Origin of the sequence: Kribbella sp. NPDC050124 (assembly GCF_044460355.1) — a bacterium.
In the GTDB taxonomy this organism is placed as follows: domain Bacteria; phylum Actinomycetota; class Actinomycetes; order Propionibacteriales; family Kribbellaceae; genus Kribbella.
In genome coordinates, this window is sequence record NZ_JBITJU010000003.1 from 338,992 (window position 1) to 394,466 (window position 55,475).

Sequence of the window (55,475 nt, forward strand, 5' to 3'; positions counted from 1 at the left end):
CGTTGTGCGCGTACACCACGTCGATCTTCGGGTTCGCCTTCAGCAGCGCGTCCATCTGCGCCTGGCCCTTCTCCCGCAGCCAGTCGCCGCTGGCGTCGGCGACGATCTTGATCTTCGGGTTCGCCTTGATCGCGTCCACGAAGCCCTGGTGCCGCTCGGCCTGCGGCGTCGCGCCGGCCAGGCCCTTCAACTCGACGACGGTCCCGCCGGACGGCAGCAGTTTCTCGGCGACGTACTTGCCCGCCTCGGACCCGATCTGCACGTTGTCACCGCCGATGAAGCCGGTGTACGCGTCACCCTCGACCTTGCGGTCCAGCACGATCACCGGGATGCCCTTGTCGTAGGCCTTCTGCACCACCGCGGTCAGCGGTCTCGCCTCGTTCGGGCTGATGATCAGCAGGTCGATCTGCTGGGTGATGTAGTTCTCCACGTCGGCGACCTGCTTGGCGTTGTCCTGCGCCGCGTCGGCGAACTTCACGTCGAACTGCGGCACCTCCTTGGCCGCGGCCCGGATGTCGTCGTCCATCCGCTGCCGGTACGGCTCGGCCACGTTCGCCTGGCTCATCCCGATCGTGTACTTGCCGTCGGCGCCCTGGCAGGACTTCGACTCACCGGCGGCCGGCGAGTCCGCCGTCCGTTCGCTGGTCGTACCACAGCCGGCGAGCACCAGCGCGGCGACGGCCGCGGCGGCGAGGGGAATTCGCGGAGAGCGCATGACGGGGAACCTTCCTCACGAGGCGGGACGCAGTCGCTGCAGCGCGGCGGCGGCAACGATCACGAGTCCCTTGATCAGCAGCTGGATGTTGGAGTCGATGTTGTTCAGGGCAAGGATGTTGTTCAGTACGCCGAGCAGCAGCGCGCCGGCCACGGTCCCGGCGACCGAGCCGCGCCCACCGGCCAGGCTGGTGCCGCCGATCACCACCGCGGCGATCGCGTCGAGCTCGTAGCCGATCCCGTCGTTCGGGCTGCCCTGGTTCAGCTGGACGGCGTGCACCACGCCGGCCAGGGACGCGAGCAGTCCGCAGATCGCGAAGACCGCGATCTTCACCCGCACCACGGGTACGCCGGACAGTCGCGCCGCCTTCTCGTTCCCGCCGACGGCGTACAGGTGCCGGGAGAACGCGCTGACCCGCAGGAACACGACGGCTGCGATGGCGACCACGGCGAAGATCAGCACCGGGATCGGGACCAGCCCGCCGAAGGTGCGTTCACCCAGGATCGCGAACGATGCCGGCGCCTCATGCGGCCCATCGCCGTACGCGATCGCGACGCCTTGCCCGTCGGACCAGATCCGGGCCAGGCCACGGGCTATCTGCAAGCCGGCCAGGGTGACGATGAACGACTGGATCCCGATCATCGCGGTCGCGGCGCCCTGCAGCGCGCCGAAGACGAGGCCGATCGCGAGCACGAGCAGCACGGACGGCAGGAAACCCCAGTCGTTCTCGACCATCAGTACGGCGGACCCGACCGCGGCCAGCCCGAGCACGGCGCCGACGGACAGGTCGATGCCGCCGATCAGGATGACGAACGTCATCCCGACCGCGATGATGCCGATCTCGGACACCGCCCGGACCACGTTGGCCAGGTTGTCCGCGCTGATGAACAGGATCTCGCCGTCCTTGCGTGGCGAGAAGATGATCGCCGCGACGAACACCGCGAGCAGCCCGAACACGCTCTGGAACCGGAACAGCGTGGCGACCACACCACCCTTGTCCCGGGCAAACGCCACCGCGGGCTTGTCCTGCACGTCGGTCACTGCACTCCTCCGACTTCCTCGAACACTGCGCCCTGTCCCATCGCCGCGGCGAGCAGATCGCCCTCGCCGGAGTCCGCCGTACTGAACGCGGCCACGTCCCGTCCGTCCCGCAGGACGACGACCCGATCGCAGACGCCGATCAGCTCGGGCAGCTCGGACGAGGCCAGCAGTACGCCGAGACCCTGGCCGGCCAGCTCGCCGAGCAACCGGTAGATCTCGGCCTTGGCGCCGACGTCGACGCCGCGGGTCGGTTCGTCCAGCAGCAGCAACCGCGGCTCGGTCAGCAGCATCCGGCCGAACACGACCTTCTGCTGGTTGCCGCCGGACAGCGTGCCGACCTCGTCCTGCAGCCGGCCGAACTTGAGCCGCAACCGGTCCGCCATCCGCACCGAGGCCGCCCGTTCCATCCGGCGCGCGATCACGCCGAGCCGCCCGTACGACGGGAGGCTCGAGACGACCGTGTTCGCGAGGATCGAGTGGAACAGGACGAGTCCGGACACGCGCCGGTCCTCCGGGACGAACCCGATGCCGTGGGCAAGCGCCTGACGTGGACTGCGTGGGCGGATCTCCTTGCCCTGCAAGAGGATCCGGCCGGACTGGGTGCCTGCGGGCGCGACGCCGTACAGGGTCTCCAGGAGCTCGGTGCGGCCGGCGCCGAGCAGGCCGGCCAGGCCCACGATCTCGCCGGAACGGACGGTCAGTGAGATGCCCTCGGGGTCGCGGCGGCCGGGTCGCGGACGCCGTGCCTTCAGGGCGAGGTGCTCGACGCGGAGGAGCTCGTCGCCGGTGTCGGCGTCGGGGGTGGTGAACATGGTCTGGACCGGGCGGCCGACCATCGCCTCGACCACTTCCGCCGTACTGAGTTTGCGGGGGTCGAAGCTGGTGACGACCTGGCCGTTGCGCAGGACGGTCGCGCGGTCGGCGACCTGCGCGATCTCCTCCATCCGGTGCGAGATGTAGACGATGCCGACGCCTGACCTGCGCAGTTCGCGGATCACGTCGAAGAGGCGCTCGACCTCGGACGTGGTGAGGGCGGAGGTGGGCTCGTCCATGATCAGCACGCGGGCGTCGAGGGAGATCGCCTTCGCGATGGTGACGAGTTGCTGCTCGCCGACGCGCAGCTCGCCGACCGGCCGGTGCGGGTCGAGTTTGACGCCGCTGCGCTCTAGGAGCGCGCGGGACTCGCGGTCCATCGTCCGGCGGTCGACAGTCCGGAGCCTGGTCCGGAGCTCGCGGCCGAGGAAGATGTTGTCGGCGATGGACAGGCCGGGAACCAGGTCGAGCTCCTGGTGGATCATCGCGATCCCGGCCGCCTGGGCGTCGGTGGGTCCGCCGAAGTGCACCGGGTCGCCGTTGATCTCGATCGTGCCGTCGTACTCGGTGACGTCGCCGGAGAGGATCTTCATCAGCGTGGACTTGCCGGCGCCGTTCTCGCCGAGCAGGGCGTGCACCTCGCCCGCGCCGAGCGTGAAGTCCACGTCCCGGCAGGCCTGCACGCCGCCGTACCGCTTCCCGATGCCCGCCATCCGCACCAGCCCGGCACCGTCCGCCATCCCACCATCCTTCTCCGCTACGAGAAATCGATTTCCCAGACGCTAGACCGCGCCCAGGCCGCCGTCAACCCCTCACCACGTCCCAGGGCTCAACCGTGACCCAGCTTCATGCTTGGCGGTTGCAGACGGCAGCTATTCGATCTGGATGGAAGGGATGGCGGTCCGTGCCTCAGCTCCCGGAGACGGTCACCTTCGCGAACAACGGCCGTCCGCTCGGCGGCATCGTGAAGTCGCGGACCCGGGACCGCACGGCGGAGTTCGAGGCCAGGTCGGCGGGGAAGATGCCGACCGCGTCGGTCCAGAGGATCTGGCCGGCGTCCTGGTACAGCTTGGGGCGCTCGGACTGGTCGACGGACGACCGGGCGTCCAGGAGGAGCTTGTCGAGCGCGGGGTTGCAGTAGCCGTTGCGCTTGGCGGAGCAGACGTAGAGGCGGGCGAGGGTGTAGTCGGCGTCGCCGGTGCCGGTGACGTTGGTCTGCAGGTTCATGTCCCAGTTGAGCTTGCCGAAGTCCTCCAGCCACTGGGCGCGTTCCTTCTCCAGCGGCTTCACGGTGACGCCGATCTTCGCCCAGTCCGAGATCATCGCCTGCGCCAGCGCCCGGATGTTCGGACCACCTTCCAGCGGCCACTGCATCGACGTACTGAACCCGTTCGGGTAGCCCGCCTCGGTCAGCAACTGCTTCGCCTTCGCCGGGTCGTAGCTGTACAGCGCCAGCTTCGGCGCACCGATCACGCCCTGCGCGAGCGGAGCCTGCGCCACCGTGGCCAGGTCGCCGAACAGATCCTTGATCGTGCCCTCCAGGTTGAGCGCGTGCCACATCGCCTGCCGGACCCGCTTGTCGTTGAACGGCTTCCGGTTCGAGTTGAACCAGTCGAAGTAGTACGTCCAACTCGGCGTGGTCGAGTAGCTGATCCCGTCACCGCCCTTGACCGACCCGACCTGGTCCGGCGGGATCTGGGTCAGGACGTCGACCTCGCCGTTCTCCAGCGCGGTGATCCGCCCGGCCACCTCGGGGATGTTCACGAACTCCAGCTTGCTCAGCTGCGGCGCCCCGTCCCAGTACGACGCGTTCGCGGCCAGCTCGAGCTTTCGCCCAGTCACTCCTGCACGACGACCATCCGGACGCCATCGTCACCGGGAACGACTACTTCGCCCTCGGCTGCTCCGCCTCTTGGCCGAGCACGGTCTCGCCGTCCCCGACGATGTGGCGATCACCGGGTACGGCGACCATCCGTACGCGGCCTACCTGCAGACACCGCTGACCACCGTCCGCCTCCCGGCAGCCGAGGTCGGCTCGACTGCCGTCGACCTGCTGCTCCAGCGACTCCGGAGTGGCGCCGAACGGCCGCGGAAGACGTTGATCCGGCCAGAGCTCGTCGTACGGGCGTCTTCTAGTCGGACTCCAGCCAGGCTCTGACCGACTCGTTGTGCTCGCCGAGTCGCGGCGGCGGCAGGTTGGTCTCCCGGGCACCGGCGTACGGCTGGTCGTCGAAGCGCAGCGGCGGACCGGGCAGCTGGATCTTGCCGAGCGTCGGGTGCTCGACGTCGATCAACAGGCCCTGGGAGAGCGTCTGCTCCCACTCGTAGACCTGCTGGAAGTCACGGACCTTCCCGGCCGGAATCCCCTTGTCCGCAAGCCTTTCAAGCCACACGTCGGCAGGCTCGGTGGCGAAGGCAGCCTCGATCGCGGCAGTGAGCTCGGCGCGATGCGCCACCCGGTCGGCGTTGACCGCGAACCGCGTGTCCGCCGGGTCCAGCCCGACGATCGGCGCGAACGTCCGCCACTGGCCCTCACTCCCGACCGCGACCTGCACGATGTCGTCCTTGGTCCGGTACAGCCCGTACGGCGCGATCTGCGCATGGTGGTTGCCGACCCGCTCGGGCAGTTCGCCGGCGACCGTCCACTTCGTCCCGTGGAATGCGTGCACCCCGACCACCGAGGCCAGCAGACTGGTCCGGACGACTCGGCCCTTGCCGGTGATCGACCGCTCGTGCAACGCGGCCAGCGCACCGTAGGCGCCGTACATGCCGGCCAGCAGGTCCGCGATCGGCACACCGACCTTCGTGGGCTCGACCGCGCCGGTGATGCTCATCAGACCGCCCTCGCCCTGCGCGATCTGGTCGTACCCGGCCCGGCCGCCATCCGGACCGTCGTGGCCGAACCCGGTGATCGACAGGATCACCAAACCCGGGTTGAGCTCGTGCAGCCGCTCGGCCGAGAACCCGAGCCGGTCGAGCACGCCGGGCCGGAAGTTCTCGATCAGCACGTCGGCGCGCCGGACCAGCTTGGTCAGGAGGTCCTTGCCGTCGTCCGACTTCAGGTCGGCCGTCACCGACTCCTTGTTCCGGTTGGCCGACAGGTAGTACGTCGACTCGCCCTCGACGAACGGCGGTCCCCAGCCCCGGCTGTCGTCCCCGCCCGCAGGCGTCTCCACCTTGATCACCCGCGCCCCGAGATCACCCAGCATCATCGCGGCATGCGGCCCGGCCAGCGCCCGGGTCAGATCGACAACCACCACATCAGACAGAAGATTCTGCACCCCGTCACCCTAGGCGAGAGCGGCCCGCCCGACCGTGACGCGATTCTCATGACGATGAACCGTTCCGGGTCTTCGTACGTGTAACGAAGTGAGGATCCACCTCACCGCCAGGAGGGGCACCATGTCAGCACGCACCGGTATCACCGCAGCCGCCGTCGTACTCGCGGCCGCCGCATTCGGCCTACCGACCGCGACCGCCGCGCCCGCGATCCCGCTGAACGGCGAGCAGGAAGCAGCCGCCGCCGATCCGGACGGGCACGGGTTCTTCAGCTACACGCTCGAGGGCACCAGCTTCTGCTGGACCCTGAGCTGGGAGAACATCGAGACCCCGACCGCCGCGCACGTCCACCTCGCCCCGCGCCACATCGCCGGCCCCGTCGTCATCCCGCTGACCGTGGCCACGAACCCGTCATCCGGCTGCACCACGATCAGCACCGACCTCGCCGCCGGCATCACCGCCGACCCGAAGGCCTACTACGTCAACGTGCACAACGCGACCTTCCCGGGCGGCGCCATCCGAGGCCAGTTGAAGTAGGCACACGGTCAGCGTCCCCGCCGCCGGGTGCCCTTGACGGTCAGGTCGTAGGTCGCCTGGACGGAGAAGCTGCCCTGGCGTCCTTTCAGCACCAGCCGATGCTGACCTGGCTCGAACGGCCCGGCAGTGAACCAGATGCCACAGCCGAAAACCCTGTTCCGGCCCGCCGGGAACCCGGCCGGGTTCCCGGCGGCGGCGACGAACTCGAATCGCGTCGTGTCGACCGCAGTCACCTTGGGCGCCGGGTCGGTCGACACCGTTCCGGTGGCCGAACCGACGAATCCGTCGCAGTCGTCCGCGTCGGTCGAGGCCAGGTTCACGAGCGGACCTGCGATCGGCATGCCCGCCGGGACGGTGCACCGCCGATGTACGGTCCCGCCGAAGCTCCCGGCCACCAGCCATACACCGCCGGCCTGCCCCCTGGCGCAGTGGGCGCCGGTCGAGTCTGTCACCGGGTTGATCTCTTCCGGCGACGTCGCCCACGTCCACCACTTGGCTTGGAACTCCGGCGATCGAACCTCGACAACCTGACGTGATGCGGATGGCTTGGGCGTTGCCGAAGCCAGCGAGGGCGGCGGCCGTTCACTACTGCTTGTCGGCTCACCACTCGTTGCTCGCTCCTGAGCGGCGCAGGCCGGCACTGACAGGGCAAGGGCCAGTGTCACGATGGTCGTTCGCTTGAGCACAGCGCAGCGTAACCTGCGCCGAGGTTACTTTCAGGCCTTGACCTTGCGGGCCAGGGAGGCGAGGCGGTGGGTTACGTCGCGGGGGCGTTCCTGCATGAGCATGTGGCCGGCGCCTGGGTACATCCAGAGGCGGGCGGTGGGGAGCTCTGCGGCCATGCGGTTCGCGTGGCGGGGTGGCAGGAGGCGGTCGCGGGTGCCGTGCATGATCTCGACCGGGAGCTGGTCGAGCACCTTGAGCGCGTGACCGCGGTCGTGCTGCAGGATCGCCTCGAAGAAGCCGCCGTACGACGGTCCCGGTACGACGGCCAAGTCCGCGAGGAACAGGTCCACCTCGGCCGGGTCGACCTTCTTGCCGAACACCATCTGGCGAAGCGCCGGACGCTGCAGCCGGGCGGCCGCCGTCTCGAGGGCCCTCCTACGATGCGCTGCCGCGACCCGTGCCGCCCGGCGGGCCTTGCGTTCTACCCGGGAACCCACGAGGTTCACCGCACGAGGAGCGAACGCCGCCGCAGCCGTATCGAACCGCTTGGGGATGCCCAACGCACCAGAGCTCGCCTGGCCGGACGTCGTACTGACCAACGCCGCGGCCTTGATCCGGGAGCCGAACAGCTCGGGACGCTGGTCCGCGAGCGCCATCAACGTCATCCCGCCCATCGAGTGACCGGCGTACACGACCGGGCCATCGCCGACAACGGTGTCCAGCACGGTCATCAGGTCGTCGGCCAACTGCTCGATCCGCGTCGATCCGACCGGCGCCGCTTCCGACCGTCCGTGACCACGGTGGTCGTAGGTGACGACGCGTACGGCGTCCTCCCCCAGGATCTGTGGAAGCGTCTCGACCTGGTTGTGCCAGGACCTGGTCGAGCAGGTCCAGCCGTGGACGAGCAGGACCGTCACCGGCGCGTCCTGCGGTCCGGTCGTCTCCACGTTCAGCCTGAGCCCGTCGGTCGTGGTCACGTCCGACCGTTCCGCCTGGATCGTCACGCAGTCTCCCGTTCCCTTTCACCGGCCGTGAGGTGGGCGGCGCGCAGGCGGCCACCGCGGGCGCCGCGTCCGACCAGCCAGGCGATCCCGGCGATCTCCAGCAGGCCGACCACGCCGAGCAGGGCGTAGCCGCCGTTCCACATCCATCGTGGCACGTCCGTCCGCTCCTCGCGGCGCAACACCTGCTGTTCGTCGATGAACTCGACCGTCCGGCCGTCCGAGACCTGCACGGCCGGCTTCTCGATCGCGGCGTCCGCCGGCGCGTACACCCACATCGACACCAGGTCCCGCTGCCCCTGGTGCAGCCGGATCATCGACTTCCACTTGCCGTACATCGGCACCGCGTCCGCCGACCGGTAGGTGCCGTCAGCAACCTTCTCCATCCGGTGGGTGACGAACCCGCCACCCTGCCAGGCCATCGCCTCGAACCACCGTGCGCCCTCGGCGGCGTCGGCCGGCTCCAGCTTGACCGTGACGTACGCCGTCGGCTCGGCCCCCGTGGCCACCCGCTCCAACGACACGGTCCCGGACACGCCCGGATCAGCCGACCGCGGCACGCAGAAGAAGACAGTCCCGAGTACGACGGCCAGCCCGACGGCCCCGAGTTGATGAGTACGGCGGACCGCGACCGGGCGCACGCTCCGAATCCCCGTCGCACGCTCCTCCCCGGCCACTTCGGCGTACCGGGTGGCGAGCCAGGCTCCGACCATCCCGGCTCCGATACCGGCCAGGACGCCGTACCCGATGGCCGGCGGGAGCATCGACGACGGCCACGGGATCGGCATCCAGACGTGGCTCCAGGCGTACTCCGCGACCACGCCGACGGAACCGATCAGGCCCCCGGCGACGATCCCCAGGCGGAAGCGGTTCTTGTTGCCCAGAGCAAGCGCGACGGCCTCGACCAGGACTGCCTCGACGATCAGCAGCGGGAAGTGACCGAGGATCCCGCCGAGCGGCTGGTCCACCGCCCAGGCGATGCCACCGCGGATGACCAGGTAGACGGCCAGCGCGGCGAACGTCGTACCGGGGCCGCGTCGAGCCCGCAGCACGGTGAAGGCGAGGGCAGCGCCGAAGGCGATCAGGATCGGGTGCAGGACCAGCGGGAACTGCGGCACGCCGTAGTTGAACTCGGTGCTGAACAGGTCCCACGCGATCAGCAGCGCGCCGACCGAGACGAGCTCCTGGAACAGGCGGCGCTTGTTCGGGCCCATCAACTGCTCGACCTCGGCGATGGCCAGCAGGCGGGCGAAGATCGACAGCACGACGCCGCCGATCATCAGCAGGTGGGTCGGACCCCACAGCGTGACGTCCTCGCCGAACAGCCGGTGCCAGACGTCGTCCATCGGGAAGCCGACGAGGGCGAACGTCCCGCACACGGTGACCAGCGCGGCGCTGCAGGGGATCCGCCAGCCCTTGGTCAGCTTCAGCGTGCGGGCCGGCAGCGGCTTGCGGGCGAGGGCGATCGGCAGTACGCCGGACACGATCACGCCGAGGATCCCGAAGAAGATCGGGTAGTGCGCCGGTGTGCCGAACGGGCCGGTGTCGCGACCGCGGGCGATGTGCACCGCGATGTCCCACCACACCCCGAAGGCGCAGGCGAGCAACGAGACCGCGTGCAGGTACGGCGTCAGCGCGGCCCATCGGGGGACTCCGTCCAGTCTCCCGATGGTGTCCGCAAGCCGTCCTACCAGCGTGACGCGTCCGGTCCGTTCCCGCCACAGGAGTACGGCGAGTGCGCCGTACAGCAACGAGACGAGTCCGGTGACGATCGCGATCTGGTCGAAGGTCGCCGTACCGGTGGTCGCCAACGGGATCGCCATCAGGGGTGCTCCTTCACATTGGCTATGCACCATGCAGTATGTTACATCTCCTATGTAACGTCGGGTCTGGAAGACTGTCAAGCGTGGAGACACGAGACGAGGAGCTCACCGTCGACCAGCTCGCCGCGAAGGTGGGCATGACGGTCCGCAACGTGCGGGCGTACGCCGGACGCGGCCTGATCCCGCCGCCCCGGCTGGTCGGACGGACCGGGTACTACGGCGCCGACCACGTCGCGCGGTTGACGCTCGTCCGCGAGCTGCTCGGCAAGGGCTACACGCTGGCCGCGGTCGAGCGGATGATGAGCGAGCTACCGGACGGCGCGCTCGCGCTGGGCGTGTTCGAGACGCTGGTGAACCCGTGGACCCCGGCGGAGCCCGAGGTGCTGGACGAGTTCCAGCTCGCCGAGCGGGCCGGCGTACCGCACGACCCGGCGGTGATCGACCGGCTGGTCGAACTCGGGATCGCCGAGCGCCAGGAGGACGGCCGGCTCCGGATCCCGAACCCCGACCTGCTCCGCACCGGGCTCGAGGTGATCAAGCTCGGCGTCCCGATGCAGGCGATCTTCGACATGCTGCCGAAACTGTTCACCCAGGCCGACGCGGTCGCCAAGATCTACGTCGAGCTGTTCCGCAGCACGGTGTGGCGCGAGTTCGCCGACGCCGGGCTCCCGGCGGACGGCTGGCCGGAGATCCAGCGCACCCTGGAGAACATCATCCCGCTCGCCGGCCAGGCCCTGGTCGCCGCGTTCCGCGAGGCGATGGCCCGCGAGATCGAGGCCGTCGCCTACGAGGAGCTCGGCCTCGATCCCAAGGCCGCCCTCCCCTCTACCGGGTAGCTGAGAGTACGCTCGAAGTGCTTGAAGGGTGTGCGGTATGGGGGAGCTTCGGGTTTCGGGGGTCATGAATCGCACCGTGGTGACGGTGCGGCGGGAGACCATGTTCAAGGACGTTGTCTGTGCGTTGCTGGCCAGTGACGCTGGGGCAGTCCCGGTGGTCGACGACACCGATCGGCCGGTCGGTCTCGTCACCGAGGAAGCCCTGGTCGCCAAGCTGGAGTTCCACGGCGGCAACGATCCACGGCCACTCCTCGGCGGAGCCAAGGCACGGAACCGATGGCGGCAGTCTGCGGCCCTGACCGCCGGGGACTTGATGACGGGACCACCGACCACTGTGTACGGCGACACCCGGATCGGCCGGGCGGCGGCACGACTGGCCCACTCACAGCCTTTGCTATGCGTCGTCGATGAGGACATGCGATTGATCGGCGTACTGACCGCGCGCGACTTGCTCAGCGTCTACCAACGGTCCGACCAAAGCCTGATCGCCGAAATCCACGCTCTCCTCACCCCTGACGTCCAGCGCCCCGCCCGATCCCCCGCCCCCGTCACCGTCCAGGTCGACCACGGCGTCGTCATCCTCGACGGCTCCCTCACCTTCCGCAGCCGAGCCGAACACGCCGGCTACACCGTCGCCCACATCCCCGGCGTGGTCGCCGTCCACAACAACCTCACCTACGACCTGGACGACCTAGCCATCACCGGCTTCTAACCGGCGACCGACGCCACGAGCCAACCCCGAGCGGCACGGAAACCCCGGCGGATGCGCGCAGGCGCGCCGCCGCACACAGAAATCCGAGTCGTACCAGCCGGCGCAGGGCGGTCGGGATAACCACTCGTCTTACGGGTTCTCTACTCGTATACGAGCAGAGAACCCACCATTTGAGTGGATAGCCCCTCGAACGTCGGACGGCCGGACCAGCCACTGGCGCTCTCCTACGACCAGCCGCCGCTTGGCTCAACCGCGGACCGAGCCGTCGAACTACGGCCACCGCCTCCGCGGCAGACAGTCCTTCGAGCCGCAAACGTCACACAGGCCCACGCGTCGGCGGGGAACCAACTCACGCCGGCGCGCTCGAGCCCGTCGCAGCACAGAACAACCACCCGCCGCCGACCACCTCCGTCAGACCGCCTCCCGTGATCCCACGCTCGCGGCACCACACCTCAGCGCACAGTCCCTCGTCGAGTCGTGGATTTTGGTCGGAATCGGCGTCCGTGATCAGCCAAAACCCACAACTCGACGACCAGACCGGGATGTCGCCGGTGGCCGAAGATCAGCCGCGACCGAAGGTCCTGTCCTTTCTTCTCGCAAACGATTGCAATAGGCTCTTTGCATGATCGCCGCTGCGTTGACCACGCCCTTCGACCAAGCTGATCACGTGGATCTTGGGGGTGTGCGGGCTCTGGTCGAGCATGTGGTCGGCGGTGGGGTGCCGGCGGTGTTTGTGGCGGGGACCAACGGGGAGTTTCCGGCGCTCGACGATGGTGAGCGGCTCGACGTGATCTCGGCTGCGTTGGAGGTGGCTGGACCTGCCCGGGTGATCGCTCACGTCGGCGCCGCCACGACGAGGCAGGCTGTCCGGTTGACGGCCGAGGCGCGGCGGCGGGGCGCTGAGCGGTTGGCTGTCATCACGCCGTACTTCGTCCCCGCCGGGCCCGAGCGAGTCGTCGAGCACTTCGAGCGTTGCGCAGCGACGGCGGATGGGGCGGACGTGTATGTCTATGTGTTCACGGCGCTCGCGGGGACCGTCGTACCACCGGCGTTGCTCACCAGGATCGCGACGATCAACGGCATCGTCGGTGTGAAGGTCAGCGGTGCCGGGACAGACGTCGTACGGGCGTACACGCAAGCGACCCCGCCCGGCTTCGAGGTCTGGTCGGGCAACGACGCGGAGCTCCCCGAGGTCATGGTTGCCGGCGGCACCGGGATCGTCTCGGGCAACGCCGGCGCGCTCCCCACCCTGTTCGCCCAACTCCTCGCCGGCTACACCGACCAGCCGCTCGTCCAGTCAGCGGTGAAGACGGTCGACGGCAGCATCGCCAACCTCAAGTACCTACTGGACCTCCAGGGCCTCCCCGGCGGCCGCTGCCGGATGGCGATCGACGGACCAGACGCCGACCGCCGCGCGGCGTTGGCTCGGCTACTTGGCTGACACGTCCTGCGATCCGCGACGGTTGCGGAAGAGGGCGAAGCTTCCACCGGCGACGATCACCACGACGATCGCGACGCCGATCACGACCCAGGTCGTGCCGGTGTAGTCGTCCGGGTCCGAGTCCTGGGCGCCCGGCGGGTTCGGGTTCGGCGACTCGGTCGAGCCGAGCGTCGGACTCGGCGTCGGGTCGGCGACCGGCTGAGCCGCCGCGGCGCTCACCGGCATCACCATCAGCAGGAGCCCGAGCAGGACCGTACTCAGCACTTTGGCTCTCATACCCGCCCGGTGCCCAGCGGGCAAACCGGGGGAAGTAGAATACGGTTGTCGGCCTTCGGATCACGCGGCACTGCGTGCGTTCGGAGGCTTTTTTCATGCCTTCCTACCGCTCATTGCTCAGTCATCGCGAGTTCGCCGGTCTCTACGTCAGCTTCACGCTGTTGGTTGCCGCCAGCACGCTCTCGGGCTTTGCCCTCGCCACTCTGATCAACGCTCAGACCGGATCGCCGTTCCTGACAGCCGTCAGCATGTACGGCGCGACCTTCGCGACCGTGATCGGCGCACTCACCCTCATGTCGGTCGCGGACGGGCGCCGACCGCGGCGGACTCTCGTCGTACTGCAAGGCGTTTCGCTGCTGGGCGTCGCCGCACAGGCAGTTCCCGGGCTGCCGTTGGCCATCCGGTTCCTGCTGCTGCTCGTCGTCGGGTTCTTCCAATCACTCGGCACCGGGACGCGGCTGGGCTTGCTCGCCGAGGTGATCCCAGCCGAGTCCTATGCGCTGGCGCGTTCGCTGATGAACATCACCTCGGGCGGTATGGCGATCCTCGGGTACGCCGTCGGCGCCGTCCTCCTGCGAGTGTTGGACCCGACCGGGGTGCTGCTGGTCGCCACAGCGCTGATCGGGGTCGGGCTCGTCGTCGTGGCTGCGACGGTCCGCGAGCATTCGATCCGGCTGACGCCGCGACCCGGTCTGCGGCAGACGTGGTCGACGAACGTCGTACTGCTCTCGTCACCTGGTCGGCGGGCGGTGCTGCTGAATCTGTGGGTGCCGAACGGGCTGATCGTCGGCTGTGCCGCGCTCTTCGTCTCCTACGTCCCGGAACAGGCAGGCATCCCGCTCGCCGCCGGATCAGCGGGGATGCTTCTTGGCGACCTGACCGTCGGCCGGTTGCTCACCGGCGAGCAGCGGCGGCGCGCTGCCTTCGGACTACGGTTGCTGCTGGCAGCGCCGTACCTGCTGTTCGTCTTCGAGCCGCCGATCGCCGTGACAGCAGCGGCCGTATTCGTCGCCAGCGCCGGGTACGCCGCGACGCTGCCGCTCCAGGAACAACTGCTCGAGCTCACGCCGGACGCGGTCCGCGGTCAGGTGCAAGGCGTCGAGTCAGCCGGGCGGATGACCTGGCAGGGCATCGGGGCCGCGATCGCCGGCGGTCTCGCCCAGCTGTTGCCGACCGCGGTCACGATCACGCTGTTGGCCGCGATCTCGCTGGGGATCACTGTTCTCTCACGGCCGTTCGTCGTTCGAGCTCGAGAAGGCGGTCGACTCGTGCGCTGATGTCGGCCGCGGTGGTCAGTCCTTCGAGGTGGCGCCCATACCAGTGAACCAAGCTCGTTGCCTCACGCAACAGTTGGAGCTCTGGTACGGCGCGCTGCTCGGCGTCGGTCAACGGAAGCCGCGCGAGGTAGCCGCGCCGGAACGCATCAGCCCTGCCGAACGCCACCATGCCGATGGCAAGATCCAGCGCTCGGTACGCAGGTCCGGCGACCTCGAAGTCCAGGATGGCCATGACCCGCGAGCCGTCCATGAGCACGTTGGTCGGGAAGAAGTCCGCGTGGATGATGCTTCGCGGCAGGTCGCGCTTCGGCTGCACGGCAGCGAAGATCCGCTGCACCCGCTCCCGCCGTACGGCTCCCCCAAGACTGGCGATCAGCGCGGCCGGGTCGGGCACCCGCCGGTGCACCTTGGTGAGGTCGCCGTCCCACTCGTTCCGCGGCGGCAGCGTCTTGGCGTCAAGGCGGGCGAGAGCCTCGTCCAGCTCGGCCAGCGCAGCGCCACAAGCCTCAGCCTGTACGACGTCACCGCGCTGCGGATGCTGTCCCGGGATCCGCCGACTCAGACTGGCTGTGACCAGCTCGCCGTCGACCTCACGCCGTACGACGGTCGACCCGTCGTCAGCGGGGATCGGCACCGGCACCGCGAACGGCAGTCCGCCGAGCGCCCGCAGTACGGCGTGCTCGTAGTCCGGGACGGTTGTGTTGCGGTAGATCCGCAGCACGAACTCGCCCCCGACGAAGAAGCTCGTGTTGTTGGTCCCCTCCCCCACCGCCCGAACTTCGGCCCCCCGAACCCCCCAGGCCTTCAGCAACTCCTCACCCGGCTCCGCATGGCGCCGGGTACCGGGGTGCGGGACGGAACTGGGGGTTCCGAGATCGCGGAGGGCAGGAAAGGACCTCGTCCGATGGCGGAGCTGGACACCACCACACTGACGCCGGATCAGCTGGCCCCGATGTTGCGCTGCTGGGCGGCCGGGATGGAGAACGTCGAGGCCGGCGTCGAACTGCTGATCACCCACCGCTATTGGCTGGAGCGAGGCGACTTCCGGGCGGCCTGCATCACCGCCGACGACCACGGCTGGAGCCCTGACGGCACCATCTGCTCGATCGCGACGGTCGACTGGGACGCGGTCACCGCGACCGCGAAGGACACCGACGCACCACCGGCCGCAGGCAGTGTTCTCCGGCTCGCGTGTGCGCTCGCCGACGGCGTCAAGCATGCCGTCGCGCTCGGCAAGGAACTCCAGAACCTCGAGCCGTCCGACGTACCCCTGGTCCTCGAAGCCGTCGCGCACACCACCGGGCGCCATCACGCGGACGCCGCACTCCGAGTCACCGGTCGCTTCGAGCTGTAGCCGGGCCACTCGTCGGCAGCCAGAGCACCGCCAAAGTGCGCATTTGAGTCCTCGCGGGACCGATCCGACCTAGGACCCTCTCCGAACCCTCAGTGAGCCCCGAGCATCGGCTAAGGGATCTGTAGGTACCGATATCGGTAATTTTCCGCATGTGCCAGAACCAAAGACTTGGGATGTTCATCTAAGAAACCACAGCGTCTCTTCACAGCAAGGACCGGAACGATGAGCCGACAGATCCAGCTTCGCCGCAGACCACTGCGCACCCGCCGCACCACCAAGACGATCGACCTGCGTACTCCGTCCGGCCGGCCGCTTCCGTTCTGATTCCACCCATCCAGTCGCCCGAGAAACCCGTCCGACCATGAACCTCCGACTGCACGTCCACCGCACCTTCACCGGCGGCTGGTGCGCCGACATCGACGACGACAACGACCGCCAGCCCGACGACCCGTACTGGTGCGTCGACCAGTGGCCCACGCTGCACGCCGCGATCGCCGCCGGCTGCACCCAGCTGGCCGAGTTCGCCGTCCGCACTCCCACTCGCGTCAGCGAGCAGTACGTCCTGCAGGCCGCCTGACCCCCGTCTGCCCGTCCGTCGGCCCCTCCGTCGGCCCCTCCGTCCGCCCCTCCGCCGGTTCCTTCGTGGAGACTGGCAGATCTTTGGAGACTGGCAGATCGCCCAGATCCGCATCCCAGTCGTCATGCTCCTCGTCCGGCAACGTCGCCTCGTTGCGGCGGGCGATCCGGAGGAGGGCGACGATCAGCAGGATCGGGCCGAGCACCATCGCCGTCTCGGGGATCCCTCCCAGGTGCAGCGCGATCATGACGCCGACACCAACGCGATCCCCCCGGCCGTGAACGCGACCATCGCGGCGAGCATCGGGTACTGCGCCCGTCGCAGCTGCCGCCGCCGGAACAGTTCGGCAGCGCGATCATGCGCGGACACGACCCCCAGTACGTGTCCGAGCACGATCGCACCCATCTGGACCCCCGCAATCACCCCGGTGGACAGGAACGCGTAGTCGATCCGCGTCCCACCGATCCCCAGCAGATCCCACCCACGCCCCAACGGATCGGTCGCGAGCAGCACGCCCTCCTGCCCCTGGAACATCGCGAACGAGAAGTAGTGCGCCACCGAATACGCGATCGCGATCGGCACCAGCGAGTGCACGAACGCGCCCGGCAGTCCAGCCCGCCCGACCGCACCCGGCCGTACGCGGACCGCCCCGGTCGTCCGCGCCGCGCAGACGAAGAGCACCGAAACGATGGCCACCGAGGCGATCAACCCCAGCGTGTGTACGGCGATGTGCTGCGTCCGGCCGAGCTCGCCGGTCAACTGGGTCCACGCCGACGAGCGGGAGATGCCGTCGAAGGCTGTGGACCCGAGCAGCAGGCACAGCAGCCCGACGATGCCCGGCTCCTGCGGCATTGTGGCCAGGCCGGCGAGCGGGTTCCGCAGCACTAGTTGGCGGTCCGCGCCGCGTCCGAGCGGACTCAGTCGCGCCAGCACCTCGCCGTACACCTCGATGGTGTCGCCGATCCGGAACCAGCCCGGTCCGTAGACGATGCCAGCGGCAACATTCACTGCGGCGTAGCCGGTGACGAAGATGGCGACGACCAGTGGATCCGAGCCTTCCGGATACGCGAGTTCCAGCCAGAGGAAGCCGCCGAGCCCGGCGACCGCGGGCCAGTAGGCGATCCCGTCGGGCAGCCGCCGGTACGACGTACGCCGTACCAGGCCTGCGATCGTGCGAAGTGGGTTCGCGAGTCGCCAGATCGGGCCGCAGACGAGTGCGAGCGGGATGATGCCGACCCAGCTCCAGACGTACAGCCAGGTCGGCGCCGGGCTGAGGGCGGGCGAGCTGCTGCCGAACCAGGCCGTCCCGAGCAGCAAAGCGAAGGCGACCAATCCGGCCAGCTTGAGCAGTGCGCGAGCCTGTCGATTGTCGACAATCCGCGTCAGCACCGCGAGCGGCCGGCCGCCGGCGGCGTCGAACTTCGGCCGGGACCAGAACGCGGCGAGTGCGAAGAAGGAGACAGCCACGGCCGCGCCGGCGGAGTAGACCGCCAGCCACAGCGGCACCGGCAGGTCGCCGCGGCCACCGATCCCGTGCATCGGAACCAGCAGTTCCACCACGGCACCGCCTCCGATCAGCCGGCTATCTGACTGATCGAATGTAACACGATCGATGTCACATAGCGAGAGTCTGATACTCGCTCGCGTCGAAGTGGCGGGTCAGCTGCCGGAACCGGAAGGTGAACGACGGCCAGATCGTGGTGTTGCGGCCCTCCGAGTCCAGATACCAACTCATGCAGCCGCCGCGAGTCCAGACCGTGTTGCGCAGCGACGACCGGACGCCGTCCACGAACGCCCGCTGCACCTCCGGCCGCACGTCGACCTCGCGCAGCCCCTCGGCGTCCATCGTCTTCAGCGCGTCCAGGATGTAAGCGATCTGGGACTCGATCATGAACACCATCGAGCTGTGCCCGAGGCCGGTGTTCGGGCCGATCAGCAGGAAGAAGTTCGGGAAGCCGGCGACCGCCGTACCGAGGTGAGCCGCCATGCCGTCGGACCACGCCTCGCGCAGGGAGAGGCCGTCGCGACCGTGGACCATGTCCATCACCGGCAGGTCGGTGACCCGGAACCCGGTGCCGTAGATGATCGTGTCGACCTCGTGCTTCACGCCGTCCGCGGTGACGATCCCGGTCGGCGTCACCTCGGCGATGTGGTCAGTGACCAGCTCGACATTGGGCTGCGCGATCGCCGGGTAGTAGTCGTCGGAGATCAGGATCCGCTTGCAGCCGAGCGTGAAGTCCGGCGTCAGCTTCGCCCGCAGCAGCGGGTCGCGGATCTGGTGCCGGAGATGCTTCTCGGCGACTTTCTGCGCCTGCTTCATGATCGCCGGCAGCTTGGCGAACCCGAGCACCAGCGACTCCCGGCCCCAGTAGATGCCGGCCCGGATCGCCTTCTGGACCAGGGGAAAGCGGCGGAAGACCGCCTTCTCGGCCGCGGTGATCCTGCGGTCCGGCCGCGGCATCACCCACGGCGGGGTGCGCTGGAACAGGTGCAACTCCTCGACCTCAGGCTGGATCGCCGGCACGAACTGGATCGCCGACGCACCGGTCCCGATCACCGCCACGTTGCGACCACTGAGATCGAGATCGTGGTCCCACCGAGCCGAGTGGAAGACCGAGCCCTCGAACGACTCGATACCAGGCAACTTCGGGTACGTCGGCTCAGCGAGCGGCCCCATCCCCGACAGCAGGAGCTGCGCAGTGAACTCACCCTGACTGGTGTGGATCCGCCACTGGCCGTCCTCCCACTCCGCCGACTCGACCGCATGACCGAAGCGGATGTGCGGACGGACGCCGTACCGGTCGGTGACGTCGCGGAGGTAGTCCTCGATCTCGGGTTGCGGGGAGAACGTCGACGACCACTCCGGGTTCGGCGCGAAGGAGAACGAGTACAGGTGCGACGGGACGTCACACCGGCAGCCCGGGTAGGTGTTGTCCCGCCAGGTCCCGCCGACGTCGCCGGCTCGCTCCAGTACGACGAAATCGTCGTACCCGGCCTGCTTGAGCCGGACCGCCATCCCGATCCCGGCGAACCCGGTCCCGACCACGACGATCCGGTGGTGAGTGCTCTCCTGCGCCATCGGGGACCTCCAGCCTGCCGAGAAGAACTTACTCGGAGTAAGTTACTCGGAGTCAGTTAGACTGCGCAAGTGACCTCCACCACGCCCTCTGCCCAGACCGACGACCCCGCGGGTGGGGTGGTCAAGCGGCGGCGGGACCGGGCCGCCCGGGAACGCGAGATCCTCGAGGCGGCCGAGCGGATCTTCGGCGAACGCGGCTACCAGGGCACGTCGATGGACGACGTCGCCGCCGAGGTCGGGGTGTCCAAGCCGCTGATCTACCAGTACTACGGCTCCAAGGACGGCCTGTTCCTCGCCTGTCTCGCTCGACTGCGGACCCAGTTGCTGGACACTGTGTCCGACGCGGTGATGGCGGCGCCGGACGCCGAGGACGCCCTGTACGCCGGCTTCGTCGCCTGGTTCGAGTTCCTCGACGACCATCCGCAAGCGTGGTCGGTCCTGATCGACGAAGGCATGCTCGGCGTCAACCCAGCCGCCGGCCCCGCCGCCGCAGCCACCGACGAGGTCCGCGCCGCCTTCATCGACCTGATCGCCGCCATGGTCCGGATGAACCTCCCACCCGGCCGCACCCCCGACGAGGACGAGATCCAGATCGTCGCCCAAAGCATCTCCGGCGCCACCGAACGCCTGGCCATCTGGCGCAGCCGCACCCCCACCCCACCCACCCCCCAAAAAGTAGCCAGAACCCTCCAAGACCTCCTCTGGCAAGGCCTAAACACCCTCCGCACCCCGACGTAAAACTCAAGCAAACCGGACACCGCTCCGCGGCGACTGTTCCTTGACCGCCTTCGGCGGCGCGCGAACCGGGATCACGGCCCAACGCACTGGCGCAAACTGCCGTGGAGACCGGGAGCCGCGGCAAGCCTGCCGAAGCCATGACCGGCGACACACGCGGCTGATGCCAGCAGAACGACCAGCACCCGGATGTCATGCGCGAGGCACGTCATCCAGCGCAGCAACTCCCGTCGTCAAGCTCTATCGAGTCGCGGCGACTGCCCTCTTGGAGCTGCTTTCTGGCCCAGCGCCGGACCACTGTCGCCCTATGTCACCGCTGGCGGGTTGTAACTCGCCAGCGGTGAGATAGCCCGGCAGCGGGCGCGATCCGGGCTCAGGACCAAGCGCGAGCGACGCCCTGGCGGGACCGTGCACCCGGGCGAGCGGGCTACTCGGGGCGGAATCACCAGGATCTGAAGACGATCGCCGAACGGCGGCGGTCGTTGTACGTGACCTTGCCGATCACCGAATCAGTCGCCGACCGGGCTCGCGAGGTGCAGTTGCGCATGGCACTTCGAGGCAAACACCGTGCCGCCGGCGTGGTCGACGTACTGACCGCCGCCGTCGCCGAACAGCACGGCGCAGTGATCCTGCACTACGACACCGACTTCGAGCACATCGCGGCCGTCACCGGCCAGCCTCACCTCTGGGTCGTCCCCCGCGGCTCCCTGGACTGACCGCCAACCGCTTGCCTAGCTCGCTGACAGCCGCCTCGGCTCGGGCCAGCATCTGGAGGGCGAATTCTGGCGAGCGTTGGGCGGCTTCGCCGAGGAACATGGCGTTGTTGACCGCGATCGACCAGGCGGCGCCGATGGCGAACTGGAGGTCGTCGACCGGGATGGCTTGGCGGTAGGCGTTCAGGCCGGTGGGGCCGGCTGCCAGAGTGACGTCGAGGAGGGCGGGTCCGATGCGGGCGCTACCCCAGTCGATCAGCACGGGCGGGTCGCCGGAGATGACGTTCGAGCCGTAGACGTCGCCGTGGAGAAGCGTCGGCGGCAGGATCTCCAGACCGGCGCGCAGGCGGTCATCGTCGGCGAACCGATCGAGCAACTGCAGCGCGCGATCGTGAACGGGATGGCCACCGGCTGCAGCTGCACGATGGATGCCCGCCGCAGCGAAGCCGGTGAACGTCGAGCGGAGGAAGTCGTCGTCGACCCGCGGAAGATCCGGTGAGAGCCCGATGGCCCCGAGATGGCGCTGATGCAATCGGGCGAGGGCATCGTAGACGGCGGCTGGCGGCTCGGCGTCCCAGTCGAGGGGCGAGCCGGGATAGTACGGCGTGACGACCCAAGGGCCGGCCTCATCGTTGCCGAAGTCAAGCAACCGAGGGAAGACCGACCCGCCAACTGTCGCCGCCGCGGGCAGTGCCGTCTCAGCCACGTCCAGCAGCCGCATCGCCGCCAACTCCCCCGGCGTCGCACGCTTGGCGACCACGTCGATCGTGGTGTCGGAGGCGATCAGCGCGACCTGTTCGACCGCAGGCGAGACCTGCCCGCCACGCAACGCCGTACGTCGCTCCACACCAGAGAGCCTGGTGCGAAGCGAACTCTGAATCCGATCGAGGCGAAGCGGCACTGGCAGGGTCACCGATCGAGCATAGATTCACCGGAGTGGCCTCGGCGGCCGATCGCGCGATCGGCCGATCACCGCGACCGAGCCGAGGGTCACAACAAGGAGCCGCCTGGCCTGCGAATTCAGGCCGCAACCCGAGTCACCCCACGAGGCCGAGATGCAGGAGTCGGTTTGCGGAAACTTGGTGCCACCTGGTGACAGCAATGTTCCGGAAAGCAGGCAACGAACGTCGCGCGGCACTGGAGCCGTCAGCGGAAGTGGGCGTCGGCGGACGGGAGCGATAGCAGGACGATCACCGCGACCGAGCCGACGGTCGCGACGAGGAGCCGGGTGAGTTGCACGACTCGAGTCCAGGATGGGAATTCGGTACGCGCCGCCGCGACCACAGCGCGCCCATTGAGCGACCGGACCTCAGGATCGGCCGACTTCCGGAAGGCCGAGCACACCACCTGCTCGGCGAAGACCTGGCTCGTCATCACCAGGCCGCCGCCGACGATCGCCAAGCCTGCCAGCACGTACGACGCGACGCGCGCCGGCCCGTAGCCGGCCAGCACCAGTACGGCGACCGCGGTCAGGCACGCCGCGATTCCGTAAGGAAACAAGGCTTCCCGGGCACTCTCCTTGAACTTAACCCGATGCGCACTGAGCACCCCCGCGGACTGCCCCTGCCGAACCACCTCCGCCTCAGCCGCCCGCTCGGCAGCATCCCCGTCCCGCCGCGCCACCCAGGTCAGCAACACAAACCCAACCGCCAGCAACACCTGCAACCCCGCCGCTACAACCACCGAGACCGGCGTCATCCTCACCCCTCCGAGCTTAGTTGAACTAAGTTCAAGAACCATAACAATCAGCTTGAACAAAGTGCAAGAGAGGTCGGTCGGCGGCTCGAGGTCGGCCGTTCGGGATGCCAGCGGCAGTCAGGTCACGGCCGCGGCACTGCGAGCGGATGGCTGCAATCCCCACGTCCGACGGCTCACATCTGCATCTGTAGTTCCTGCTGTCCGTCTTGATCGTTCGGCGTACCTGGGTTTGCCATCTGCCCTGTCCAGGTGTGTCCGGCGCCAATCACCTCGAACCGCGACACCGAGACGCGCACCCCACCGAAGGCGGCAATAGGACAGTCGACGCGAAGCGTTGTCCTTTCAACGTCTCTCCCAACTGACGGATGTCATGGGTGGGGCGTGACGGGCGGGCCAGGGGGACGGCGTCGTACCGGGCGAAGGTTTTCGGTATGACGACACAGACTGCGGTCAGCCTGAGGGGTGTGACCAAGAGGTATGGGGCGGTGCAGGCGGTCGCCGGGGTGGATTTGAGCATCCGGACCGGTGAGGTGGTGGCGTTGCTGGGGCCGAACGGGGCCGGGAAGTCCACCACGATCGAGATGCTGCTCGGGCTGGTGCGGCCCGACCAGGGCAGTGTCCAGGTGTACGGCGGTACGCCGGTCGACGCGATCGCGCAAGGCCGGGTCGGCGTGATGCTGCAGAGCGGCGGCATCATCGAGGACGCCAAGGTGGGCGAGTTGGTGAACCTGGTGGCCGGTCTGCACAAGGACCCGATGCCCGTTGGCGAGGCGCTCGACCGGGCCGGGATCGGTGATCTGGCCGGCCGGAAGATGAAGGGACTGTCCGGCGGGCAGAAGCAGCGGGTGCGGTTCGCGATGGCGATCATCCCGCAGCCGGACCTGATTGTGCTGGACGAGCCGACGACGGGGATGGACGTCGAGGCCCGTCGGGACTTCTGGGCGTCGATGCACGCCGAGACCGCGCGCGGCCGGACCGTGCTGTTCGCCACCCACTACCTGGAAGAAGCCGACGCGTACGCCGACCGCGTCGTCCTCATGCGTAACGGCAAGATCGTTGCCGACGGCACCGCTGCGCAGATCAAGGCGAGTGTGTCCGGCCGCCGGATCCGGGCGACTGTTCCCGGCGCTGATCTGGCGGCGCTCGCGTCGCTGCCCGGCGTACGCAACGTGGAGACTCGCGGCGACGTGGTCCTGATGCAGTGCGCCGACTCCGACGACACCTTGCGCTACCTGCTCGCGAACACGCGGGCGCACGACATCGAAGTGACCTCCGCCGACCTCGAGGACGCCGTCCTGGCCATCGGCGCCGAACAGGAGGCCCTGGCATGAACCGCGACTACTTGATCTTCGACATCCGCCGCACGCTGAGGAACCGCCGGGTGCTGATCTTCGCGATCCTGATGCCGCTGGTGCTGTTCGTCATCTTCGGTGTGACGCTACCGAAGGACGCCAGCGAGGGCGGGATCTCCGCGGTCGCCTACGTGATGGTGAGTATGGCGATGTTCGGCTCGATGTCCGCCGCGATGAGCAGCGGCGGTGTGATCGCGGCCGAGCGCGACGGCGGCTGGAACCGCACGCTCCGGCTCACACCGCTGAAGCCGCAGGCCTACGTGGCCAGCAAAGTGATCCTGTCGCTGCTGCTGGCGCTGCCGCCGCTGCTCGTGGTGTTCCTGTCCGGCATGATCTTCGGCCACGTCCACCTGGACGCCGGCCAGTGGGCGACGGTCGCCCTGGTGTCCTGGCTCGGCGCGCTGCCGTTCGCCGCACTCGGCCTGGTCATCGGGTACGTCGCCAAGCCCGACAGCGTGCAGCCGATCACCGGACTGGCGACGATGCTGATCGCGGCCTTCGGCGGACTGTGGTTGCCGGTGGACCAGATGCCGTCACTGATGAAGCACATTGCCCAGCTGACTCCGGCGTACTGGACCGGGCAGACCTCTCGGAGCGCGCTGACGCAGAGCGGTCTGGACACGCACGCGCTGCTCGTGGTGCTGGCGTGGACCGTCGCACTCGGTGTCATCGGGCTGCGCCGGTTCCGGGCCGACACGGCACGTGCCTGAGGTTCGTGCATTAGCGTGACAGATGTGACGCGGACCCCAACCCTGGTCGAGGCCCTGGCCGAGCGTGGCGACACCCGGCCAGGGCGCTGGGGCTGGATCGCTGCCGGGGTCTGGCTGTTCTACCTGTCCAGCCCGTTGAACGCGATCCTGGACCAGCACGGCGCGACGCGGGTGTTCGGTCTGGTCACCTTGGGCTTGTTCGCCCTTTCGTACCTGGGCTTCTTCGGTTGGGTGCGCCGGATCGGTCTATCCGGCGGGCTGGCGACGTGGCAACGGCTCGCGTACCTGGGCGCGATGCTCGCGCTGACCTTGGCGCTGATCCCGTCGGCCGGCCAGAAGGCGTTGACCTGCTGCGTGTACATCGCCGCGGTCGCGATGATGGCGCTGGAGGTGCGAGCCGGCGTGGCCGTCGTACTCGTGCTCCTCGTCGGCGCCGAGATGTCGATGCGGGTCGTACCGGACTGGACGACGGACAACAGCTACGGGTTCGCGATCTTCCTCGGAGCCTTGGCGGTCTTCGGGATGCGGCGGGCGATCCAGCGCAGTATGGAGCTCGCCAAGACCCGGCAGGACATGGCCGAGCTCGCGGTCCAGGAGGAGCGGAACCGGTTCGCCCGCGATCTGCACGACATCCTGGGCCACTCGCTGACCGTCATCACGGTCAAGGCCGAGCTGGCCGGCCGGCTGATCGCGGCCAACCCCGAACGCGCGAGCGCGGAAGTGGCCGACGTGGAAAGTCTCGCGCGGGCGGCGCTGGCCGACGTACGGGCTGCTGTCGCGGGGTATCGGGAGCTCAGCCTCGCCGGCGAGCTGGTGTCCGCGCGGGCCGCGTTGCGGGCGGCGGAGATCAAAGCCGAGCTGCCGACCACGGTCGACGAGGTCCCGGAGGAGAACCGCGAGCTGTTCGCCTGGGTGGTGCGTGAGGGCGTGACGAACGTCGTACGGCACTCGGGAGCCAAGCGCTGCACGATCCGGCTGAATGCCAACCAGATCGAGGTTCTGGACGACGGGAAGGGGCCGACGCCGGGCGGTGGCGCGTCCGGTCACGGGTTGATGGGGTTGCGGGAGCGGGCGGATCAGGCCGGCGCGGGTGTGGAGGTCGGCCAGGCGCCTGGCGGCGGATTCCGGCTGGCTGTCAGGGTGGGCCCGTGACCATCCGACTGTTGATCGCGGACGACCAGGCCCTGGTTCGCGGGGCGCTCGCCGCGCTGCTGGATCTCGAAGCCGATCTCGAGGTGGTGTCCGAGGTCGGACGCGGCGACGAGGTGATCGAGGCCGCGCGGGCGAACAAGCCCGACGTCGCGCTCCTCGACGTCGAGATGCCTGGGCTGGACGGGATCGAGGCCGCCGCTGCGCTGCGGAGCGCCGTACCCGGGGTGCGGATCCTGATGGTCACGACGTTCGGGCGACCCGGATACCTGCGACGGGCGATGGAGGCCGGTGCGGCCGGGTTCGTCGTCAAGGACACGCCCGCGGCCCAGCTGGCAGACGCCGTACGGCGGGTGCACCAAGGCCTCCGCGTGGTCGATCCATCGCTGGCCGCGGAGACGCTGGTCGCCGGCACGAGCCCGCTCACCGCCCGGGAGTCCGACGTACTGCGGGCAGCCCGGGAAGGCGGGACCGTCGCCGACATCGCGAAGGAGCTCCATCTCTCCGAGGGCACGGTCCGGAACCACCTCTCGGCGGCGATCGGCAAGACCGGCGCCCGCACCCGAGCGGAGGCGGCACGGATCGCGGTCGACAACGGCTGGCTCTGAACCTTCCGCCCAGCATAGGGTTGGACAAGGGGAGGGGATCACGATGTCGATCGAGCAATTCAGCGTGCGGGGGCGGCTGGCGGACACCGGCGAGGGCATCACCGCGGACGAGCTGCAACTCGCAGCGCGGAACCACGGCATGCCACTCGAGGGTCTGCGGTACGACGTCACACCACCCGGACTGCACTACGTCCTGGTGCACTACGACATCCCGGCGACGAACGCGAGCACCTGGTCGCTCAGCATCGACGGATGCGTCGAGCAACCGTTGTCGTTCGGGCTGACCGGGCTGCGGGCGATGGGCCGCCGTACCGTGCGCGTCACCTTGGAGTGCGCGGGCAACGGACGCGCGGCGCTCCAGCCGCGGCCGATCAGCCAGCCCTGGCTGAACGAAGCAGTCGGTACGGCGGAATGGACCGGCGTGCTGCTGTCCGACCTGTTGCGGCTGGCCGGGATCCGCGAGGACGCCGTGGACGTCGTGTTCACCGGCGCGGACCACGGGGTCGAGCGCGGGGTCGAGCAGGACTACCAGCGTGGATTGTCGGTCACCGAGGCGATCGACTCCGGCGCGATCGTCGCCTGGGAGATGAACGGTCAGCCGTTGCCGCCGCAACACGGGTATCCGCTGCGCCTCGTCGTACCCGGCTGGTACGGGATGGCGAGTGTGAAGTGGTTGCGCTCGATCGAGCTGATCGACCACGAGTTCACCGGGTACCAGAACGCGGTCGCCTACCGGATCCGGAAGAACGCCGACGATCCCGGTGAGCCGGTGACGCGGATCCAGCCGCGGGCGCTGCTGGTCCCGCCCGGCTTCCCGGACTTCATGAGCCGCCACCGGTTCGTTGCCGCTGGCACCGTTACGCTGCACGGCCGGGCCTGGTCCGGCTGGGCGCCGATCGAACGGGTCGAGATCAGCGTGGACGCCGGGGTCAACTGGGAGACCGCGAAGTTGGATGCCGTCGGCAACGACGAGCTGGCCTGGCGCGGTTTCAGCCACGACTGGGAGGCCACTCCCGGCGAGCACGTCGTCACCGTCCGCGCCGTCGACGCCAGCGGTCGCGAGCAACCGATCGAGGCCGACTGGAACCGCGGCGGCTTCGCCAACAACACCGCGCAGCGGATCACCGTCATCGTCACCTGAAACGCGTGTCGTTGGGCGGTTCCGGGGCCGGGCAGTCACATCCTGGAGACGTACACGGTCTCACTCTCGTAGGAGTGTTGCGGTGAACGATCTGGGTGTTGAGGTGCACTTGCACGCACGGGTGTTCCGTACGGCGGGCGAGTGGTACGCCGACGTCGACGACGAGCTCGACCCACAGCCGGACGACCCGTTCTGGTGTGGCTCCTACCAGTCCCAGCGGGCCGCGATCGACGCGGCGTGCGCGCGGATCGCGGCGATGCAACTGGCGAACACGACACGACTCAGCGAACAGGCGTCCTGATCACTCCGGCTCGTTCTGCGCCGGGCCACCGATCCGGTACGGCGTACTGACGCCTTCGTACATCAGGTGCGTCATCAAGCCTTCCGACGCGTGCGGGAGGTTGTGGCAGTGGTCCATCCAGACTCCCGGGTTGTCGGCCAGGAAGGCGATCTCGTACGTCTCGTCGTCGCCGACCTCGAGCGTGTCGACCCACCAGGGCGCCCCGGTCGCCGCGACACCGTTGCGGGACAGCACGACCGCGTGGTGCCCGTGCAGGTGCATCGGATGCGCCTGGCCGCTGGTGTTCGAGATCGTCATCCGTACGACGTCGCCCTCGGCCACCATGAACATCGGCACGTCCGGGAACTTGTGCCCGTTGATCGTCCACCACAGCCCCGGCATCCCGTCGAGGAACCCGGGCCGGCGGCCGATCCGGTACTCGAACTTCCGGTCCGCCTTCGCCGGGTCGATCCCCAGCGGCGCCGGCGTACCGTAGCTGAGCAGGTCAACGGTCTCCCCCGGCAACTCCCCGGTCGGCGCGTTGGCCCCGATCCCCAACGACAGCGTCGAAGATCCCGCCACCAACCGCATGCCACCGGCAGGCACCACCGCCTCGAGATCCGCCCGCGCTCCGGCCGCCAACGGGAACGCAGCCGTGACCGGTGTCGGCCCGTTCAGGTCCCGTCCGTCGACCGCGACCACCTTGTACGGCGTCCCGAGCAGCCCGACCCGCAGGATCGCGTTGTCGGTGTTGATCACCCGTACGCGAGCCTTCGTACCGACGGGCAGGTCGACCTGCTGAGTCCCCGTCCGGCCGTTGATCGTGCGCTTGCCGTCGTACGTATGGATCGCCGCGATCACCTCACCAGGCTGCTCGGGCGCGATCACGATCGTGCCGAACAGACCGCCCCTGACCTCCTCGCTGGACACCTGGTGCGAGTGGTACCAGTACGTCCCCGCCTCGTCGGCCGTGAAGCGGTAAACGTGCTTCTGCCCGATCGGTACGGCGTCCTGCGTCACGCCGGCCACCCCGTCTTCGGCGTTCGGTACGTCGATCCCGTGCCAGTGCAGCGTGGCGCCGTCCGGGATGTTGTCGTTGACCAGCGTCACCTGGACCAGATCGCCGACCTTCGCCCGGATCAGCGGGCCCGGTGACGTCCCGTTGAGGGTGTAGCCGTCCATGGCTTCACCACTGGCCAGCTGGAACTTCGTCTTTCGTGCGGTCAGCGTGACGTCGACATCCGGGGTTCCGGTCTTCGGTCCGGTGAGGTCGGCGACGCTGGTCCCACCGTGATGGTGCTCGTGTCCCCCGGCCGGGCCGCCGCCATAGTCCGCGTACCCCATGTCTGTGGCCGAGTAGTCGTTGGGGACCAGGCTGGTCGCCCAGAGGTACCCCAGCGGTGCGAGCACCGCCAGGGTCACTCCGAGGGCGATCAGCTGCCGTCTTCGGTTAGACATTGGCTGTCTGCTGCGCCGGGACCTCGGTCGAGCGACGGGCCGCCGCACCCGCGACACCGGCGATGGCCAGGCCGTTGATGCCGTGCAGGACGCCGAGCGCCGGGACGCCGAAGGCCGCCACCGCGAGGGCGAACTGGACGACGACCAGGCCGACGATGATCGCGGCCAGCGACCGGCCGCGCGGGACGTCGGTCAGGAAGGACACGATCAGCAGGATCAGCGCGAGCAGGCCGATCGCCGTACCGGCGATGCTGTGGTAGCTCTGGCCGAAGTTGCTGTAGTCCGCGCCGATCGCGACCCCGTCGCCGGCGTCCTTCGACACCGTGAACCCGGCCATCGCGATCGCCGCGACCTGCAGGACGACGGCGATCGCGATGCCGAGGCTGAGCACCCGGTAGGTGGTCCTCATGCCCGACCCTCCTGCCGGCGCCTCCGCACGAAGAACACCGCGGCCCCGATCAGCAGCAGCGGCAGAATCGGCGGATGCCCGCCACCCACCACGCAACCGAAGGAGACGATCAGCGCGATCGCAGCCAGCGCGATCAGCAACGGCAACGGGATCTTCCCCAACGGCCCCCGAGCCGCCCACGGCGGGCGTCCGGGCCCACGCGGCCCGGTGCCGGCGCTCTGCGCGGCGCCCTCCGGCGCCGTCCACGGCGGCTTGGTCCAGCCCCACGGGCCGCCCCAGGCTTCGCCCGCCTCGGCACCGGCCCGGTGTCCGCCTGGGAGGTCCGAGAAGAGGGTTGCCAGGTCGGCGTCCGTTTTGGCCTCGAGGGCGCGGCCGATGCGTTCGGTGTGCTCCTCGGCGGTCAGCCGGCCGGCTTCGAAGTGCTCGCCCAGCCGCTTGACCGCGTCCTCGCGTTCCTTGTCGCCGATGCGGATCGGTCCGCCCGGCCTCTCGTCGTTCATCTCAGACACTCCTCGGTGCTCGCAGTTGTTTCGACTGCACCAAGGTTGTCCTCGAACACCCCCTGACCGCGTCGCCTCGGCGGCGACACCTCACCTACCCCCGGAGGAGCACGCTGCGCCCTCGGACGCAGTACGACGTACTCCCCCGGGCGTAGGCCGACCCCGGGGAAACCCTCAGGCGTTCGCGGAGAGGATCTTGTTCACCTCGTCGTTGGCCTTCGTGAGTGAGCTGGGTTCGGCCTCGAACGACATCACCGCGTCCATCGCCGGAGTCATCACCGCGGTGACGTCCGCCGCGTTCGGGTTGGCCGGGTACGGGAACACGTCACCGGCCTCGACCGGCTCCAGGAACGGCGTCACGTCCCAGCCGTTCTTCCCGAACGCCTCCTTCGCAGCCGGCATGCTCGCCGCCACCGCCGGGAACACCACGCCCGCCTTCGCGACGATGTCCTGCGCGGTCTTCGAGCCGAGGAACTTCACCCAGGCCCAGGACGCGTCCCGCCGGGTGGTCCCGGCCCAGATGGTGTCCGCGAGCCCGTTCATCATCGACATCCGCTTGCCGACCGGCCCGACCGGCAGCCGGGCCAGCTTGGTCTTCACCTGCTTCAGCCCGGCGTAGGTGGCGAGCATCCAGGACCCGTTCGGGGTCATCCCGTACTTCCCCGCACCGAAGGAGGTGGTCACGTCCACGCCGGACTTCGCCTGCGCGTACGTCGGCATGTACCCCTTGGTGATGAGGCCGCGCCACCACCCGATCGTGTCGGTGAACTTCGGGTCGCCGTAGAAGAACTTCGTCCCCCACGGCTCGCCCTCGGAGTACTTCCACCCGTTGATCGCGGCGTACCAGCTCCAGCTGGTCTGACCGTCGCCACCACCGGCGTCGGCGTACCCGAGCCCGTAGACCTTGACGTCGTCCTTGTCGAACCCGGGCTGGTCGCCACGCCGGCCCTTGGAGTCGACCGTCAGCCGGCGGACGATCTCCTCGAACGTGCCGCCGTCCTGCGGGTTCCAGGTCATCGAGTTCAGCTGCTCGGCGCTGATCCCGGCCTGCTCGGTGAAGGTGCTGTTGTAGAAGTAGACCTCGGTGTCCCAGTCCTTCGGCAGTCCGTACCGCTTGCCGTCGGCGCCGATCCAGCGGTCGGCCAGGCCCTTCTGGTAGATGCTCAGATCAACGTTGTCCTTGGCAACGAAATCGTCGATGGCGAGCACCTGGCCCTTGTCGGCGAACAGCGGGTACTTCGACGAGTGCCCGGTGAACACGTCCGGCGCGGTGTCGGAGATGAACCCGGTCACCAGCTTGGACCAGTAGTCGTTCCAGCCGTACTGCTCGATCTTCACGGAGTACTGCGGGTTCTGCTCGTGGAACACCTTCGCGCACTCGGTGTACATCGGCAGCTGGGCGGAGTCCCAGAGCCAGTAGATGACTTCGCCCTCGCCGCGCGCGGCCGCGCCGTTGTTGCACCCGGCCACCGCCGACGCCGCCAGTCCGGCCAGTCCCGCCTTGAGCAACGTGCGTCTCGTCATGGTCATTGGAGACACCTCACTTGATCCCGGAGAAACCGATGGAGTTGGTGATCTTCTTGGCGAACGCGCAGAACAGCACGATCATCGGCAGCGCCGCGACCAGCGCGGCGGCCATCAGCCCGGCCCAGTCCGGCCCGCCCTGCGGGGTCTGCGACCGGAACACGCCGAGCGCGACCGTCAGCACCCTGACGTTCTCCTGCTGCCCGACCAGCAACGGCCAGAAGTACTCGTTCCAGGAGTTGATGTAGGTCAGGATCGCCAGCGTGCTGATCGGCGCCGCGCTGATCGGGATGATCAGGCGGAAGAAGATCTTGCGGTGCCCGGCGCCGTCGATCATCGCCGCCTCCTCCAGCTCCCGGCTGATGCCGAGGAAGAACTGGCGCAGGAAGAAGATCGCGAACGGCGTCATGAACGCGCTCGGCAAGATGATGCCGGCGAAGCTGTTCAGCAGCCCGAGGCTCTTGATCAGCGCGAAGTTCGGCAGCGTGGTGAAGATCGGCGGCACCATCAGCGCGGCCAGGAACAGCGCGAACACCTTGTCGCGCCCGGGCCAGCGCAGCCGGGCGAACGCGTACGCCGCCATCGCGCTGAAGAACACCTGGCAGATCGTGGTGACCGTTGCCACGATCACCGAGTTGCGCAGGTACAGCCAGAAGTTCACCGAGGCGCCGGAACCACCCTGCGCCTGCGCCTCCTCCAGCGTGGACAGCCCGAGCACCCGCTTGAACGCGCCGAGCGTGGTCTCGACCGGGAGCAGCGAGTTCGGGTGCCCGGCGAGCTGGGTGTTGTCGGACAGCGCCGTACGCAGCATCCAGTAGAACGGGAACAGCGTGACCAGCATCAGTACGACGAGGCACGCCCAGGCGACGACCCGGCCGGCGTTGAGTTCCTTCCTCATGCCAGGTCACTCTCCTTGGCCCGGAGCAGCCGCAACTGCAGCAGCGAGACGACCGCGAGGATGGCGAACAGCACCATCGCCATCGCGGAGGCGTAGCCGAAGTCGAACCGGGTGAACGCCCGCTCGTAGATGTAGTAGTAGATGACCCGGGTCGCGTTGATCGGGCCACCGGCCGTCGTCACCGCGACGGTGTCGAAGATCTGGAACGAGCCGATCATGGTGACCACCAGGACCATCACCAGGACCGGCCGCAGCAGCGGCAGCGTGATCCGCCAGAACGTCCGCCACTCGGTCGAGCCGTCCACCTCGGCGGCCTCGTAGACGTACTTCGGGATCATCTGCAGCCCGGCGAACACCAGCAGCGCGGTGTAGCCCATGTGCCGCCAGATGTTGATCCCGGCGATGGTCGGGATCGCCCACTGCGACTCGCCGAAGAAGGCGACCGGGTCGATCCCGATCCAGGTCAGGCCGCGGTTCACGATGCCGACCTGGAAGTCGAGCATCCAGTACCAGGCCAGCGCGACCACCACGTTCGCGACCAGGTACGGCAGCAGCACCACCGCCCGGACCGTGATCGACTGGGTCAGCCGGTACATCAGCATCGCGATGCCGACGGCCAGCACGGTCTGGATGCCGATGTTGATCACGACGTACTCGACCGTGACCACCAGCGCGTTCCAGAACAGGCTGTCCTGCACCATCCGCTCGTAGTTGGCCAGGCCGTTGAAGTCGGGCGCGGACAGCAGGCTGTACTCGGTGAAGCTCAGGTACGCGCCGCGCAGCGTCGGCCAGATGTAGAACACGACGAAGCCCAGCGATGCCGGAGCCAGGAAGATCATCGCGACCTTCAGGTCCCCCAGGCTGCGCCGTCTGGGCGGCGCAGCCTGCTCCCCGTGACTTCGTCTGCTGCTTCTCGGTGGTGCGTTGGTGGTCGCGGTCACGGGGATCTCCTTCTCGATCGGCGATCGCCTAGGCCCTGGACGGCTAGTCGATCGCAGTCACATCCAGCAACATCGCGTTCTCGGGCCACTGCGCCGGGATCTGCACCCCGACCGCGCCCAGCGCCGCACCGGTCAACTCCACCTGTCCACCGTCGGTCGCCCACGAGACAGCGCGCGACTCCGGTCCGGGTGTCGCCGTCTTGCGCACCCGGTAGGTCCGGGTCGGCTCGAGCCCGGGCAGCCGGACCCGGCCGACGGCCGAGGTGATCGACTGGGTCAGTTGTACGGCGGCGTACACGGCCCGCGAGCCGTCCTGCGCCACCACGCCGTGCAGCAGGAAGTCGTCCGGACCGCGGTCGGCGCGGACCACGCGTCCGGTGTGCAGCAGGGGCCGCAGCTCCTTGTGCAGGGCGACCCAGCCTTTGAGTTCCGCGCGCTCCTCGGGCGTGGCGGAGGCGATATCCCACTCGATGCCGAAGTGGCCGAACAGCGCGGTGATCGCGCGGAACGACAGCACCTGGGTGCGACCGGTGGTGTGCGCCCGCGGCGGGCCGACGTGGCAGCCGATCAGCTCCGGCGGCAGCAGCAGCTGGGTGTAGCGCTGGATCTTCTGCCGCTCCAGCGCGTCGTTGCTGTCACTGCCCCAGACCCGGTCGGTGCGCTCCAGGATGCCGAGGTCGACGCGGGCGCCGCCGGACGAGCACGACTCGATCTCCAGGCCCGGGTGCCGCCGCTTCAGCTCGTCGATCAGCCGGTACACCGCGAGCGTCTGCGCGTGGATGCCGGCCGTCCCGGTCAGCTGGTCGCCGCCGTCGACGAAGTCCCGGTTGTGGTCCCACTTCAGGTAGGCGATGTCGTACTCGGTCAGCAGCGCGTCGAGCCGCTCGAGGATGTAGTCGTACGCCGCCGGGACGCCGAGGTTCAGGCCTTGCTGGTGCCGCGCGGTCGGCGGCATCCGGTGGCCGGTGGCAAGGATCCAGTCCGGGTGCTCGCGGGCCAGGTCGGAGTCCGGGTTCACCATCTCCGGCTCGACCCAGAGCCCGAACTGCAGCCCGAGTCCGCGCACGTGGTCGACCAGCGGGTGCAGCCCCTTCGGCCAGATCCCCTCGTCGACGTACCAGTCGCCGAGCCCGGCGTGGTCGTCGCGCCGGCCGCGGAACCAGCCGTCGTCGAGCACGAACCGCTCGGCGCCGACCTCGGCCGCCGCGTCCGCGAGCGCCTTCAGCTTGTCCAGGTCGAGGTCGAAGTAGACCGCTTCCCAGGTGTTCAGTACGACGGGACGCTCGGTCTTCGGGTGGTTGTCCCGGGCCCGCAGGAACTCGTGGAAGCGGGCGGACAGTTCGTCGAGCCCGACGCCGTACGATCCGTAGATCCACGGCGAGCTGTAGGTGCCCGCGGCTTCCAGGCGGCCCTCGCCCGGCAGCAGGAGCTCGCCGCCGCCGATCACGCCGTACCCGCTCATCCCGCGCTCGGCGTAGGACCGGTGGTTGCCGCTCCAGGCGGTGTGGACGGACCAGATCTCGCCGGTGCCGAAGTCGAAGCCGGGGGTGCCGGCGATCAGCAGCAGGGTGGCGTCGGCGCCGGTGCGGCCGCGGCGGTTGTCGCGGATGTGCGCGCCCTGGGTGAACGCGTGCCGCTGCGGGTGCCGCTCGCCGATGTGCCGGCCGGTCATGTCGAGCAGCTCGGTCGCCTCGGTCGGGACCGGCAGCGCGAGCACGAGCCCGTCCACCGTGTACGGCGTCGCGCCGGTGTTGGTGAGGTCCGCCTTCGCCCGGACCAGGCCCGAGTCCGTCAGCTCGATGGTGAGCCGGATCGTCAGGCCGGCCTCGTCGTCCACGGCGTCGGCCTGCACGGTGTTGCCGGTCTGGGCGACGCTGGTCAGGCGGAAGGCCGCGGAGAAGTTCCGGCCGTCCCGGTGGCCGCTGAGGCCCGGCAGGCCGAACCAGCCGGTCGCGTACTCCGGCACGATCGCGACGGGCTGGTTGTCGTCCAGGCCGTTGCCGTCCTGGACCGCGCCGGCCCCACGCCTCAGATCCAGCAGAGCCTGCCCGGTCAGCTCACCCAGGTCCGCGCCCCAGTGCAGGACCGACGGAAGGGCGGGACCGGAGCAGTCCAGCACCAGACTGACCCCGGCAGCCCGGAGCTGCAGTACCTCGATGTTCGACACTGTTGATTCACTCTGCTTTCTGATTGATTTCAGGACGGAACTATTTACCTCGCCAGCCCGGATGTCAATGCTTCACGAAGTTAAGTAAATAGCGTAGACCTGTCAGCGTTGTCAGCCCAGAACACGGGCAACCGCTATCCGCCGAGCCTCAGGCAGAAAGCCGCAGCCGCACCAGCAAGTCGTGCAGCGCAGGCTCGCCCGACGGACGGTCTGGCAAGCGGCTTGCGGCCTCGGCTTCGTCGAGGGCGGTGTGCAGCCGGCTGACATCCTCGGCCAACTGCTCCCCCGCCATCCCTTCCAGCCCACCGTGCTCGGCCTCGGCCTTGGCGGCCATCAGTTCCGGCAGGTACGCCGGCGCCTCGCTCAGGTCGACCAGCTCGCGCAGATCCGCCTGGACGACTCCGGTCCGCATCAGGTTGATGCCGGTGGGCAGCACGCGGAAGGTGTACAACAGCGGCTTGAGCTCGCGCTTTCGCTCGAAGAAGTCCCACTGCGTGTTCGCGAAGCCGCGGTAGTGATGGGCGTGCCACTTCGTCACGCAGTCCGCGGCGAGTGCCTTCAGCTCGTCGTGCTCCGGGGTGCTCACGACGACCAGCGGCGAGAGCACTTGCTCCAGCACGTAGCCGTTGCGGCGCAGCATCAGCCGGGCGAACTTCGCCAGGTCGTGGGTGACGAGATCGACCTCGGCCTCGTTCTCGAACCAGGTCCGGTCCAGGATCTCCGGCCCGGTCCGCAGACCGACCACCTCGGCGGCCGGGAGGATGTGAACGCCGCGCAGGTCGACGTCGGAGTCGCGCGACGGGAAGCCGTACAGGTGCGCGCCGGAGACCGTTGCGAACAGCAAGCGGTACGGCTGCTCGCCCATGATCGCTCGCAGCTCGGCGTAGTCGAGCTGCCGCATGTCACGCGTCACCAAGACTCCTCTTCCGGACCGACCGCAGCCAGGCGTCCACCCGTACGGCGTCTGGTGTCGCCGGGAGAACCGTTCTCCGCAAGGCGTTGTCGAGCTCCTCGTGCAGCCCGAGCCGCCACCGCTCGACCTCGTCCCAGGACAGTTCACCACGCTTCACCGCGAGCAGCCGCTCCCGGTCGGGACCGACGTCCACGACGAGCTTTGCCTCCAGCAACAGAGCACGGGCCGCGAGCAACAACCGGAGGAGGTGCATGACATGCTTCCACTTCGGCGCACCGTCGCGGCGGAAGTCCGCCTCCAGCTTCTTGAACTGGCTGAGCACGTAACCCGAGTACGTCTGGTAGGCCAGCTGCGAGAGGAAGGCTGCGCGCAACTCGATCAGCTCCGCGCCGAGTGGCGTCTGCCGGACCACGAGCGGCGAGTGCAGGACCTCGAGGAGGTTCGGATTGGCCTTCAGCGCGAGTTCGCAGAACCGCTCGACCTCCCACGAGAACCACTCCGGCTCGGGGCCGTCGACGTGGGTCGGCGGCTTGGCGAGCGACCAGAACGACTCTGTCGGGGCGACGTACACGCCGCGGGTGTCGATGTCGGACTTGTCCGTGTCCAGGCCGAACGCCCGGGACCCGACGACCGCCGCGTAGATGGTGTGGTCGAGCACCAACCGGTCGCCGTCGGGCTGGTCCAACTCGATCGCTTTGTCCTGGTACGCCGTCCGTAGGCTGAGCTGGTCGCGGCCGGCGACGGTCTCCCGGCCGTCAGCGAGCCGCACTGCGTAGCGGCCGTCCGGGGTGACTCCGGCGACTCGGCCGGTTGCTCCGCGTTGCGCCGTACCGCCGTGGTCGTCGGGCGCGGCGACCCGGATCACCACCTGCGTCCCCACCGGCAACTGCGGCCCGACCAACGCCATGCCCGCATGCTGTCACGCCGGACGTGCAGGCCATCACAATCCCGCCGCCCGGCGCGCGCTGAGCGTGCTCGCGTCCGTCGAGCCGGCGTTGTGATGGCGTGGCGGTCCGCGCTCCTATTGACAAATTTTCCTGTCAAGTGGAGTCTGGGGGCGTGCTGGGATACGTGGAGGAGCCGGACAAGGTCCGGCTGGCGTTGTCGCCGATCCGGCGGCAACTGCTCGACCTGCTCCGCGAGCCGTCGTCGGCGACCCAGCTCGCGGCCGCGCTCGACCTGCCCCGGCAGCGGGTGAACTACCACCTGCGCGAACTGGAGAAGGCCGGCTTGGTCGAGCTCGTCGAGGAACGCCGACGGCGCGGGTTCACCGAGCGGATCCTGCGGGCGTCCGCCGCGACCCTGGTCGTCGACCCGGGCGTGATGGGCCGGGCGTTCAGCACCATCCAGGACCAGTACGCCGCCGAGCACCTGGTGGAAGTCGCCGCCGGCACCGTTCGGGACGTGGCCCGGATGCAGGCCAAGGCCGATGCCCACGGCAAGCGACTGCTCACGTTCACGCTCGAGGCCGAGGTGCGGTTCGCGGCGCCCGGCGACGTGCACCGCTTCACCGACGCGCTGACCGAGGCGATCCGGCGGACGGTCGAGAAGTTCGACACTGACGGCGGTCGCCCCTACCGGCTGATCGCGGGCGGCCATCCGGCGTCGCGCCGTACCGAAGGAGACAAGGCATGAACGAGGAACGACCCCGGATCGTGGTGACCATGGCCGCGCCGGTCGAGGCGGTGTGGGACGCGCTGCGGAACAAGGACAAGATCCGGCACTGGCACGGCTGGGAGTACGAGGGGGCGCAGGGCGGACTCGAGGAAGAGATCGACCTGATCTACTTCACCCAGGTCACGGCCGATGCAGAGAGCGCGATCCTGACACTCGGGAGCGGCGACGAGTTCGTGATCGAGCCGGTCGAGGGCGGGTCGAGGCTGACGCTGACGAGGGCGCCGTACGGCGACAACCCCGAATGGGACGCGTACTACGACGACGTCACCGAGGGCTGGATCACGTTCCTGAACCAACTGCGGTTCGCGTTGGAGAACCACCCGGGCGAGCCGCGGCGGACCCTGTTCTACTCGGGCTCCGGCGCTCGCTCGCCGATCACGGAGCTGGGGATCGACCTGCAGCCGGGCGGCACGCCGTACGAGCTGGACCTGATCGGCGAGCAGGCCAAGGGCGAGGTCTGGTTCACCTCCGAGCACCAGGCCGGCCTGACTGTCGGCAGCTGGGGCAACGGCCTGCTGGTTCTCAGCCACATCCCGCCCGGTGAGAAGAAGCCGGACGGCGCGTCGATGGCGGTCCTGTCCCTGTACGGCGACGTGGACCGCGAGGCGCTCGACGCCCGCTGGAAGGCTTGGTGGGAGGAGCGCTACCCGGTGCCGCTGGACCTGGGTGGGTGAGGCGGGCCCGAAGGACAGGAGGTAGTGCGGTCCCAGAGCAGTCGGTCCGCTGACGGTCGACTCGGCCAGGTGACTACCTCCTGTCCTTCGGGCCCTGACACGGCCGTGACAGTGCGCAAAGGTGTCAGTACTCTCGGTCTTCTTTTCGTGGTTACCCGGGAGTACATTCTCGCCACGGTGGCCGGCACGGGGGTCCGGGCGGTCACCGACCTCCGGCGAGAGAGGCCTTCCGGTGAAGATTCCGCCCCGCTCTTTTTCGGTGCCCGCAGTTCTCGTGCTCTCCATGGCCGGCCTTGGCCTGGTCGCAACCCCCGCGCAGGCCGACGGCCCCGGGTCAGGTACGCCGTACGTCGTGACCGTCGGCGACTCGTACATCTCGGGTGAGGCCGGTCGCTGGGCCGGCAGCTCGAACAACTCCGAAGCACCCGCGGACGCGCTCGGCGCGCACGCGTACCACGACAACGCGAGCGGGACCGCCGAGGTGATCCCGCGCTGCCACCGCAGCCGGTCGGCCGAGGCGTACATCGGCGGTGGCGTCGGTGGGCTGAACCTGGCCTGCTCGGGTGCCCGTACGACCACCAGCACCGGCGACTACTTCAAGCCGGGACTCGACTTCCACGACGACGGCGCCGGGCGCCTCGGCCAGGCGAAGCTGCTGCAGCAGTTCGCCACGACGCACAATGTGAAGCAGGTGGTCGTGTCGATCGGCGGCAACGACTTCAACTTCGCCTCGATCGTGACGCAGTGCGTGACCGACTTCCTGCTGTCGCCGTCGTGGTACCCGGACTACTGCAAGGACGACTCCTCGGTGGTCGCGAACTTCACGACCACCAACGTGACCGCCGTACGCGGGCGGATCGCGACTGCCTTCCAGAACGTCCGGACCGCGATGCGGAACGCCGGGTACGCCGACAACGGGTGGACGTTGCTCGTGCAGACCTATCCGTCGCCGATTCCGGCCGGCAGCGGGTTCCGGTACGGGCAGAGCGGTTACACGCGGCAGAGCGTCGGCGGTTGCGGGTTCTGGAACGCGGACGCGGACTGGGCGAACAGCAGCGCGCTCGTCACGATCAACAGCACGGTCCGCGCGGCGATCAGCCAGTCCGGGCTGAGCAACACGCGGTTGCTCGAGCTGCAGTCGGCGTTCAACGGACGGCGGCTGTGCGAGAAGAACGTCGGGCTGTACGAGGAGGTCGGGCTGAGCTCGTGGACTCAGGCGACCGCGGTCGACAGGACCGAGTGGATCAACCAGATCCGCACGGTGACGACGGTCGGCTCCAACTACTACCTCCAGGAGTCCCTGCACCCGAACTACTGGGCGCAGCTGGCGACGCGGTCGTGCGTGCGGCAGGCGTACAACCAGAACCGCGGGGGCACCTGCGTGATCTCCGGGACCGGGCTGGTCAACGGCGAGCCGCGGATGGTGCTGAACTGACAAGTGCTTCGGTACGGCGGCCTCCCCCGGGGCCGCCGTACAGCGTGACCTGGGCGTGACCTTTGAGGTGAGTTCTGGGCAGATCCGGGTGTGACGAGACTCATGCGGGCGGGGCGGTCTGGACCTGGTGCGGGTCGGGCAGGCACAATCGCGCACGACGGGTTGGCTGCCGGGTGGGGTGTTAGTTGGAAACCGAATTCGCGCTGTCGCTCGGTTCGCAGCGCTGGACGCTGCCGACCGACGGCGACACGGTCACCATCGGCCGGGGTTCGATCGCCGATATCCGGCTGCCGTCGGACGACCAGATCTCCCGCATCCACGCGCGCCTGGACCGCTCCGGCAGCACGTGGACGCTGGTCGACGAGTCCCGCAACGGCACCGCCCTCAACGGCCGCCGGCTGGCCGCCCCCACCCCCCTCACCAACAACGACCGAATCCACATCGGCCGCTCAGTCCTCACCTTCCACGAACCCACCTCCCGCTCCACCCCCGCTTCCACGGACCCTGCGGCGGCTCCCGCATCCCAACCACCCGGCGTCCCCGTGGCACCCCCGGCAGCCGCAGGCGGCCCGGCGCCCGGCGGCACGCCTGGGCCGACTCCGACACCGGGGTCACCTCCCGCATTCCCACCGGCCGCGGCCGCGTCGGGCGCTGACCTGTCGAGCGCGGCCCCGTCGCCGGTGCCACCCACCCCGGCCGCACCAGGTGCTCCACCGGTGCCACCGCCGGCAGCTCCCCCAGCTCACACCCCGCCGGGTGTCGGCGGCACCTCGCCAGCTCCCGCCAGGCCTGACGCCTCCAGCCCCGCCTCCCCCGGCGGCCGACCTGCGGGCGACGCCCCGGCGCCCTCGCCCCAAGCTCCCCCCGCGCAGACCGGCCACGGCGGCATGCCGCCGCAAGGCGCCGACCCGACCACCCCGCAGGGCGGGGCGATGAGCCCAGGCACCCTGCCGCCTGGCGGGGCTGTGGACCCGTCGGCTCAGTACAAGGCAGGCGGCACCCAGGGAGCGCCTGGCCACCCCGGCGCGACCGGAACACCACCACACGGACCGACTGGCGCACCGGAGCCCCCGCCCCAAACCGACCCGAGCACCCCGCAGGGCGGGGTTGTAGACCCGTCAGCCCGCTACAGAGCGGTCGGGTCGTCGGATGCGCGTGGTGCGTCGGCGTCGGCGGAGGCAGGTGGTGCGTCGGCGCAGTCGGGTGGCGTTGCTGGCGACGGTGCGTCGTACGGCGGGTCGGGTGGGGGGCCGGCGTTTTGGGATGACTTGGCGGGGGAGGTCGGGCCCCGGGACGAGTGGGTGGATGAGGCCCCGGTGGGCTGGGTGGAGGTTGAGGAGAGCGGGCCGGGTGGCGATGCGGCCTGGGCGGCTTATCCCTCGGCGGACAACCCGGAGCCGGCGCGATCGCCTTGGTCTGAGGGGCAGCGGCCTGCCCTCGTGCGGCCGGAGGGCGGACCTGCCAACTGGTCAGAGTCGGCCGGCTGGCCCGATTCGGCGTTCGACCAGCAGCAACCACCGCCGGCCCCTGCCCCGACCCAGCCGGAGCCGGTACGGCGCACCCCCGCACCAGCAACCGGCGAATCGGCCGTCGGGCGTGTGCGACTCGTCCGGGTGCTCCTGATCGCGGCTGCCGTACTCGGGCTCGGACTGATCATCAACATGGCGGCGACGTTCTTCGCCGACGGCCCCGGCGGCTCCCTGCGTTGGCTCGTCCCACCCACGATCGCACTGATCGCTGCCATGGTCGTCGCCCTGCTCGACGCGATCGCCTCCGAGGAGCGCCCCCGCGCCGGACGGGTCGACGTACCGGTGCTGGTCGCGATCGGCGCCGTACTGCTGGGGGTCGGCGTCGGCGGGTTCGCGCTGACCGCGGGAGTCGAGTACGCCGCCGCCTACGTGACCGGCAAGGAGTCGGGCGAGGATCGCCTGATCAAACCCGTCGCCCGGACCGGCTCCGGCGTCACCGTCACGGTCGAGAATGTCACGTACACGAGCCACTTCACCCGGGTCGAGGTCGCCGTCAGCAACGGCAGCGATCAGCCGCTGAGGCTCCCACTCGACGGCCAGGCCGCCTTCACCGGTCCGGACGGGAACTCCTTGAAGCCCGACGGCTTCCGCAGCCAGTGGCCGAACACAGTCGCCGCCGGCGCCGTCGAACACGGCACGATCACGTTCACGGGTCATCTCCCGGACGACCTCACCACGGCGACTCTCACCCTGCGCTCCGGCGACCCCGCCATCGCCGTCCCCGGCCTCGCCCTCAGCAACTGACCACATCACCGTCCGCCGCCCGGATACCACTTCGCCGAGTTACATCGAAGATTGATATAGTCGGCCGGGTGACCGTGGACGTGGATCGGCTGACGACGGTGATCGAGGACTTCAACACGATCTTCATCCGGCTGCCCTCGGTGCAGCGGTTCAACTTCTCGACACTGTCCGTACTACACACCCTGGGGCGGAGCGGTCCGCTGCGGCTTACCGACCTCCTGAGCACCGAGCAGCTCAAGCAGCCCGCGTTGACCAGCCTGGTCGGGAAGCTCGAGCAGGATGGGCTGATCGCACGCCGCCCCGACCCCACCGACGGCCGCGCGATGCTGCTGTCGCTCACAAAAGAGGGTCGCGAGATCGTCCGCTCCCGGCACGCGAACCGTGTCGCCGAGCTGACCCGGCTCGTGGACCAGTTGACCGACGACGAACGCGCCGTACTCGCGGGCTCGATGCAGGTCCTGACCCGCTTGACCGAGATCGCCACCGAGGATGCCTGAGGCAACCATGAAGACTTGGGAACAGACCCCGATCCACGTGCCGGACGAGGTGCTCGACGACCTGCGCCACCGGCTGCGCGCGACCAAGTGGCCGCTCGACGTGGGCAACGAGGACGGCTTCTACGGCGTACGTCGTACCGATCTGCAAGCACTCGTGGAGTACTGGGCCGACGGGTACGACTGGCGTGCGGCGGAGCGGGCGATGAACGCGTACGAGCAGTACCGCGTCCACGTCTCCGGCGTACCGGTGCACTTCCTGCGCAAGCCCGGCGTCGGCCCGGATCCGACTCCGCTGATCCTGAGTCACGGCTGGCCGTGGACGTTCTGGCACTGGTCGAAGGTGATCGACCCGCTCGCCGACCCGGCGGCGTACGGCGGTGATCCGGCCGACGCCTTCGACGTGATCGTGCCGTCGCTACCCGGGTTCGGGTTCTCCACCCCGCTCACCGGCCGGCCGGACCTGAACTTCTGGAAGATCGCCGACATCTGGCACGAGCTGATGACCGAGACCCTCGGGTACGAACGGTACGCCGCCGGCGGATGTGACGTCGGCGCACTCGTCACCGGGCAACTGGGGCACAAGTACGCCGACGCGCTCTACGGGATCCACATCGGTTCGGGCCTGAAACTCGACTTCTTCAACGGCGACCGGGCCTGGGACTTCAGCGGCGGCCACCCGATCCCGCCGAACCTGCCGCCCGAGGTCCATGCCCGCATCATCGAACTGGACCGGAAGTTCGCCTCCCACCTGGCGACCCACGTTCTCGACCCGAGCACGCTCGGCTTCGGCCTGGCCGACTCACCGGCCGGCATGCTCGCCTGGATGCTCGAGCGCTGGTCGAAGTGGTCGGAAGGCGACCCGTTCAGCAAGGACGACCTGCTCACGCACGCCACGATTTACTGGGCCGGCAACGCGATCGACACCTCGATCCGCACCTACGCGAACAACAACCGCTACCCGTGGACCCCATCGCACGATCGGACGCCGGTCATCGAAGCCCCGACCGGCATCACCTTCGTCGGCTACGAGGACCCGCCCGGCGTCACCACCCCCGAGGAACGCGTCCAGCACTTTCTCGCCAGCGACCGCGCTCCTTGGTACAACCACATCAACCTCACCGCCCACCCGAACGGCGGTCACTTCATCCCGTGGGAAGTCCCGACCGAGTGGGTCGACGACCTCCGCCGTACCTTCCGCTCAGCCAAGTCCTGACGGCAGGTCGCGACCGGCGCGGGCCGTGGTCTCGGCGAGCGCCTTGGCCAGCGACTCGATCCGATCGGCCGGGAAACGGACCGTCGGCGCGCTGATCGTGATCGCCGCGATCGCGGCGCCGTCCGCGTCCCGGACCACCCGGCCGATCGCGCAGATCCCCGCCTCCGTCGCCTCCAGGTTCAGCGCGTACCCGGACCGCCTCGTCTGAGCGACGTCGCGCGTCAACCGGCCGAAGTCCTCCTCGGACAGCACCGGCTCCGGCCCACGCAGGTACAGCTCGGCCAGGTGGTCGTCGGGCAGCTCCGCGAGCAGCGCCTTGCCACCGGACGACTCATGCGCCGGCAGCACCGTCCCCTGCCGATCGCCGACGCGCAGCATCTGCCGCGTCTCCACTGTCGCCAGGAAGCGCGTGTGGGTCCCGACTCGCACCATCAGGTTCACCGACTCGTCGACCTGGTGGCACAGCCGCTCCAGGTGCGGCATCAGCAGTCGCCGCAGCTCCTGGTTCCGCGGCTGCCCGTTGAGCGGCCCGGCCGACAGCGCCGCCCCGGGCAGGTAGGTCCGGTTCACTTCGTCCTGTACGGCGAAGTCGCGGTAGACGAGCATCGACAGCAGGCGGTGCGCCGTGGACCGGCCGACCCCGAGCTCGTCGGCGGCATCGCTCAGGCGCAGCTCGCCCTCGTCTCGCAGCATGTGGATCAGCCGCAGCGCGTTGTCGACGGAGGCGAGCGGATACGGCGGCTTGTTCTTCATAGCGCGCCGACCACTTCGGCGAGGTCGGCGCGGGGCTCCAACTGGCGCCCAACGCGACCCGCCTGCTGCAGGACTGGGGACTGCTCGACGACATCGTCGACCGCGGCGTGCTCCCGGACCGACTGGTCCTGCGTGACGCTGTGGACGGCCGGGAGCTGACCAGTCTGGACCTCGGTGACGAGTTCCGTCGCCGCTACCAGGCGCCGTACGTCGTCGTGCATCGCAGCGACCTGCACGACGTACTCCTGACTGCGTGTAAGGAGTCGGGGGTCGAGCTCCACACCGCACACGAGGTGGCCAACGTACGTCTGGACGCCGATCGCGCGGAGACCGTGTGTGCCGACGGGAGCACTTTCAGCAGTGGTGTCGTGCTTGGACTCGACGGCGTGGACTCCGGGCTGCGGAAGGCGATCGTCGGTGACGAGAAGATCGACTCCGGCTTCGTCGCGTACCGGGGCACGATGCCTGCCGACGAGGCGCCTGAGTCCGTGGATCAGCGCAGCGTGGTTGCCTGGCTGGGCCCCGACTGCCATCTGGTGCAGTACCCGCTGCGCCGCGGTGAGCTGATCAACCAGGTCGCCGTCTTCAAGACACCTGCTTCGCTGGGCGAAGCGTTTGCGGGCTGCTGTGACGCGGTCCGCGCAGGGCTCGCTTCGCTCTGGCGGGACCGCTGCTGGCCGATGACTGATCGGTTGCCGACGGCAACCTGGTCGCGTGGCCGGCTCGGGCTGTTCGGCGACGCCGTGCACCCGATGCTGCAGTACCTGGCGCAAGGTGCCTGCCAGGCGCTCGAGGACGCGCAGGTCCTCGCCGACCAGGCCGTGAAACATGGCGACTGGCCCGCCGTACTCGAAGCGACACAGAGGATTCGCGCGCCCCGCACCGCGCGGATCCAGCGCACGGCCCGGATCTGGGGCGAGATCTGGCACGTCGACGGCACGGCCCGGCTGCTACGCAACGAACTGCTGCGCACCCGCGATCGCTCCGACCACTCCCACACCGACTGGCTGTACGGCGTCTGACCGGAGGCATCCCATGAAAACATCGAGCCGCAAACCTCTTGTCGGCGCTCAGGTCGGCCTGTACGTCGACATGTTCGACGTGTACCTGCCGATCGTCGCACTGGCCCCGGCCGCCGCGTACTTCGCACCCGACGACATCTCCACCAGCGCCCAACGGATCCTCACCGCGGTCGTGTTCGCGGCCACGCTGCTCGGCCGCCCGCTTGGCGCACTCATCTTCGGGCGGCTCAGCGACAAGTCCGGGCGCAAGCGGACGACGCAGACGTCGCTGATCGGGTTCGGCCTGACCACGCTGGCGATCGCCGCGCTGCCGGGCTACCAGCAGGCCGGCCTGTTCGCGATCATCGCGCTGATCCTGCTGCGCTTCACCGACGGCATCTTCCTCGGCGGTCAGTACACGGCGGCCGCGCCGCTGGCCCTCGAACACGCGCCCGCCCGCAAACGCGGGTTGTACGGCGCCGTGATCATGACCGGGTTCCCGGTGGCGTACTGCTCGATCGCGCTGATCACGCTCGTCCTGCTCGAACTGATCCCAGCCGGTGGACTCGGCACGCCGTACGTGACCTGGGGCTGGCGGATCCCGTTCGTGATCGGCGGACTGCTGGCGCTCGCCTGGGCGCTCTGGTACCACCGAAATGTGGAGGAGTCGCCGGTTTGGAAGAACCGGAACAGCGATGGACACCAACCGCTCCGAGACCTGTTCCAGGGGCCGAACCTGCGCGGCTTCCTGCAGGTGTTCACGCTGATGTCCGGGGTCTGGCTGGCGTTCAACATGGTCGGCGCCGTGCTTCCCGGCGTCCTGCGAACCCAGCTGCCGGTCGGAACGGTGACGATGATCCTGGTCGTCGCGTACGCCGTACTCATCGGCACGTACCTGCTCGCCGGATCGCTGTCGCAGCGGATCGGCCGCCGCCCGTCCTGCTGCAAGGGGTCGCGACGACGGTGATCGCGCCGGCGCTCTTCTGGTTGATTGCCCGGGGCAAGCTTTCCGGCGCGGTCGCGATCGGCCTGGTGACGGTCGCGCTGGTGGTCGTGGTGGTGTCGACGTTCGCGGTCGTGACGACGTACATCATCGAGCGGTTCCACACCGGGATCCGGTCCAGCGGCTACGGGCTCGGATACACCACGGCCGTGATCGTGCCGGCGTTCTACGCCTTCTACCAAGAGGGACTCGCGACCGTGATGCCGTACGAGCTGACGCCGCTGGTCTTCCTCGCCGTCGGCGGGCTGCTGATCGGCCTCGGCGCGTACATCGGGCCGGAGACCCGGGACGTCGACCTCGGCGCTCCGGCGGCGAAGGCGGACGGCGACCTGCTGTACGGATCCATGGTGGGCCTGCCGTACTCCGGCCGCCCGCTCTCACTCGAAGGAGAAGCACGTGCCCGTGATCACTGAACACATGCGGATGATCGTCGAGCAGGCGATGCTCAGCTTCGTCGCGACGGTCTGCCCGGACGGCTCGCCGAACCTGTCGCCCAAGGGGTCGCTGCGGGTGTACGACGACGAGCACCTGATCTTCATGGACATCGCCTCACCGAACACCATGCGCAACCTGGCCGCCGATCCGCGGATCGAGGTGAACACGATCGACGTGTTCCGCCGGCGCGGCTACCGGTTCAAGGGGACCGCGACGATCGTGCCGCCGGGCGAGTCGTCGTACGAGGAGCTGAACGCCTGGCTGCTCTCGATCAACGGGCCCGGGTACCCGGCGAACCAGGCGGTGCTGATCCGGGTCGAGCGGGCGCTGCCGATCCTCTCCCCCGCGTACACCTTCGGCGGCGCCGACGAGGCCGAGCTCACGAAGGCCTGGATCGCCCGGTACGACGCGGTCCGGCAGGAGTCGTCGTGACGGAGACCATGCGCGCCGCGTACATCACGTCGCACGGGTCGCCGGACGTCATCCAGTACGGCGAACTGCCGGTGCCGGAACCGGGTCCGACCGATGTGCTCGTCCGGGTCGAGGTGGTGGCGGTCAACCATGTCGACACGTTCGTCCGGTCGGGTGCATATGCGACGAGTACGCCGTTCCCGTTCGTGATCGGCCGGGATCTGGTCGGGACGGTGGTGCGGTCGGTGGCGGAGTTCGCGCCTGGGGATCGGGTGTGGTGCAACAGCCTCGGCCATGACGGGCGACAGGGGTCGTTTGCCGAATTGGCCGTCGTACCGCGGGATCGGTCGTATCGGTTGCCGGACGGGGTGGAGGCTGCCGAGGCGGTGGCGGTGCTGCATACGGCGGCCACGGCGTACCTGGCGCTCTTCCGCACTGGCGGGCTGGCGCCTGGTGAGACGGTCTTGGTGCTCGGCGCGGGTGGCGGGGTCGGGAGTGCGTTGGTGCAATTGGCGTCCGCGGCGGGTGCCCGGGTGGTTGCGTCGTCTTCGCCGGATGACTTCGACTGGGTCAGGAGCTGTGGGGCCGAGCAGGTCTTCGACTATCACTCCGAGGTGCCTGCGTCCGCGGTGGATCTTTGGATCGACAACTCGGGCCGGCATGACCTGGAGACCGCCGTACCGCGGCTGGCTCGGGGTGGACGCATCATCGCGCTGGCCGGTATGGCGGCCCGGCCGGTGCTGCCCGTCGGTGCGCTCTACACCCGGGACGCCAGCATCCGCGGCTTCGTCATCAGCAACGCGTCGGTGGGCGACCTCGCCGACGCAGCTGAGTTGATCAACAACCAACTGGCGGCGAAGCGGCTTCGCGCCCGGACACGCCCGGCCTTGCCGTTGTCGGCGGCGGGCGATGCTCATCGTCAGATGGAGTCCGGCGTGCGTGGCCGGATCCTGCTCAACGTGTCGGCCGTTTGACGGTCGGCGGGCAGGTAGGTCTCGATCGCGATCTCCTCGAGGGTGATGTCGAAGGGCACGCCGAAGGTGGTGATCGCGTTGACGAAGCAAAGTTCGGCGCCACGGTACTGGATCCGGATCGGGAGGGCGATGTCCGTGGGATCGGGCTGGAGATTGCCGGGATCGGGGCCGTAGGCAATCAGTTCGTCGTACAGGCTGTGCAGTTGGGGATCACCGGTGTTCGCGGCCTGGCGGGCGAGGCGTGGCAGGAGGTACGCGCGGACCTGGTCGAGGTTGCGGATCCGCTGCGCGAGCCCGTCGGGGTGCAGGCCGAGGCGCATCATGTTGATCGGCGGCTCGAGCAGCTCGGGCGCGACGCCGTCGAGGAAGACGTCGAGGGCGTCGTTGGCGAGGAGGAGGTTCCAGCGGGTGTCGACGGCCAGCGCCGGATAAGGTTCGTGCGCGCGGACGAAGCGCTCGAGCGCCTCCCGGACGCGCTCCAGATCCGGGTCGTCGAGCGAGCGTTGCCGGTAGAGCGGAGCATGACCGGCTGCGACGAGGAGGCGGTTTCGATCTCGAAGCGGTACGCCGAGGTGCTCGGCCAACTGCAGGACCATCTGGCTGCTGGGGATGGTCCGGCCGGTCTCGACGAAGCTGACGTGCCGAGCGGACACACCGGCCTGGATCGCGAGGTCGAGCTGGCTGAGCTTCCTGCGATGCCGCCATTCCCGAAGCAGTACGCCGATCTGGGACACGTCCCGAGTATCGCGGGGGCGGGGTGGGCGCCGCCATTACCACCCTTGTAATCGACAGCATGACTTTGTGTCGGGGACCGTTCTTGGTATGACTGCTTCGGACAACAAACGCCTTGCATTGCACGCGTTCCACGAGTTTGCCAAGGGCAACGTCGACGTACTGCGCACGGTGCTGCACGAGGACTTCGTCGAGCACAGCCCGGGGAACCCGTCCGGCCGCGACGCCTTCATCGAGTTCATCACCCAGGCCCCGGTCGCGGGCGCCCAACTCGACCTCCGCCGGGTCGTCGCCGACGACACGTACGTCGTCATGCACTACCTCATGAGCACACCCCGAGGTGATCATGCCCCGCATCGAACCACTCACCCCGCCGTACGCCCCGGACGTCGAGCAGGCGCTCCACAAATGGATGCCACCAGGCGTCACCCATGAGCCGTTGGCCCTGTTCCGCCTCCTCCAGCACCACCCCGACCTGGCATCCCGCATGCGCGTCCTGGGCGCCGGTCTCCTGGCCCACGGCAAGCTCCCTGCCCTCGACCGCGAGCTCGTCATCGCCCGCGTCTGCGCCCTGAATGACTGCCGGTACGAGTGGTCCGTCCACGCCACCGTCTTCGCCGACCAGGTCGGCCTGACCCCATCAATGCTTGAGGCAACCATCGACGGCAGCACCGACGGCGGCGCCGATTGGCCGCCGCACCACCACGCCCTGCTCCAGGCGATCGACGAGCTCCACGCCACCGCCCAGCTGACGGACGCAGCCTGGGACGCCCTGGCCGCTCACTACACCACGGCCCAACTGCTGGAGATCGTCGTACTGGCCGGCTGGTACCGCGCGATCAGCTATGTCGCCAACGCCGTACGGCTGGACCCTGAGTCCTGGTCAGCGCCGTAGTCCGGGTGACGACGCTCAGGTCCAGACCACGGGGTTCCCGGTGTCGACCGAGGCTTGGAAGACCTTGGCCAAGGCCATCATGGTGTACTCGAAATCGGTCGACGCATAACTGCCTGTCCGAACCAGCAGCGGGCTCGCTCCGCCTTCGATGCTGGTGGTCACCCGGGTCTCGCCACGCTCCGGGTGATCGAGGTCGGACAGCCAGGCACCGCCCTCGCCGACCCGCTGCCCCACGCGATGCGCCCGGAAGATCACCTGTTTGGATCCGTCCAGCACGAACAGCCCGTCCGCGGTGAATCCGATCCGGTATCCCGGTCCCCACATGAACTCGCCGCCGTACGCAGGTACTTCCGTCCTGATCCGCTCACCGGTCGTGCCGTCGTACAACTCCGCACGGTCGGCGATCGGCCCCGAAGCGGTGAATTCGTGGAGTTCGGTGAGCGCTTTGGCCGCATCGGCGGACTCCACCATGCCGCCGTTCGCGTCCGGCAGGACCTGTCGAAGCACCGGGAAGCGGTCCCAGCCCACCTCGCCGAGGGCGGTCTGGAGCTGCCGGTAGGACGCCCAGTTCCCGATGCGCTCGGCCGCGTACTCCATCCCCGGATGCGCACAGCAGGACAGCTTCCAGGTCTCGAATCGCAGGTGCTCGTCCTCGTTCCCGTCGTACGGCAGGTCGAACTCGATCCCCCCTTCCTCCCACCCGATCGCCCCGGGATCCACCGGCGGCGCCGTGGTCAGGCCGTCGTCCCAGCAGCGACACGACACGAAGGCATCCAGTCCCATGGCGCGCAGCCTATCGGCGCAATACCCCCGGGAACGTAGGCGATCCGGCACCTAGAGTGACTCACTGGCGGTGTCGTGACTCCGTTTCGGCGGACTATTGCAGGTTGGTGCAATAGTCACCGATTGACCGGCCGTCCGGGTTAGAGTGACTGGCTGTCTCGAGTAGCCCGAGGCAACTTTTCTTTTGTCCTGGAGGGGGACCCTTGATGAAACTGCAGCGCCTTGCGCTCGCCATGGCGGGGGTGGGCATGCTCGCCGCGACCGCCGCGTCCGGTCCGGCCATCGCCGGCACGCAGGCCGACCCGAAGCCGTCGTGGACGGTGAAGTCCGCCGAGTCGAAACAGCGCCTGTCGGTGCAGGCCGCGGCCGCCGCCTGCATCAGCTGGGTCGGCTGGCCGACCGGCGCCAACACCGTGGAGTCGGTCGACGTCACCGCCGCCAAGCCGCCGCGGGCGGCGGCGTACGAGCCGTTCAACTTCACCAGCACCCGGGCCAACGCGACCTGGTACCTGGCGCAGAACGCCTCGGCCACCCAGGTCTATTTCTACGGCCTCTTCCTGCAGGGCGACGCCCTGTACCGGCACACGACGTACCTGTACGAGGACGGGTTGCCGCGGCCGACGTACAAGCGGATCGGCGGCGGCTGGACCAGCTTCAAGTCCATCGCCACGTCCAACTACAGCGTCGCGCAGCCCCGGCACGCGTACCTGTACGGCCTGAACACCAACGGCAACCTGTACCGATACGCGCAGGTCAACGGCGGGTTCAAGTCGCTCGGCTCGTTCGCCGGCTTCCGCGGCTTCAAGGCGATGACGGTGATCAGCGAGACGGCGACGTACGACACCCTGCTGATGACAACGAACGCCGGTGCGCTCTACACGATCCGGATCCCGGTCACCGGCACCGCGAAGCCGGTCGTCAAGCTGATCCGCAGCGCCGGCTGGTCGGCCTTCGAGTCCCTGGTCACCCACAGCTGCGGCACCCGCGGCGGCACCCTGGTCGTCGGCGTCGACCACAACACCGACTCCGGCTACCAGTACGCCTTCAGCCACGCCACCGGCTCGACGACCGCCATCACGTCGTACGGCAAGATCCCCGCCGTCTTCAACGGCATCAACCACGTCGCCTTCACCACCCACTACGACCAACTCTTCGGCGAGTGACGCAGAACCAACCCGTCCGGGGACGCCGCGATTCGCGGCGTCCCCGGGTGTTTGTTGGGTACTGGTAGTGCAACCGAAGCGGCGAGGTAGGTGATCGTCATGTACGACGTCGTCATGCTGGTCGAGGAGGAGTTGAGCTCCCCGGATGCGGACCGCGTAGTGGGACTTCACGCGAGCGTGCCCGACCATGTCAGATATCACGTCATCGTTCCGTGCGAAGACGCGCAGGCACGAGTCCAGTCGTCTCTGTCCGGACTGGCGTCAACGGAGTTCTACGGGCTGACAGCCGAGCGGCACTCGATCGCGTCCGAAGATGAAATGCGTACGGCGCAGCGGCAAGCTCAAGAAGCCGTCGACGCCCAGGCCAACGCCGCCCTCGAGCGCAGCATCGACCGGCTACGCTCACTCGGCCAGGACGCCACCGGCCTGATCGCCCACGGCCGACCCTTGGACGAACTCAGCGAGCAGATCCAGCGAGTCAACGGCCAGGAGGTCGTCGTTCTCACCCGACCCCACGTTGTAGCCGAGTTCTTCCACGTCGACTGGTCCTCCCAGGCCCGCCGCCACCTCGGCGTCCCAGTCCTCCACCTCCTCGAGGCCCACAACTCCTAACCCTGCACGGCTGGGAGCACTTGGAGTAGCACGCGACGTACGAGCACGCGGAGCGGCGACGTCGGAGTGATCACGGTGGCCGGGGCGACTAGCCGGTTGAATGAGCGGCGGTCGCCGCGCATGGAAGGGGTGGGTGGGAGCACCCGGCGTAGCACGCGACGGACGAGCGGGCCTAGCGGGTGCGTGGGGGCTTACAGAACAGCCGAAGGCCGACCCCAGTGGGGGTCGGCCTTCTGGCATGGAGTGGAGGTGGCGGGACGGCCTCCTCCTCGGCCTCGTTCCCGGGCTGTCCATCGGTTACGTGTTCGGCCAATTCGTCTTCGACAACGTCCCGTTCTGCCTCGTCGTCGGCGCCGGAGCCGGGAGAGGGCGATCAGGCCGTTACCCGGACACGATGTCGGCACTGTTGCTCGTCATGCGACGTCCTGCCGCACGACCGGTCGGGTCTCGTTGCCGGTGGTTGTGCCGAGGGAGATGTCGCCGATGATCGCGCCGGCTCGGCGGGGCCACAGAAGGTACTGATAGGCCAGGTTGACAAGGGTTCCGATCCGGTTGCGGCCGCCGAGGAGGAACCAGATGTGGAGCAGCACCCAGGTGAGCCACGCGAGCGCGCCGGTGATCCGCGGCCCGAACGGCAACTGGACAACAGCGGACCGGTTGCCGACGGTCGCCATGATGCCCTTGTCCAGGTACCGGAACGGTTTGGTCGGCTTCCCACGTTCGAGTCGGACGATCTGCCGGGCGGCGTGCTTGCCCATCTGTATCGCGGGCTGAGCGAGCTGCGCCATCGGATTCGTGCGGTTGATCGCGGCGTCGCCGACCGCGAAGACGTTGTCGAGGCCCGGGACGCGAAGGTCGTCACCGACGATGATGCGGCGGCCGGGACCGATGGGCAGGCCCCACGCGTCCCGGGCGCCGCCGGTCATACCGGCAGCCCAGACGACAATGTCTGCCGGCCAGGTGGCGCCGCCCTCGAGGTCGACGCGATCCTCGTGCGCCGCGGAGATCGCCGTACCGAGTCGGACGTCGACGCCGCGCTTGACGAGCTGGCGGTAGGTGTAGCCCTGCAGCCGTTCGTGGAACGGCGGCAACAGCGCATCGGCCATCTCGACGAGCGTGACCTTCACGCGCGACTCGTCGAGTTCGGGGAACGTCCTGGACAACATGGTCTGCTTGAGCTCGGCGATCGCACCGGCCATCTCGACTCCGGTGGCTCCTCCCCCGACGACCACGATGTTGAGCGCGTCCTCTCCGGTCGACCGGCCGGCGAGCGTCTCGAGTCCGCTGAACAGTCTGTCCCGTACGGCGAGCGCATCGGCGCGGGTGTACATCGCCATCGAGTGCTCGGCCGCGCCGGGGATGCCGAAATGATCCGCGACGGTTCCGATGCCGACGATCAGGTAGTCGTACTCGATGGGCAGGCCCGCATCCACCAGCACCTGTTGCGTCGCGTGGTCGATACCGAGCACGCGCGCCCGCCGAAAGCGGACGTGATGCTGAGCACTCAGGTGCCGCAGCGGGTACGTGATGTCGCCGGGGTTCAAGCCGCCGGTCGCCACCTGATACAGCAACGGCTGGAAGGTGCTGTACGGGTGCTGGTCGACGAGGGTCACGTCGACGTTTGCACGCGAGAGGTGCCGGATCGCCTGCACACCGGCGAACCCGGCCCCGAGCACGACCACCCGCGGCCGTTCTTGACTGGTCATATTCTCCTCAATTCAGTACTGCGGACTTGTGAGGGCGTGGCAGCGCGAGGACCAGCGCTGTGAACTAGCGGGAGGTCAGGCTGATAAGCTGTCGCGGCTTGCGCTCACGGTCGTCGAACGCGACGACGTCGCCGAGAGCACGGCCGGCGGCGAGAGCCTGCTGCAGCTCCTGGGGCGTCGCGAATCGCGCATTCGTCACCACCGCATCGCCGTCGGAAGTGACCCAGATCTCGGCGGACAGACACCCGGGACTGGCCTGCAGGGTGTCACGCACCTGGCGGGTGCGGTCGACGAACTCTTCGAGGTGTTCGGGCTTCGGGTAGTGGAAGGCGATGAATCCGGACTGCACGATGCTTCTCCATCCATTTATACGGTAGCGTACGTAACCACAGTAGCTCATCTGTACGAAGGCGTATGGATGCTAGGGAAGATCAGGTGCGGAATGGTTGCTCCGACGCGCACGCCGCGCGACCGATGGATCGAGGAAGGCCTGCAGATCTTGGCCACCGGCGGGCCCGACGCCGTTCGTATCGAGGTCCTGGCCAAGCGGCTCGGTGTGACGAAGGGGGGCTTCTACGGGTTCTTCGCCGATCGCGATGCGCTGATGCAGGCGAT

The 55,475-nt window shown here is 68.7% G+C and carries 61 protein-coding genes (2 of these 61 only partly in view); 32 read left to right on the forward strand and 29 right to left on the reverse strand.

Annotation, left to right across the window (positions count from 1 at the left end; genetic code table 11):
* The 4 genes from ACIBL3_RS11370 to ACIBL3_RS11385 form a co-directional block, all read right to left on the reverse strand.
* On the reverse strand, positions 1–715 hold the 5' portion of the coding sequence (locus ACIBL3_RS11370) for a substrate-binding domain-containing protein (RefSeq protein ID WP_396353176.1). It extends 293 nt beyond the left edge of the window; 715 of the gene's 1,008 nt are visible here — the first part of the coding sequence; its start codon is at positions 713–715; its stop codon lies beyond the left edge, outside the window.
* A 15-nt stretch (positions 716–730) separates the two neighbouring features.
* A complete protein-coding gene (locus ACIBL3_RS11375; RefSeq protein WP_396353177.1) occupies positions 731–1,756 on the reverse strand; it encodes an ABC transporter permease in 1,026 nt (341 codons plus the stop codon).
* Positions 1,753–3,309, reverse strand: coding sequence for a sugar ABC transporter ATP-binding protein (locus ACIBL3_RS11380; protein ID WP_396353178.1), 1,557 nt, complete (start codon positions 3,307–3,309; stop codon positions 1,753–1,755). Before ACIBL3_RS11380 ends, ACIBL3_RS11375 begins: the two co-directional genes overlap by 4 nt.
* Positions 3,310–3,478: 169 nt before the next feature.
* Positions 3,479–4,411, reverse strand: coding sequence for an ABC transporter substrate-binding protein (locus ACIBL3_RS11385; protein ID WP_396353179.1), 933 nt, complete (start codon positions 4,409–4,411; stop codon positions 3,479–3,481).
* Between the two features lie 70 nt (positions 4,412–4,481).
* Here ACIBL3_RS11385 and ACIBL3_RS11390 point away from each other — a divergent pair, with 70 nt between their 5' ends.
* A complete protein-coding gene (locus ACIBL3_RS11390) occupies positions 4,482–4,727 on the forward strand; it encodes a substrate-binding domain-containing protein (protein ID WP_396353180.1) in 246 nt (81 codons plus the stop codon).
* Here ACIBL3_RS11390 and ACIBL3_RS11395 read toward each other — a convergent pair.
* Positions 4,702–5,850: a CaiB/BaiF CoA transferase family protein gene (locus ACIBL3_RS11395; RefSeq protein ID WP_396353181.1), complete on the reverse strand. Its 1,149-nt coding sequence runs from the start codon at positions 5,848–5,850 to the stop codon at positions 4,702–4,704. The genes ACIBL3_RS11390 and ACIBL3_RS11395 overlap by 26 nt on opposite strands.
* Before the next feature lie 121 nt (positions 5,851–5,971).
* Between ACIBL3_RS11395 and ACIBL3_RS11400 the strand changes: the two genes are divergently transcribed.
* Positions 5,972–6,385 carry a CHRD domain-containing protein gene (locus ACIBL3_RS11400; protein ID WP_396353182.1) on the forward strand — a complete coding sequence of 138 codons (414 nt, stop codon included), beginning with the start codon at positions 5,972–5,974 and terminating at the stop codon, positions 6,383–6,385.
* 8 nt (positions 6,386–6,393) lie between these two features.
* On the opposite strand, the gene ACIBL3_RS11405 is transcribed toward ACIBL3_RS11400, so the two are convergent.
* From ACIBL3_RS11405 to ACIBL3_RS11415, 3 genes are all read right to left on the reverse strand, one after another.
* Positions 6,394–6,726 (reverse strand): hypothetical protein, encoded by a 333-nt coding sequence (locus tag ACIBL3_RS11405; RefSeq protein ID WP_396353183.1) that lies wholly within the window; start codon positions 6,724–6,726, stop codon positions 6,394–6,396.
* A 375-nt stretch (positions 6,727–7,101) separates the two neighbouring features.
* Entirely contained in the window at positions 7,102–8,055 is a 954-nt protein-coding gene (locus ACIBL3_RS11410; RefSeq protein ID WP_396353184.1) for an alpha/beta fold hydrolase, read from the reverse strand.
* On the reverse strand, positions 8,052–9,875 hold the full coding sequence (locus ACIBL3_RS11415; RefSeq protein WP_396353185.1) for a hypothetical protein: 1,824 nt from the start codon (positions 9,873–9,875) through the stop codon (positions 8,052–8,054). Before ACIBL3_RS11415 ends, ACIBL3_RS11410 begins: the two co-directional genes overlap by 4 nt.
* 83 nt (positions 9,876–9,958) lie before the next feature.
* Here ACIBL3_RS11415 and ACIBL3_RS11420 point away from each other — a divergent pair, with 83 nt between their 5' ends.
* The 3 genes from ACIBL3_RS11420 (at position 9,959) to ACIBL3_RS11430 (ending at position 12,864) form a co-directional block, all read left to right on the forward strand.
* The gene (locus ACIBL3_RS11420) at positions 9,959–10,711 is read left to right on the forward strand and encodes a MerR family transcriptional regulator (RefSeq protein ID WP_396353186.1); all 753 of its coding nucleotides are present in this window, start codon (positions 9,959–9,961) and stop codon (positions 10,709–10,711) included.
* Between the two features lie 64 nt (positions 10,712–10,775).
* Positions 10,776–11,423 carry a CBS domain-containing protein gene (locus tag ACIBL3_RS11425; protein WP_396353187.1) on the forward strand — a complete coding sequence of 216 codons (648 nt, stop codon included), beginning with the start codon at positions 10,776–10,778 and terminating at the stop codon, positions 11,421–11,423.
* A 622-nt stretch (positions 11,424–12,045) separates the two neighbouring features.
* Positions 12,046–12,864: a dihydrodipicolinate synthase family protein gene (locus tag ACIBL3_RS11430; RefSeq protein ID WP_396353188.1), complete on the forward strand. Its 819-nt coding sequence runs from the start codon at positions 12,046–12,048 to the stop codon at positions 12,862–12,864.
* Here the strand turns inward: ACIBL3_RS11430 and ACIBL3_RS11435 are convergent.
* Positions 12,853–13,140 carry a hypothetical protein gene (locus ACIBL3_RS11435; RefSeq protein ID WP_396353189.1) on the reverse strand — a complete coding sequence of 96 codons (288 nt, stop codon included), beginning with the start codon at positions 13,138–13,140 and terminating at the stop codon, positions 12,853–12,855. The genes ACIBL3_RS11430 and ACIBL3_RS11435 overlap by 12 nt on opposite strands.
* Positions 13,141–13,235: 95 nt before the next feature.
* On the opposite strand from ACIBL3_RS11435, the gene ACIBL3_RS11440 reads away from it, so the two are divergent.
* A complete protein-coding gene (locus tag ACIBL3_RS11440; protein WP_396353190.1) occupies positions 13,236–14,417 on the forward strand; it encodes a hypothetical protein in 1,182 nt (393 codons plus the stop codon).
* Here the strand turns inward: ACIBL3_RS11440 and ACIBL3_RS11445 are convergent.
* Positions 14,356–15,186 (reverse strand): phosphotransferase enzyme family protein, encoded by an 831-nt coding sequence (locus ACIBL3_RS11445; protein ID WP_396353191.1) that lies wholly within the window; start codon positions 15,184–15,186, stop codon positions 14,356–14,358. The genes ACIBL3_RS11440 and ACIBL3_RS11445 overlap by 62 nt on opposite strands.
* A 135-nt stretch (positions 15,187–15,321) precedes the next feature.
* Between ACIBL3_RS11445 and ACIBL3_RS11450 the strand changes: the two genes are divergently transcribed.
* Both ACIBL3_RS11450 and ACIBL3_RS11455 read left to right on the forward strand, forming a co-directional pair.
* On the forward strand, positions 15,322–15,771 hold the full coding sequence (locus ACIBL3_RS11450; protein WP_396353192.1) for a hypothetical protein: 450 nt from the start codon (positions 15,322–15,324) through the stop codon (positions 15,769–15,771).
* Positions 15,772–16,132: 361 nt separating this feature from the next.
* The gene (locus tag ACIBL3_RS11455) at positions 16,133–16,348 is read left to right on the forward strand and encodes a hypothetical protein (RefSeq protein WP_396353193.1); all 216 of its coding nucleotides are present in this window, start codon (positions 16,133–16,135) and stop codon (positions 16,346–16,348) included.
* Here ACIBL3_RS11455 and ACIBL3_RS11460 read toward each other — a convergent pair.
* Genes ACIBL3_RS11460 through ACIBL3_RS11470 form a run of 3 tightly spaced genes read right to left on the reverse strand, consistent with a single transcriptional unit; the run spans position 16,317 to position 19,427 of the window.
* Entirely contained in the window at positions 16,317–16,595 is a 279-nt protein-coding gene (locus tag ACIBL3_RS11460) for a hypothetical protein (RefSeq protein ID WP_396353194.1), read from the reverse strand. The genes ACIBL3_RS11455 and ACIBL3_RS11460 overlap by 32 nt on opposite strands.
* Positions 16,592–17,905: a hypothetical protein gene (locus ACIBL3_RS11465; RefSeq protein WP_396353195.1), complete on the reverse strand. Its 1,314-nt coding sequence runs from the start codon at positions 17,903–17,905 to the stop codon at positions 16,592–16,594. The genes ACIBL3_RS11460 and ACIBL3_RS11465 overlap by 4 nt, the downstream gene beginning before the upstream one ends.
* Positions 17,906–17,963: 58 nt before the next feature.
* A complete protein-coding gene (locus ACIBL3_RS11470) occupies positions 17,964–19,427 on the reverse strand; it encodes a flavin-containing monooxygenase (protein ID WP_396353196.1) in 1,464 nt (487 codons plus the stop codon).
* A 69-nt stretch (positions 19,428–19,496) separates the two neighbouring features.
* Here ACIBL3_RS11470 and ACIBL3_RS11475 point away from each other — a divergent pair, with 69 nt between their 5' ends.
* Together ACIBL3_RS11475 and ACIBL3_RS11480 are read left to right on the forward strand one after the other, a co-directional pair.
* Positions 19,497–20,165: a TetR/AcrR family transcriptional regulator gene (locus ACIBL3_RS11475; RefSeq protein ID WP_396353197.1), complete on the forward strand. Its 669-nt coding sequence runs from the start codon at positions 19,497–19,499 to the stop codon at positions 20,163–20,165.
* Positions 20,166–20,623: 458 nt separating this feature from the next.
* Entirely contained in the window at positions 20,624–20,878 is a 255-nt protein-coding gene (locus tag ACIBL3_RS11480; RefSeq protein ID WP_396353364.1) for a PIN domain-containing protein, read from the forward strand.
* Here the strand turns inward: ACIBL3_RS11480 and ACIBL3_RS11485 are convergent.
* Positions 20,829–21,722 carry an aminoglycoside phosphotransferase family protein gene (locus tag ACIBL3_RS11485; protein ID WP_396353198.1) on the reverse strand — a complete coding sequence of 298 codons (894 nt, stop codon included), beginning with the start codon at positions 21,720–21,722 and terminating at the stop codon, positions 20,829–20,831. The genes ACIBL3_RS11480 and ACIBL3_RS11485 overlap by 50 nt on opposite strands.
* A 299-nt stretch (positions 21,723–22,021) precedes the next feature.
* On the reverse strand, positions 22,022–22,579 hold the full coding sequence (locus ACIBL3_RS11490) for a hypothetical protein (RefSeq protein WP_396353199.1): 558 nt from the start codon (positions 22,577–22,579) through the stop codon (positions 22,022–22,024).
* 425 nt (positions 22,580–23,004) lie between these two features.
* Here ACIBL3_RS11490 and ACIBL3_RS11495 point away from each other — a divergent pair, with 425 nt between their 5' ends.
* The 6 genes from ACIBL3_RS11495 (at position 23,005) to ACIBL3_RS11520 (ending at position 27,834) form a co-directional block, all read left to right on the forward strand.
* Positions 23,005–23,904, forward strand: coding sequence for an ABC transporter ATP-binding protein (locus tag ACIBL3_RS11495; protein WP_396353200.1), 900 nt, complete (start codon positions 23,005–23,007; stop codon positions 23,902–23,904).
* A complete protein-coding gene (locus ACIBL3_RS11500; RefSeq protein WP_396353201.1) occupies positions 23,901–24,635 on the forward strand; it encodes an ABC transporter permease in 735 nt (244 codons plus the stop codon). Before ACIBL3_RS11495 ends, ACIBL3_RS11500 begins: the two co-directional genes overlap by 4 nt.
* 24 nt (positions 24,636–24,659) lie before the next feature.
* Positions 24,660–25,787 carry a sensor histidine kinase gene (locus ACIBL3_RS11505; RefSeq protein ID WP_396353202.1) on the forward strand — a complete coding sequence of 376 codons (1,128 nt, stop codon included), beginning with the start codon at positions 24,660–24,662 and terminating at the stop codon, positions 25,785–25,787.
* The gene (locus tag ACIBL3_RS11510; protein ID WP_396353203.1) at positions 25,784–26,392 is read left to right on the forward strand and encodes a DNA-binding response regulator; all 609 of its coding nucleotides are present in this window, start codon (positions 25,784–25,786) and stop codon (positions 26,390–26,392) included. The genes ACIBL3_RS11505 and ACIBL3_RS11510 overlap by 4 nt, the downstream gene beginning before the upstream one ends.
* Before the next feature lie 43 nt (positions 26,393–26,435).
* The gene (locus ACIBL3_RS11515) at positions 26,436–27,533 is read left to right on the forward strand and encodes a sulfite oxidase (RefSeq protein ID WP_396353204.1); all 1,098 of its coding nucleotides are present in this window, start codon (positions 26,436–26,438) and stop codon (positions 27,531–27,533) included.
* An 82-nt stretch (positions 27,534–27,615) separates the two neighbouring features.
* Positions 27,616–27,834 (forward strand): hypothetical protein, encoded by a 219-nt coding sequence (locus ACIBL3_RS11520; protein WP_396353205.1) that lies wholly within the window; start codon positions 27,616–27,618, stop codon positions 27,832–27,834.
* Here ACIBL3_RS11520 and ACIBL3_RS11525 read toward each other — a convergent pair whose 3' ends face one another.
* The 9 genes from ACIBL3_RS11525 to ACIBL3_RS11565 form a co-directional block, all read right to left on the reverse strand.
* Positions 27,835–29,271, reverse strand: a complete 1,437-nt coding sequence (locus tag ACIBL3_RS11525; RefSeq protein WP_396353206.1) for a multicopper oxidase family protein — start codon at positions 29,269–29,271, stop codon at positions 27,835–27,837.
* Positions 29,264–29,680: a hypothetical protein gene (locus ACIBL3_RS11530; protein ID WP_396353207.1), complete on the reverse strand. Its 417-nt coding sequence runs from the start codon at positions 29,678–29,680 to the stop codon at positions 29,264–29,266. The genes ACIBL3_RS11525 and ACIBL3_RS11530 overlap by 8 nt, the downstream gene beginning before the upstream one ends.
* A complete protein-coding gene (locus ACIBL3_RS11535; protein WP_396353208.1) occupies positions 29,677–30,180 on the reverse strand; it encodes a DUF1707 domain-containing protein in 504 nt (167 codons plus the stop codon). Before ACIBL3_RS11535 ends, ACIBL3_RS11530 begins: the two co-directional genes overlap by 4 nt.
* Positions 30,181–30,354: 174 nt before the next feature.
* Entirely contained in the window at positions 30,355–31,710 is a 1,356-nt protein-coding gene (locus tag ACIBL3_RS11540; RefSeq protein ID WP_396353209.1) for an ABC transporter substrate-binding protein, read from the reverse strand.
* Between the two features lie 10 nt (positions 31,711–31,720).
* Positions 31,721–32,602: a carbohydrate ABC transporter permease gene (locus ACIBL3_RS11545; RefSeq protein WP_396353210.1), complete on the reverse strand. Its 882-nt coding sequence runs from the start codon at positions 32,600–32,602 to the stop codon at positions 31,721–31,723.
* Positions 32,599–33,543, reverse strand: coding sequence for a carbohydrate ABC transporter permease (locus ACIBL3_RS11550; RefSeq protein WP_396353211.1), 945 nt, complete (start codon positions 33,541–33,543; stop codon positions 32,599–32,601). Before ACIBL3_RS11550 ends, ACIBL3_RS11545 begins: the two co-directional genes overlap by 4 nt.
* A gap of 43 nt (positions 33,544–33,586) precedes the next feature.
* Positions 33,587–35,710, reverse strand: a complete 2,124-nt coding sequence (locus tag ACIBL3_RS11555) for an alpha-galactosidase (RefSeq protein WP_396353212.1) — start codon at positions 35,708–35,710, stop codon at positions 33,587–33,589.
* A 148-nt stretch (positions 35,711–35,858) separates the two neighbouring features.
* On the reverse strand, positions 35,859–36,623 hold the full coding sequence (locus tag ACIBL3_RS11560; protein ID WP_396353213.1) for a DNA polymerase beta superfamily protein: 765 nt from the start codon (positions 36,621–36,623) through the stop codon (positions 35,859–35,861).
* The gene (locus tag ACIBL3_RS11565) at positions 36,613–37,530 is read right to left on the reverse strand and encodes a DNA polymerase beta superfamily protein (protein WP_396353214.1); all 918 of its coding nucleotides are present in this window, start codon (positions 37,528–37,530) and stop codon (positions 36,613–36,615) included. The genes ACIBL3_RS11560 and ACIBL3_RS11565 overlap by 11 nt, the downstream gene beginning before the upstream one ends.
* A gap of 152 nt (positions 37,531–37,682) precedes the next feature.
* On the opposite strand from ACIBL3_RS11565, the gene ACIBL3_RS11570 reads away from it, so the two are divergent.
* The 6 genes from ACIBL3_RS11570 (at position 37,683) to ACIBL3_RS11595 (ending at position 44,392) form a co-directional block, all read left to right on the forward strand.
* Positions 37,683–38,258 carry an ArsR/SmtB family transcription factor gene (locus ACIBL3_RS11570; RefSeq protein ID WP_396353215.1) on the forward strand — a complete coding sequence of 192 codons (576 nt, stop codon included), beginning with the start codon at positions 37,683–37,685 and terminating at the stop codon, positions 38,256–38,258.
* On the forward strand, positions 38,255–38,974 hold the full coding sequence (locus tag ACIBL3_RS11575; protein WP_396353216.1) for a hypothetical protein: 720 nt from the start codon (positions 38,255–38,257) through the stop codon (positions 38,972–38,974). Before ACIBL3_RS11570 ends, ACIBL3_RS11575 begins: the two co-directional genes overlap by 4 nt.
* 283 nt (positions 38,975–39,257) lie before the next feature.
* Complete coding sequence (locus ACIBL3_RS11580) at positions 39,258–40,409, forward strand: hypothetical protein (RefSeq protein WP_396353217.1); 1,152 nt, start codon at positions 39,258–39,260, stop codon at positions 40,407–40,409.
* A 185-nt stretch (positions 40,410–40,594) separates the two neighbouring features.
* A complete protein-coding gene (locus ACIBL3_RS11585; protein WP_396353218.1) occupies positions 40,595–42,682 on the forward strand; it encodes an FHA domain-containing protein in 2,088 nt (695 codons plus the stop codon).
* Positions 42,683–42,750: 68 nt separating this feature from the next.
* The gene (locus tag ACIBL3_RS11590) at positions 42,751–43,179 is read left to right on the forward strand and encodes a MarR family transcriptional regulator (protein ID WP_396353219.1); all 429 of its coding nucleotides are present in this window, start codon (positions 42,751–42,753) and stop codon (positions 43,177–43,179) included.
* Between the two features lie 7 nt (positions 43,180–43,186).
* Positions 43,187–44,392, forward strand: coding sequence for an epoxide hydrolase family protein (locus ACIBL3_RS11595; RefSeq protein ID WP_396353220.1), 1,206 nt, complete (start codon positions 43,187–43,189; stop codon positions 44,390–44,392).
* Here the strand turns inward: ACIBL3_RS11595 and ACIBL3_RS11600 are convergent.
* Complete coding sequence (locus ACIBL3_RS11600) at positions 44,378–45,145, reverse strand: IclR family transcriptional regulator (RefSeq protein ID WP_396353221.1); 768 nt, start codon at positions 45,143–45,145, stop codon at positions 44,378–44,380. The genes ACIBL3_RS11595 and ACIBL3_RS11600 overlap by 15 nt on opposite strands.
* A 107-nt stretch (positions 45,146–45,252) precedes the next feature.
* On the opposite strand from ACIBL3_RS11600, the gene ACIBL3_RS11605 reads away from it, so the two are divergent.
* From ACIBL3_RS11605 to ACIBL3_RS11625, 5 genes are read left to right on the forward strand one after another with little or no spacing between them, the layout of a single operon-like run.
* Positions 45,253–46,167, forward strand: coding sequence for a 3-hydroxybenzoate 6-hydroxylase (locus ACIBL3_RS11605; protein WP_396353222.1), 915 nt, complete (start codon positions 45,253–45,255; stop codon positions 46,165–46,167).
* A 13-nt stretch (positions 46,168–46,180) separates the two neighbouring features.
* On the forward strand, positions 46,181–47,113 hold the full coding sequence (locus ACIBL3_RS11610) for an MFS transporter (protein WP_396353223.1): 933 nt from the start codon (positions 46,181–46,183) through the stop codon (positions 47,111–47,113).
* Entirely contained in the window at positions 47,110–47,562 is a 453-nt protein-coding gene (locus ACIBL3_RS11615) for a hypothetical protein (RefSeq protein WP_396353224.1), read from the forward strand. The genes ACIBL3_RS11610 and ACIBL3_RS11615 overlap by 4 nt, the downstream gene beginning before the upstream one ends.
* Complete coding sequence (locus ACIBL3_RS11620) at positions 47,546–48,016, forward strand: pyridoxamine 5'-phosphate oxidase family protein (protein WP_396353225.1); 471 nt, start codon at positions 47,546–47,548, stop codon at positions 48,014–48,016. The genes ACIBL3_RS11615 and ACIBL3_RS11620 overlap by 17 nt, the downstream gene beginning before the upstream one ends.
* Positions 48,013–48,969 (forward strand): NADPH:quinone reductase, encoded by a 957-nt coding sequence (locus tag ACIBL3_RS11625; protein ID WP_396353226.1) that lies wholly within the window; start codon positions 48,013–48,015, stop codon positions 48,967–48,969. Before ACIBL3_RS11620 ends, ACIBL3_RS11625 begins: the two co-directional genes overlap by 4 nt.
* Here the strand turns inward: ACIBL3_RS11625 and ACIBL3_RS11630 are convergent.
* The gene (locus ACIBL3_RS11630; protein WP_396353227.1) at positions 48,915–49,703 is read right to left on the reverse strand and encodes a helix-turn-helix domain-containing protein; all 789 of its coding nucleotides are present in this window, start codon (positions 49,701–49,703) and stop codon (positions 48,915–48,917) included. The two genes, ACIBL3_RS11625 and ACIBL3_RS11630, sit on opposite strands and share 55 nt — an antisense overlap.
* An 88-nt stretch (positions 49,704–49,791) precedes the next feature.
* Here ACIBL3_RS11630 and ACIBL3_RS11635 point away from each other — a divergent pair, with 88 nt between their 5' ends.
* Together ACIBL3_RS11635 and ACIBL3_RS11640 are read left to right on the forward strand one after the other, a co-directional pair.
* Positions 49,792–50,136, forward strand: coding sequence for a nuclear transport factor 2 family protein (locus ACIBL3_RS11635; protein WP_396353228.1), 345 nt, complete (start codon positions 49,792–49,794; stop codon positions 50,134–50,136).
* Positions 50,048–50,596 (forward strand): carboxymuconolactone decarboxylase family protein, encoded by a 549-nt coding sequence (locus ACIBL3_RS11640; protein WP_396353229.1) that lies wholly within the window; start codon positions 50,048–50,050, stop codon positions 50,594–50,596. The genes ACIBL3_RS11635 and ACIBL3_RS11640 overlap by 89 nt, the downstream gene beginning before the upstream one ends.
* 15 nt (positions 50,597–50,611) lie before the next feature.
* On the opposite strand, the gene ACIBL3_RS11645 is transcribed toward ACIBL3_RS11640, so the two are convergent.
* Positions 50,612–51,379 carry a hypothetical protein gene (locus ACIBL3_RS11645; RefSeq protein ID WP_396353230.1) on the reverse strand — a complete coding sequence of 256 codons (768 nt, stop codon included), beginning with the start codon at positions 51,377–51,379 and terminating at the stop codon, positions 50,612–50,614.
* A 206-nt stretch (positions 51,380–51,585) separates the two neighbouring features.
* Here ACIBL3_RS11645 and ACIBL3_RS11650 point away from each other — a divergent pair, with 206 nt between their 5' ends.
* Positions 51,586–52,542 (forward strand): hypothetical protein, encoded by a 957-nt coding sequence (locus ACIBL3_RS11650; RefSeq protein WP_396353231.1) that lies wholly within the window; start codon positions 51,586–51,588, stop codon positions 52,540–52,542.
* Positions 52,543–52,641: 99 nt separating this feature from the next.
* Positions 52,642–53,154, forward strand: a complete 513-nt coding sequence (locus tag ACIBL3_RS11655; RefSeq protein WP_396353232.1) for a hypothetical protein — start codon at positions 52,642–52,644, stop codon at positions 53,152–53,154.
* 413 nt (positions 53,155–53,567) lie between these two features.
* Here the strand turns inward: ACIBL3_RS11655 and ACIBL3_RS11660 are convergent, their stop codons facing one another.
* Together ACIBL3_RS11660 and ACIBL3_RS11665 are read right to left on the reverse strand one after the other, a co-directional pair.
* Entirely contained in the window at positions 53,568–54,860 is a 1,293-nt protein-coding gene (locus tag ACIBL3_RS11660) for an NAD(P)/FAD-dependent oxidoreductase (protein WP_396353233.1), read from the reverse strand.
* Between the two features lie 64 nt (positions 54,861–54,924).
* Positions 54,925–55,209: an antibiotic biosynthesis monooxygenase family protein gene (locus ACIBL3_RS11665; RefSeq protein ID WP_396353234.1), complete on the reverse strand. Its 285-nt coding sequence runs from the start codon at positions 55,207–55,209 to the stop codon at positions 54,925–54,927.
* Between the two features lie 93 nt (positions 55,210–55,302).
* Between ACIBL3_RS11665 and ACIBL3_RS11670 the strand changes: the two genes are divergently transcribed.
* A protein-coding gene (locus tag ACIBL3_RS11670; RefSeq protein ID WP_396353235.1) for a TetR/AcrR family transcriptional regulator crosses the window boundary here: on the forward strand, positions 55,303–55,475 show its 5' portion. Its footprint extends 403 nt past the window's final position; 173 of the gene's 576 nt are visible here — the first part of the coding sequence; its start codon is at positions 55,303–55,305; the stop codon falls past the right edge of the window.

Excerpts from the sequence above, each read along its gene's own strand:
- ACIBL3_RS11380 (WP_396353178.1), bottom strand. The coding sequence starts at position 3,309 with ATGGCGGACGGTGCCGGGCTGGTGCGGATGGCGGGCATCGGGAAGCGG.
- ACIBL3_RS11400 (WP_396353182.1), top strand. The coding sequence starts at position 5,972 with ATGTCAGCACGCACCGGTATCACCGCAGCCGCCGTCGTACTCGCGGCC.
- ACIBL3_RS11405 (WP_396353183.1), bottom strand. The coding sequence starts at position 6,726 with ATGCCGATCGCAGGTCCGCTCGTGAACCTGGCCTCGACCGACGCGGAC.
- ACIBL3_RS11415 (WP_396353185.1), bottom strand. The coding sequence starts at position 9,875 with ATGGCGATCCCGTTGGCGACCACCGGTACGGCGACCTTCGACCAGATC.
- ACIBL3_RS11425 (WP_396353187.1), top strand. The coding sequence starts at position 10,776 with ATGAATCGCACCGTGGTGACGGTGCGGCGGGAGACCATGTTCAAGGAC.
- ACIBL3_RS11430 (WP_396353188.1), top strand. The coding sequence starts at position 12,046 with ATGATCGCCGCTGCGTTGACCACGCCCTTCGACCAAGCTGATCACGTG.
- ACIBL3_RS11435 (WP_396353189.1), bottom strand. The coding sequence starts at position 13,140 with ATGAGAGCCAAAGTGCTGAGTACGGTCCTGCTCGGGCTCCTGCTGATG.
- ACIBL3_RS11440 (WP_396353190.1), top strand. The coding sequence starts at position 13,236 with ATGCCTTCCTACCGCTCATTGCTCAGTCATCGCGAGTTCGCCGGTCTC.
- ACIBL3_RS11450 (WP_396353192.1), top strand. The coding sequence starts at position 15,322 with ATGGCGGAGCTGGACACCACCACACTGACGCCGGATCAGCTGGCCCCG.
- ACIBL3_RS11455 (WP_396353193.1), top strand. The coding sequence starts at position 16,133 with ATGAACCTCCGACTGCACGTCCACCGCACCTTCACCGGCGGCTGGTGC.
- ACIBL3_RS11460 (WP_396353194.1), bottom strand. The coding sequence starts at position 16,595 with ATGATCGCGCTGCACCTGGGAGGGATCCCCGAGACGGCGATGGTGCTC.
- ACIBL3_RS11470 (WP_396353196.1), bottom strand. The coding sequence starts at position 19,427 with ATGGCGCAGGAGAGCACTCACCACCGGATCGTCGTGGTCGGGACCGGG.
- ACIBL3_RS11495 (WP_396353200.1), top strand. The coding sequence starts at position 23,005 with ATGACGACACAGACTGCGGTCAGCCTGAGGGGTGTGACCAAGAGGTAT.
- ACIBL3_RS11500 (WP_396353201.1), top strand. The coding sequence starts at position 23,901 with ATGAACCGCGACTACTTGATCTTCGACATCCGCCGCACGCTGAGGAAC.
- ACIBL3_RS11515 (WP_396353204.1), top strand. The coding sequence starts at position 26,436 with ATGTCGATCGAGCAATTCAGCGTGCGGGGGCGGCTGGCGGACACCGGC.
- ACIBL3_RS11525 (WP_396353206.1), bottom strand. The coding sequence starts at position 29,271 with ATGTCTAACCGAAGACGGCAGCTGATCGCCCTCGGAGTGACCCTGGCG.
- ACIBL3_RS11530 (WP_396353207.1), bottom strand. The coding sequence starts at position 29,680 with ATGAGGACCACCTACCGGGTGCTCAGCCTCGGCATCGCGATCGCCGTC.
- ACIBL3_RS11535 (WP_396353208.1), bottom strand. The coding sequence starts at position 30,180 with ATGAACGACGAGAGGCCGGGCGGACCGATCCGCATCGGCGACAAGGAA.
- ACIBL3_RS11540 (WP_396353209.1), bottom strand. The coding sequence starts at position 31,710 with ATGACCATGACGAGACGCACGTTGCTCAAGGCGGGACTGGCCGGACTG.
- ACIBL3_RS11545 (WP_396353210.1), bottom strand. The coding sequence starts at position 32,602 with ATGAGGAAGGAACTCAACGCCGGCCGGGTCGTCGCCTGGGCGTGCCTC.
- ACIBL3_RS11565 (WP_396353214.1), bottom strand. The coding sequence starts at position 37,530 with ATGGCGTTGGTCGGGCCGCAGTTGCCGGTGGGGACGCAGGTGGTGATC.
- ACIBL3_RS11575 (WP_396353216.1), top strand. The coding sequence starts at position 38,255 with ATGAACGAGGAACGACCCCGGATCGTGGTGACCATGGCCGCGCCGGTC.
- ACIBL3_RS11580 (WP_396353217.1), top strand. The coding sequence starts at position 39,258 with ATGGCCGGCCTTGGCCTGGTCGCAACCCCCGCGCAGGCCGACGGCCCC.
- ACIBL3_RS11595 (WP_396353220.1), top strand. The coding sequence starts at position 43,187 with ATGAAGACTTGGGAACAGACCCCGATCCACGTGCCGGACGAGGTGCTC.
- ACIBL3_RS11600 (WP_396353221.1), bottom strand. The coding sequence starts at position 45,145 with ATGAAGAACAAGCCGCCGTATCCGCTCGCCTCCGTCGACAACGCGCTG.
- ACIBL3_RS11610 (WP_396353223.1), top strand. The coding sequence starts at position 46,181 with ATGAAAACATCGAGCCGCAAACCTCTTGTCGGCGCTCAGGTCGGCCTG.
- ACIBL3_RS11635 (WP_396353228.1), top strand. The coding sequence starts at position 49,792 with ATGACTGCTTCGGACAACAAACGCCTTGCATTGCACGCGTTCCACGAG.
- ACIBL3_RS11640 (WP_396353229.1), top strand. The coding sequence starts at position 50,048 with ATGCCCCGCATCGAACCACTCACCCCGCCGTACGCCCCGGACGTCGAG.
- ACIBL3_RS11645 (WP_396353230.1), bottom strand. The coding sequence starts at position 51,379 with ATGGGACTGGATGCCTTCGTGTCGTGTCGCTGCTGGGACGACGGCCTG.
- ACIBL3_RS11650 (WP_396353231.1), top strand. The coding sequence starts at position 51,586 with ATGAAACTGCAGCGCCTTGCGCTCGCCATGGCGGGGGTGGGCATGCTC.
- ACIBL3_RS11655 (WP_396353232.1), top strand. The coding sequence starts at position 52,642 with ATGTACGACGTCGTCATGCTGGTCGAGGAGGAGTTGAGCTCCCCGGAT.
- ACIBL3_RS11660 (WP_396353233.1), bottom strand. The coding sequence starts at position 54,860 with ATGACCAGTCAAGAACGGCCGCGGGTGGTCGTGCTCGGGGCCGGGTTC.